This window comes from Chitinophagales bacterium (assembly GCA_020636495.1).
Taxonomy (GTDB): domain Bacteria; phylum Bacteroidota; class Bacteroidia; order Chitinophagales; family Chitinophagaceae; genus UBA5543.
The window spans coordinates 1095757-1153427 of the sequence record JACJXQ010000008.1 but is presented as its reverse complement, the minus strand read 5'-3'; the positions used below and the strand labels follow the sequence as shown (position 1 = coordinate 1153427).

The 57671-nt window shown below is 44.3% G+C and carries 47 protein-coding genes (2 of these 47 only partly in view); 26 read left to right on the top strand and 21 right to left on the bottom strand.

All coding sequences use genetic code 11. The features are described 5' to 3' along the window. The 3 genes from H6550_05005 to H6550_04995 all read right to left on the bottom strand — a co-directional run. Positions 1 to 438: the start of an MFS transporter gene (locus tag H6550_05005; GenBank protein MCB9045483.1), read on the bottom strand. 891 nt of this gene lie to the left of the window's left edge; 438 of the gene's 1329 nt are visible here — the first part of the coding sequence; the start codon lies at positions 436 to 438; its stop codon lies off the left edge, out of view. 56 nt (positions 439 to 494) lie between these two features. Beyond that, on the bottom strand, positions 495 to 1541 hold the full coding sequence (locus H6550_05000; GenBank protein ID MCB9045482.1) for an agmatinase family protein: 1047 nt from the start codon (positions 1539 to 1541) through the stop codon (positions 495 to 497). A gap of 78 nt (positions 1542 to 1619) precedes the next feature. Continuing rightward, positions 1620 to 2948, bottom strand: coding sequence for a DEAD/DEAH box helicase (locus H6550_04995; GenBank protein ID MCB9045481.1), 1329 nt, complete (start codon positions 2946 to 2948; stop codon positions 1620 to 1622). 112 nt (positions 2949 to 3060) lie between these two features. Here H6550_04995 and H6550_04990 point away from each other — a divergent pair, with 112 nt between their 5' ends. Together H6550_04990 and alr are read left to right on the top strand one after the other, a co-directional pair. After that, entirely contained in the window at positions 3061 to 4185 is a 1125-nt protein-coding gene (locus tag H6550_04990) for an amidohydrolase (GenBank protein MCB9045480.1), read from the top strand. Then, positions 4185 to 5342, top strand: coding sequence for an alanine racemase (gene alr, locus H6550_04985; protein MCB9045479.1), 1158 nt, complete (start codon positions 4185 to 4187; stop codon positions 5340 to 5342). The genes H6550_04990 and alr overlap by 1 nt, the downstream gene beginning before the upstream one ends. Positions 5343 to 5347: 5 nt before the next feature. Here the strand turns inward: alr and H6550_04980 are convergent, their stop codons facing one another. Beyond that, complete coding sequence (locus H6550_04980; protein ID MCB9045478.1) at positions 5348 to 5986, bottom strand: cyclodeaminase/cyclohydrolase family protein; 639 nt, start codon at positions 5984 to 5986, stop codon at positions 5348 to 5350. 91 nt (positions 5987 to 6077) lie between these two features. Next, a complete protein-coding gene (gene dnaA / locus H6550_04975) occupies positions 6078 to 7526 on the bottom strand; it encodes a chromosomal replication initiator protein DnaA (protein MCB9045477.1) in 1449 nt (482 codons plus the stop codon). Positions 7527 to 8134: 608 nt separating this feature from the next. Here dnaA and nhaA point away from each other — a divergent pair. After that, positions 8135 to 9331 carry a Na+/H+ antiporter NhaA gene (nhaA, locus tag H6550_04970; GenBank protein MCB9045476.1) on the top strand — a complete coding sequence of 399 codons (1197 nt, stop codon included), beginning with the start codon at positions 8135 to 8137 and terminating at the stop codon, positions 9329 to 9331. 1 nt (position 9332) lies between these two features. Continuing rightward, complete coding sequence (locus H6550_04965) at positions 9333 to 9752, top strand: PH domain-containing protein (protein ID MCB9045475.1); 420 nt, start codon at positions 9333 to 9335, stop codon at positions 9750 to 9752. Positions 9753 to 9810: 58 nt separating this feature from the next. Here H6550_04965 and H6550_04960 read toward each other — a convergent pair whose 3' ends face one another. Continuing rightward, a complete protein-coding gene (locus H6550_04960) occupies positions 9811 to 11160 on the bottom strand; it encodes a 2-oxo acid dehydrogenase subunit E2 (GenBank protein ID MCB9045474.1) in 1350 nt (449 codons plus the stop codon). 118 nt (positions 11161 to 11278) lie between these two features. On the opposite strand from H6550_04960, the gene H6550_04955 reads away from it, so the two are divergent. Further along, on the top strand, positions 11279 to 12676 hold the full coding sequence (locus H6550_04955; protein ID MCB9045473.1) for an MBOAT family protein: 1398 nt from the start codon (positions 11279 to 11281) through the stop codon (positions 12674 to 12676). A gap of 3 nt (positions 12677 to 12679) precedes the next feature. Then, positions 12680 to 13807, top strand: a complete 1128-nt coding sequence (locus tag H6550_04950; protein ID MCB9045472.1) for a hypothetical protein — start codon at positions 12680 to 12682, stop codon at positions 13805 to 13807. Here the strand turns inward: H6550_04950 and H6550_04945 are convergent. Next, complete coding sequence (locus tag H6550_04945) at positions 13801 to 16428, bottom strand: LPS-assembly protein LptD (GenBank protein MCB9045471.1); 2628 nt, start codon at positions 16426 to 16428, stop codon at positions 13801 to 13803. The genes H6550_04950 and H6550_04945 overlap by 7 nt on opposite strands. 137 nt (positions 16429 to 16565) lie before the next feature. Here H6550_04945 and H6550_04940 point away from each other — a divergent pair, with 137 nt between their 5' ends. Then, positions 16566 to 17366 carry an N-acetylmuramoyl-L-alanine amidase gene (locus tag H6550_04940; GenBank protein MCB9045470.1) on the top strand — a complete coding sequence of 267 codons (801 nt, stop codon included), beginning with the start codon at positions 16566 to 16568 and terminating at the stop codon, positions 17364 to 17366. 157 nt (positions 17367 to 17523) lie between these two features. Next, on the top strand, positions 17524 to 18063 hold the full coding sequence (locus H6550_04935; GenBank protein MCB9045469.1) for a calcium-binding EGF-like domain-containing protein: 540 nt from the start codon (positions 17524 to 17526) through the stop codon (positions 18061 to 18063). Positions 18064 to 18297: 234 nt separating this feature from the next. Here H6550_04935 and ccsA read toward each other — a convergent pair whose 3' ends face one another. Both ccsA and H6550_04925 read right to left on the bottom strand, forming a co-directional pair. Continuing rightward, positions 18298 to 20757 carry a cytochrome c biogenesis protein CcsA gene (gene ccsA / locus H6550_04930; GenBank protein MCB9045468.1) on the bottom strand — a complete coding sequence of 820 codons (2460 nt, stop codon included), beginning with the start codon at positions 20755 to 20757 and terminating at the stop codon, positions 18298 to 18300. Positions 20758 to 20806: 49 nt separating this feature from the next. Further along, positions 20807 to 21202 carry a cytochrome c maturation protein CcmE gene (locus tag H6550_04925; GenBank protein MCB9045467.1) on the bottom strand — a complete coding sequence of 132 codons (396 nt, stop codon included), beginning with the start codon at positions 21200 to 21202 and terminating at the stop codon, positions 20807 to 20809. A gap of 845 nt (positions 21203 to 22047) precedes the next feature. Between H6550_04925 and H6550_04920 the strand changes: the two genes are divergently transcribed. Beyond that, the gene (locus H6550_04920) at positions 22048 to 22521 is read left to right on the top strand and encodes a hypothetical protein (protein ID MCB9045466.1); all 474 of its coding nucleotides are present in this window, start codon (positions 22048 to 22050) and stop codon (positions 22519 to 22521) included. Between the two features lie 51 nt (positions 22522 to 22572). Beyond that, complete coding sequence (locus tag H6550_04915) at positions 22573 to 23022, top strand: DUF4279 domain-containing protein (protein ID MCB9045465.1); 450 nt, start codon at positions 22573 to 22575, stop codon at positions 23020 to 23022. Positions 23023 to 23026: 4 nt separating this feature from the next. Here the strand turns inward: H6550_04915 and H6550_04910 are convergent, their stop codons facing one another. After that, the gene (locus H6550_04910) at positions 23027 to 25075 is read right to left on the bottom strand and encodes a T9SS type A sorting domain-containing protein (protein ID MCB9045464.1); all 2049 of its coding nucleotides are present in this window, start codon (positions 25073 to 25075) and stop codon (positions 23027 to 23029) included. 189 nt (positions 25076 to 25264) lie between these two features. Between H6550_04910 and H6550_04905 the strand changes: the two genes are divergently transcribed. Next, entirely contained in the window at positions 25265 to 26236 is a 972-nt protein-coding gene (locus H6550_04905; protein MCB9045463.1) for a hypothetical protein, read from the top strand. Positions 26237 to 26260: 24 nt separating this feature from the next. On the opposite strand, the gene H6550_04900 is transcribed toward H6550_04905, so the two are convergent. Beyond that, positions 26261 to 26806, bottom strand: a complete 546-nt coding sequence (locus H6550_04900; protein MCB9045462.1) for a hypothetical protein — start codon at positions 26804 to 26806, stop codon at positions 26261 to 26263. A 188-nt stretch (positions 26807 to 26994) separates the two neighbouring features. Here H6550_04900 and H6550_04895 point away from each other — a divergent pair, with 188 nt between their 5' ends. The 3 genes from H6550_04895 (at position 26995) to odhB (ending at position 29914) form a co-directional block, all read left to right on the top strand. Beyond that, on the top strand, positions 26995 to 28134 hold the full coding sequence (locus H6550_04895) for a PD40 domain-containing protein (GenBank protein ID MCB9045461.1): 1140 nt from the start codon (positions 26995 to 26997) through the stop codon (positions 28132 to 28134). A gap of 109 nt (positions 28135 to 28243) precedes the next feature. Then, positions 28244 to 28615 (top strand): fluoride efflux transporter CrcB, encoded by a 372-nt coding sequence (gene crcB / locus H6550_04890; protein ID MCB9045460.1) that lies wholly within the window; start codon positions 28244 to 28246, stop codon positions 28613 to 28615. A 63-nt stretch (positions 28616 to 28678) separates the two neighbouring features. Beyond that, complete coding sequence (gene odhB / locus H6550_04885) at positions 28679 to 29914, top strand: 2-oxoglutarate dehydrogenase complex dihydrolipoyllysine-residue succinyltransferase (protein MCB9045459.1); 1236 nt, start codon at positions 28679 to 28681, stop codon at positions 29912 to 29914. Positions 29915 to 29957: 43 nt separating this feature from the next. Here the strand turns inward: odhB and H6550_04880 are convergent, their stop codons facing one another. Then, a complete protein-coding gene (locus H6550_04880) occupies positions 29958 to 31007 on the bottom strand; it encodes a hypothetical protein (GenBank protein MCB9045458.1) in 1050 nt (349 codons plus the stop codon). Positions 31008 to 31141: 134 nt separating this feature from the next. On the opposite strand from H6550_04880, the gene H6550_04875 reads away from it, so the two are divergent. Next, positions 31142 to 32260 carry a hypothetical protein gene (locus H6550_04875; protein ID MCB9045457.1) on the top strand — a complete coding sequence of 373 codons (1119 nt, stop codon included), beginning with the start codon at positions 31142 to 31144 and terminating at the stop codon, positions 32258 to 32260. Here H6550_04875 and H6550_04870 read toward each other — a convergent pair. The 3 genes from H6550_04870 to mnmA form a co-directional block, all read right to left on the bottom strand. Next, entirely contained in the window at positions 32257 to 33933 is a 1677-nt protein-coding gene (locus H6550_04870) for a S8 family peptidase (GenBank protein ID MCB9045456.1), read from the bottom strand. The genes H6550_04875 and H6550_04870 overlap by 4 nt on opposite strands. An 18-nt stretch (positions 33934 to 33951) precedes the next feature. Beyond that, positions 33952 to 34689, bottom strand: coding sequence for a hypothetical protein (locus H6550_04865; protein ID MCB9045455.1), 738 nt, complete (start codon positions 34687 to 34689; stop codon positions 33952 to 33954). Positions 34690 to 34813: 124 nt separating this feature from the next. Next, positions 34814 to 35911, bottom strand: a complete 1098-nt coding sequence (gene mnmA, locus H6550_04860; protein MCB9045454.1) for a tRNA 2-thiouridine(34) synthase MnmA — start codon at positions 35909 to 35911, stop codon at positions 34814 to 34816. 136 nt (positions 35912 to 36047) lie between these two features. On the opposite strand from mnmA, the gene aroB reads away from it, so the two are divergent. From aroB to H6550_04845, 3 genes are read left to right on the top strand one after another with little or no spacing between them, the layout of a single operon-like run. Continuing rightward, entirely contained in the window at positions 36048 to 37088 is a 1041-nt protein-coding gene (aroB, locus tag H6550_04855; protein ID MCB9045453.1) for a 3-dehydroquinate synthase, read from the top strand. Then, positions 37072 to 38295: a 3-phosphoshikimate 1-carboxyvinyltransferase gene (aroA, locus tag H6550_04850; protein MCB9045452.1), complete on the top strand. Its 1224-nt coding sequence runs from the start codon at positions 37072 to 37074 to the stop codon at positions 38293 to 38295. The genes aroB and aroA overlap by 17 nt, the downstream gene beginning before the upstream one ends. Continuing rightward, a complete protein-coding gene (locus H6550_04845; protein ID MCB9045451.1) occupies positions 38292 to 39272 on the top strand; it encodes a chorismate synthase in 981 nt (326 codons plus the stop codon). The genes aroA and H6550_04845 overlap by 4 nt, the downstream gene beginning before the upstream one ends. A gap of 26 nt (positions 39273 to 39298) precedes the next feature. On the opposite strand, the gene H6550_04840 is transcribed toward H6550_04845, so the two are convergent. From H6550_04840 to H6550_04830, 3 genes are all read right to left on the bottom strand, one after another. After that, positions 39299 to 40174 carry a hypothetical protein gene (locus H6550_04840; protein ID MCB9045450.1) on the bottom strand — a complete coding sequence of 292 codons (876 nt, stop codon included), beginning with the start codon at positions 40172 to 40174 and terminating at the stop codon, positions 39299 to 39301. Between the two features lie 26 nt (positions 40175 to 40200). Continuing rightward, a complete protein-coding gene (gene topA / locus H6550_04835; protein ID MCB9045449.1) occupies positions 40201 to 42546 on the bottom strand; it encodes a type I DNA topoisomerase in 2346 nt (781 codons plus the stop codon). Positions 42547 to 42692: 146 nt separating this feature from the next. Beyond that, positions 42693 to 44078, bottom strand: a complete 1386-nt coding sequence (locus H6550_04830) for a T9SS type A sorting domain-containing protein (GenBank protein ID MCB9045448.1) — start codon at positions 44076 to 44078, stop codon at positions 42693 to 42695. A 200-nt stretch (positions 44079 to 44278) separates the two neighbouring features. Between H6550_04830 and H6550_04825 the strand changes: the two genes are divergently transcribed. After that, the gene (locus H6550_04825; protein MCB9045447.1) at positions 44279 to 45445 is read left to right on the top strand and encodes a proline dehydrogenase family protein; all 1167 of its coding nucleotides are present in this window, start codon (positions 44279 to 44281) and stop codon (positions 45443 to 45445) included. Positions 45446 to 45475: 30 nt separating this feature from the next. Here the strand turns inward: H6550_04825 and H6550_04820 are convergent, their stop codons facing one another. Together H6550_04820 and eno are read right to left on the bottom strand one after the other, a co-directional pair. Then, positions 45476 to 45757 (bottom strand): septum formation initiator family protein, encoded by a 282-nt coding sequence (locus H6550_04820; protein ID MCB9045446.1) that lies wholly within the window; start codon positions 45755 to 45757, stop codon positions 45476 to 45478. 67 nt (positions 45758 to 45824) lie between these two features. Next, complete coding sequence (gene eno / locus H6550_04815) at positions 45825 to 47114, bottom strand: phosphopyruvate hydratase (protein MCB9045445.1); 1290 nt, start codon at positions 47112 to 47114, stop codon at positions 45825 to 45827. A gap of 844 nt (positions 47115 to 47958) precedes the next feature. Between eno and H6550_04810 the strand changes: the two genes are divergently transcribed. Beyond that, positions 47959 to 48387 carry an SRPBCC family protein gene (locus H6550_04810; protein ID MCB9045444.1) on the top strand — a complete coding sequence of 143 codons (429 nt, stop codon included), beginning with the start codon at positions 47959 to 47961 and terminating at the stop codon, positions 48385 to 48387. A 372-nt stretch (positions 48388 to 48759) separates the two neighbouring features. Here H6550_04810 and H6550_04805 read toward each other — a convergent pair whose 3' ends face one another. After that, on the bottom strand, positions 48760 to 50169 hold the full coding sequence (locus H6550_04805) for a hypothetical protein (protein ID MCB9045443.1): 1410 nt from the start codon (positions 50167 to 50169) through the stop codon (positions 48760 to 48762). A 335-nt stretch (positions 50170 to 50504) separates the two neighbouring features. Here H6550_04805 and H6550_04800 point away from each other — a divergent pair, with 335 nt between their 5' ends. From H6550_04800 to H6550_04775, 6 genes are all read left to right on the top strand, one after another. Then, positions 50505 to 50978: a ribonuclease H-like YkuK family protein gene (locus tag H6550_04800; GenBank protein MCB9045442.1), complete on the top strand. Its 474-nt coding sequence runs from the start codon at positions 50505 to 50507 to the stop codon at positions 50976 to 50978. Between the two features lie 219 nt (positions 50979 to 51197). Further along, positions 51198 to 54767, top strand: coding sequence for a PKD domain-containing protein (locus H6550_04795; protein ID MCB9045441.1), 3570 nt, complete (start codon positions 51198 to 51200; stop codon positions 54765 to 54767). A gap of 7 nt (positions 54768 to 54774) precedes the next feature. Beyond that, positions 54775 to 55797 carry a PorP/SprF family type IX secretion system membrane protein gene (locus H6550_04790; GenBank protein MCB9045440.1) on the top strand — a complete coding sequence of 341 codons (1023 nt, stop codon included), beginning with the start codon at positions 54775 to 54777 and terminating at the stop codon, positions 55795 to 55797. Positions 55798 to 55863: 66 nt separating this feature from the next. Further along, complete coding sequence (locus tag H6550_04785; GenBank protein ID MCB9045439.1) at positions 55864 to 56565, top strand: response regulator transcription factor; 702 nt, start codon at positions 55864 to 55866, stop codon at positions 56563 to 56565. 171 nt (positions 56566 to 56736) lie between these two features. Beyond that, entirely contained in the window at positions 56737 to 57480 is a 744-nt protein-coding gene (locus H6550_04780) for an electron transfer flavoprotein subunit beta/FixA family protein (GenBank protein ID MCB9045438.1), read from the top strand. 83 nt (positions 57481 to 57563) lie between these two features. Continuing rightward, positions 57564 to 57671, top strand: partial view of an electron transfer flavoprotein subunit alpha/FixB family protein gene (locus H6550_04775; protein ID MCB9045437.1) — the 5' end (the start) only. 870 nt of this gene lie beyond the right edge of the window; the window shows 108 of its 978 coding nt (coding positions 1-108); the start codon lies at positions 57564 to 57566; the stop codon falls past the right edge of the window.

Below are 57671 nucleotides of genomic sequence, written 5' to 3'. Positions count from 1 at the left end.
CAGGAAGGCATTATAAAAAACAAGGCTGCCACAATAACCTATAGCAGCTATGCCGAATAGTATAATACCCAGTTCTAAAAATTCTTTTGTAAAAAAGAACAATCCGCTGCAAGCTAGCGCCCCCATATAGGTAAAGAAGCGCATGTACTTCTTTTTATTACCACGGTAGTCTGCAATGGATGATAATATAGGTGATAGGAAAGCGATAACAAGGTAAGCAAGTGACAGCGTATAATCCTGCAGTACGGTATTGGTTATCTGCATCCCGAAAAACGACACCTGGTCGCTAACTGCGGCATTCTCATTGGTAGTAATGGCAATGTAGTATGCCGGGAAAATTGTAGATGTAATAACAAGGTTGTAGGCAGAGTTTCCCCAGTCGTACATAGCCCATGCACGTTGCAGTTTTTTAGCTGCAGGCTTTGTTGCATTTTCCATGCGTCTAAAATATGGCTTTTAGACGTGGAAATATATAGTTAGCCGAAACTTAACCCTTATTTACCCAACATGAAATTGCACATCTTGTACAGGGCACGGGCACCTACGATACTGTCAATACCGTCGTGGTTATGCTCTCCGGCAGATACTTCGTTCAGGTCGAAACCTACCAGTTCGCGGCCACTTTCGTACAATAGTTTAAAGAGGTAAAAAACCTGCTCCAGCTCAAACCCACCCGGTACGGGCGTACCTGTATTAGGACACAACTTGGGGTCCAGGCCATCTATATCAAAGCTGATATAAACCTTTTGCGGCAATTCGTCGATGATGTTCCTGCAGATAGCTCTCCATGTAACACCATCGTATTGTTTCTCTTTGATGTCTTTATCGAACCATGTAGAGATACGCTCGGGGTTACTTTGTATCATCACCAATTCTTCATCGCAATAATCACGGATACCTACCTGCACCAGCTTGCTTACCTGCGGCACTTCTTTCAGTACGTTATACATAATAGAGGCATGCGAATAGGTAAAATTCTCATAAGCCTCGCGCAGATCGGCATGAGCATCTACCTGCAATATCCCGAAGTTGTTATGAACTTCAGACAAAGCTTTTATCAAACCAAGAGGCGTGCTGTGATCACCACCTACCAATCCTACCTTTTTACCTTTTTTCAACAGATCAGCAGCATGGTTCTTCACCCAGTCTATCATCCATGCAGAACCTTCGTTTACTTCGTTCAGTTTACCTGAAAGGTGTTCATTGTCTGCAACTACCCCACCATCCTCAAGGTGACGAATAATAAGCTCAGCACATTGGCGTTTATAATCGCTCTTTACACGAACCTCTTTATCTACGGGCATCATGTAGATACCCTTCTTCCAGGCATCGGTCACATCCGGGTCGTACAGGTCTACCTGCATTGATGCCTGGAATATATGTTCCGGCCCGCGCGATGTACCTTCCCTATATGATATGGTCACCTCCCAGGGTACAGGCAATAATATGAGCTCTGCTTCTTCCTCAGTAAAAGGCAACCCGAATATGTTGTTAGATGTCAGCCCAACCGAATTGGGATCGAAATTTGAAAGGTCTGTCATATCGTTTGTTCTTTCGCGGATGCAAAGTTAGTCGTTTGCCGGTAAATGAGTATCCATATTGGAAACTTAACCTGCTAACTACTTGGCCACATGTATCTTTAGTTTTTTATTCTTTAGTCGCTCATCTTTTACCATGTGTAAGGTATGCCCGGCCTTTGAGCGGCGTACCGCTACAAATGAAAAGAAGTCTTTCACTTCTATCAGCCCGATATCCTCCTTCTTCAACTCACCCTTCTTAGCCAGGAAACCAACTATATCCACTTTATTCACCTTATCCTTCTTGCCTGCCGATATGAACAAAGTTGTCCATTTAGGCTTTTCCGGCAGTACAGCTTCTTCAGGCAATTCTATCTGCTCCACATCTTTATTAATGTATGGGGGCAGATATTCTTCAGGATGCAGTACCAGTATCACAGTACCACTGGCGTCCATCCTTGCCGTGCGCCCGTTGCGATGGGTGTATATATCCTCCGATTGCGGCAACTGGTAATGTATGATGTAGCGGATATTGGGTATATCCAAACCACGTGCAGCAAGATCAGTCGTCACCAATACATTGGAACTGCCGTTCCTGAATTTACACAAAGCGCTGTCACGTTCGCGTTGCTCCATACCACCGTGATAGAACACACTATTTATACCTTTGTCGCGCAGCATCTTACTGGTCTCATCTACAAAGTCGCGATGATTGCAGAATATGATCGTTGAACGGTTGCCCAAGTGGCATATTAACCTGAACAGGGTATCTGCTTTATTCTTATCCGGCGAGTGAACCACTTTTACATCCAGCAGTTTGTCATCATCATCTGCCCTGGTCAGGAAATTCAATTGCTCATGAGGTTCAAAACCTACAAATTCCGGTATCTCAACAGCTTCTGTAGCTGAAGTAAGTATTCGCTTTTTGATGTTGGGACAAGACTCAATAATAAATGCAACCTCCTCCTGGAAACCTAGTTCCAATGATTTATCAAACTCATCCATCACCAATGTCTCTATCGAATTGACCGTGATACTTCCCCTACGGATGTGGTCGCACAGCCTGCCGGGTGTTCCTACTATTAATGCCGGCGGTTCTATCAGGTTGTTCTCTTCTGTTTCTCTCAGGTGCCCACCATAGCAACAGGTTATCTTTTTGCCTGTCCCCATCTGCCTGAACACACTCTCTATCTGTAATGCAAGCTCTCGTGAAGGGACCACAATAAGCGCCTGTGTTGTTTTCACCCCTGGGTCTAGTCTGTCCAGTACAGGAAGTAAGAACGCAAGTGTTTTTCCTGAACCTGTTGCAGAAAGCAACAGCACATTATCATGCTCTTTATTTCCTGCTACAGAAGCCAGCTGCATTTCATTCAGCGCCTCAATATTCAGGTTGGCAAGTATATTATCTATTGAATATGTTATATCGGACATTGGCGCAAATGTACGAAAGGAAAGGGTTTCGGCACATTATAATAAACAGGCAACTATTTCTGATTTTGCCCGGGCGGGATATATTCGGTATATTCCCGTATACTAAAGCATTATGGAAGAGCTAATAGCTATCAGACATCACCTGCACAAACATCCTGAATTATCAGGGAAAGAACATGCTACCCAACAATATATACTGGACCTGTTAGACAAACTGGATATCGACAAAACTGAAAAAGTAGCCGGTACTGGTATACTTGTCTACTTTATGGGAAAGAATCCGGGAAAAAACATTCTTTTTCGCGGAGACATAGATGCCTTACCGATAGAAGAAACAAATGACATTTCGTACCGCTCTGTTAACAAAGGAGTATCACATAAATGCGGCCACGATGGACATACGACTATTATGTATGGCCTGTGCAAACATTTCTCTGCCAACAGGCCTGAAAAAGGAGATGTATACATCATCTTTCAGCCTGCTGAGGAAAACGGCAAAGGTGCTGCAAGTGTAGAAGACAGTGGTGTATTAAGCGAACTGCCAATTAACCTTGTATTTGCGTTGCATAATGTTCCGGCTTATCCGCTGCATACCATAGTATGCAGGGAAGGCAGCTTTACACCAGGCGTTACCACACTGATAGCCTACTTCAAAGGCTATACTTCTCATGCGGCAGAACCATGGAATGGGCGCAATCCTGCAAAGGCAATGAGCCAATACCTGCTGGAAGCACTTAAACATAATATGGAACAAAAGGAGCGGCACGAATTCATTACCGTCACCCCTGCGTATATTGAGCTGGGCGAACTCTCCTATGGAGTGTCTGCAGGAGAAGGTTCCGTTCACCTCACAATTCGCGCTGATAATAACGACCGACTGCAGGCTACGCTTGGTGAAGTAAAGAAAACAGCGGAAAAACTGGCTAAGGAAGAAGAACTGGAAGTACGGTTTGAAGAAAAAGAATCTTTTGAATCGAACAAGAATGCGCCTGAGGCTGTTAATATCATACAGGCGAGTGCAAAAGAGCTGGGACTTAATTATCACGATAAAGACGAGCCATTCAGGTGGGGTGAAGACTTCGGGCTGTTCACCAACAGAATAAAGGGTGCTATGTTTGGTATAGGTTCCGGCGAGAATTGCAAACCACTACACCACCCTGCTTACAACTTCCCCGACGAGATATTGGGAAATGCTATCAACATGTTTATTACCATACAGCAAAAAGCACAAGGATAATGACATCTTCATCGAAAATAATACTGGACAAAGAAGCGATGCAGAACAATTGGGACTTTATGAGGTCCTATTTTGGTGAAGACCAGAAAATAAGTGCGGTAGTAAAAGGCAATGCGTACGGCCATGGGATAGAAACCTATATACCACTGGCAGAAGAATGTGGTGTTAATCATTTCTCCGTTTTCAATGCCAGCGAAGCATATAGTGTTCATAGTGTAGCAAGTACAAGTAGCACTATCATGATCATGGGATCGATGGAAGACAAAGACATAGTATGGGCGATAGAGCACGATATTGAGTTTTATGTTTTTGATATGTACCGGATGAACCTGGCCATCGCAGAAGCAAAACGGCTTAACAAGAGAGCCATTATACATATAGAAGCCGAAACCGGTATGTATCGCACAGGTTTTGACATTGAGCAAATGCCGGGAGTTATAGAAATACTAAAAAAACACAAAGACCAATTAAGATTCAGGGGATTGTGTATGCACTTTGCCGGAGCAGAACACATCAGCAATTATGTAAGGCTGAAACAACAAAAGATCATTTTCAAAAAAATACTTAAGCTGTTCAACTCTTGTAGTATGCCACCGGAAATGGTACATACCTGTTGCTCAGCCGCGTCTATCCGTTATCCGGACATGAGGTATGATATGCTGCGTATTGGCATATTGCAATACGGATTCTGGCCCAGCCCAGAGATGATGGTAGCGTATATGAGCGATCAGCAATTGATGAACGGGAGCTCTCCATTAAAAAGAGTCATACACTGGGAAAGCAGGGTCATGAGTATCAAACATGTGCCAAAAGGCTCGTTTGTTGGGTATGGATATACTTACCTTGCAGAACAGGATATGAAAGTAGCCGTTATACCTGTTGGTTATGCTCATGGCTTTGCGCGAAGCCTGAGCAACTCCGGGCGGGTACTGATAAACGGCTATCGTCTGCCTGTAATCGGCATTGTAAATATGAACTGTATTGCTGTTGATATCAGCCAGGTAGACAAAGTTCAGTACAACGACCCTGTAGTACTGATAGGTAAACAAAACGACAGGGAGGTGAGTGTAGCTTCGTTTGGAGAAATGACCAACCAGTTGAATTATGAATTACTTACCAGGCTACCGCATAATATTCCGCGGTATGTGATGGCTTAGTAAGGCTATATATTGTTATACATAGTTGCCAGTCTGCCACTATGTATGTATTGGTATTCATGCAGCCGGCCGAAATACTTTTCAAGGTCGGAACGTTTGGCTATTGTCCAGGCAGCACCTTTAGCCAACTTTATATTAATAAGGGATGTATATAACCCTGAAGATGCTGCCGAAAGTAATGTGCTTATGGCAACAGCTGTATCTCCCTGTGCCGACCTCAGTCCTACCTTATATACCTGTAGTGCCATGGGTATTATATCCAGGCAGACATCGCAGAGATTCATCATTGTTTCTGTTGCAGTTTCCAACCCATCCAGTGCCAGTTGTTTATACTCCTGTTTTTTTACAAGGTCCGTTTCTTTATCTCTCAGTATCCTGTTACGCAACATATTTTTCACGGCAGCCTCGTCAGCTTGAAAAACATCTTCCAGTGCAGGTACACAAACAGCTTCCAGCTGCTTCCGGATATCCTGTATTTCGGCATATACTAGGCTATACCTCTCTTTGGAGGTCGTAAGTTTACAAACAGATATGAGCAATTGCGTTCCCGAAAGAGCGGCAAGGGCAGCTACACAACCAGAACCCGGCATGCCAATTCCTTTGCCGAATTCCGATAGAATTTCTTTCCCTGTAAGATCAAGCATAATAATGGTTTGTTTGAATTATCCCCTTACAAGTTATAAAAAAGCCCCCTATGTATCACAAAGGGAGCTTCTATTTTATTAGTTAATTGGATTATATACTTGCCAGCTGTACTTTTTGCTGTAGCTCCAACACACTCTCTTTATACTCAGTATCAGTATCCATCAGATTTTCAACCGTCTGGCAGGAGTGTATCACCGTAGTATGGTCAAAGCCCCCAAAGTGTTCACCGATATTTTTCAATGAACTCTTGGTGAATTTCTTGGCCAGGTACATGGTTATCTGCCGGGCTTGTACAACTTCGCGCTTGCGTGTTTTTACCAATAGCTTGTCGTACGGCAGACTGAAATAGTCGCAAACCATTTTCTGGATATTCTCAATAGTTATCTCACGGGCTGAGGTCTTAACGAAATTCTTCATTACCCTCTTGGCCAGTTCCAGGTCAATATCTTTTTTATTAAGTGTAGCCTGTGCAAACAGAGCGATCATTGCACCTTCCAACTCACGCACGTTACTTTGTACATTGTAAGCTACATACTTCACCACGTCTTCCGGCATTTCCAGACCTTCATGACGCATCTTCATCTCCAGAATTGCCTGGCGAGTTTCAAAATCAGGCGGTTGAATATCCGCATTCAGCCCCCAACGGAAACGACTAAGCAACCGCTCCTGCATACCTTCCAGGTCTTTGGGCGGTGTATCACTGGTCAGAATGATCTGCTTACCGCTCTGGTGAAGGTGATTGAATATGGCAAAAAACACATCCTGTGTTTTAGCAGCCGGAATGAACAAGTGAATGTCATCCAGTATCAATACATCTATCAGTTGATAGAAATTGATAAAGTCATTGATCTCGTTATTCTTAGAGTGGTCTATAAACTGGTTAATGAACTTTTCCGCACTTACGTATAATACGGTCTTGTTCGGATGCAGGCGGCGCACCTCATTGCCAATTGCCTGTACCAGGTGAGTTTTACCCCAGCCTACTCCGCCAAATATTACCAGCGGGTTAAAAGAGGTAGCTCCCGGTTTCTGAGCCACGTGCATCCCCGCGCTACGCGCCACCCTGTTGCAATCACCTTCCACGTAGTTGTCAAACACATAGTTGCTGTTCAACTGTGGATCAACCTGCATGCGCTTCAATCCGGGAATTGCATACGGTGTCTTGATATTATTAGGATCATCCCACTTCAGTGGCATGTCTACATAATTATTATCTCTGCCCGGATTGTTACGTATACCACCCGGCATATTTACAGAGGCCTGGTTACGTTGGTTACCGCCGCCATCCATTACGATACGGTACTCAAGCCTGCCTTCCTTACCTAAAATACGCTTAATGGTTTTTCCCAACAGCTCAACATAATGTTCCTCCAGCCACTCATAAAAGAACTGGCTGGGTACCTGGAGTGTTAAAACATTGCTTTGTAAGGAAACCGCCTTGATCGGTTCGAACCAGGTCTGAAATGTTCGCCAGTTTACATTATCCTTTATGATCTCTACGCAGCTACTCCAAACGGCTTCAGCTTCGTTTTGCGACATGTTATCTGAATAGGAATTGTAAATGTCTTTGTTCATATTAATTTAAGGCAACCAGTTCAACCTAAGTATTATCCAATTTTTTTACTCAAAATTACAGGGTCGGAGTTACTACCTGTTGTTATTTTTTTTAACACGGCAGATTTTCCTCCCATTCTTATTCCTGTGTTTTGAAGTCCTGTACTGCTAATTCAAATCCCCCTGAGCGACAATCATCACTCTCAATACAAATATGAAGCAGGAGGACGAAATTGCTAACATTTTGTTGAAAAAACAAATCCAAATCCGCTTGTTTGTTTGAAAACAATTACAGAATGGGGGTTCAAAAAAAAACGCCCATTTTAAGGGCTTTTCAGGATATTCTTTCAAAACCATGTCATTTTTCTCAATACTTTTTCATATCTTAAGATAATGCCAAAAAACAATTATTTGATGTAGTATTTTGATTATAAAAAACCCTTCTTTTTGTTATCTTATATTAATACTTCAACAACTGTTCCTCAAAACCAATAAGTTATAAATACATCCTATGGCTAATAACCCTTATACAAATAGGTTTCAGCTATACGTAGATATTTAGTTATACATTTCGATTACGTACTTTTGCGCGTATGGCAAATAAAACAGCGGGCAGGAAATTTTTAAAAGAAAAAATAGTTTCCCCGATTAAAGAGTTTTTTAATGACAGTCGTGCCGTTGGCATCACCCTTATTTGCTGTACCGTTGTTTCTTTAATTATCAGTAACACCTCCTGGGGAGAACAATATATTGCTTTCTGGAATACAGAACTCTCCATGCCTGCACCGAATGTGCACGTTCCTCATACTCCCCTGCACATGGTCAACGATTTTCTGATGGCATTCTTCTTTCTGCTGGTTGGTGTTGAAATTAAGCGCGAACTGCTGGTCGGTGAATTGTCCTCTGTAAAAAAGTCAATGCTTCCTATTATCGCAGCTATTGGCGGCATGGCCATGCCGGCCATAATATACTTGGTATGGAACGGGCACAACCCGATATACAGTCGCGGATGGGGTATACCTATGGCTACCGATATCGCATTTTCATTGGGTGTATTATCCATGCTGGGTGGCAGGGCTTCTTTCTCGCTGAGAGTATTTCTTATGGCGTTGGCTATCATTGACGACCTCGGCGGTATTCTTACCATAGCTATTTTTTACGCCGAAGAGATCAACTGGACCTACCTGTTCATGGGTGGCGGTCTGTTGTTTGTATTATCTATGCTCAACCTGCTGAAAGTAAAGCGACATTATATATATATGCTACTGGGCTTTTTCCTTTGGTACATGATATTCAACTCGGGTGTACATGCTACCATTGCCGGGGTAATGCTGGCCTTTACCATACCCATGCATAAAATAGAAGACCTGGTACATAGTATGCACGACCCGGTGAACTTTATCATACTGCCTATTTTTGCTATGGCCAACACTGCTATTGTTTTGCCAGAGAGTTATGGTTCTATATTTACGTCAACGGTTCACCACGGCATTTTCACCGGGCTGGTTATAGGAAAACCTTTAGGCATCTTCCTGTTCAGCTGGCTTGCAGTGAAAGCAGGTATCGCCTCGCTACCCGACAAAATGATATGGAAAGAGGTATTGGGTATGGGCATGATAGCTGGAGTGGGTTTTACTATATCCATATTCATGTCAACACTTGCCTTTATAATACCTGAGATACAGATAACTGCCAAGGTGGCGATCATCGGCGCGTCGTTGGCGGCCGGGATAATAGGCTACTTATACTTGGCATTGCTGAGCAAAAAACTCCCGGTCAAATCAGATTAATATGGATACAATAACCTACAGGTCAAGAATAGACATCGGCGCACTGGCTATATTATTTGTGGTGTCTGCTATCTTGTATGTAGGTGCTTTTAACACAGACACTCCAGCCATTGGTTTGACCATACTCGGGCTTTTATGGATGGCCATTGCTTTCTGTTACTTCTCTATACAGTACACTATCAGCAGGCACAAGCTGACAGTTTCATTCAAACCTTTTTTCAACACAACACTTGACATTGCGTCTATTACAAAGATAAAAGAGGCAGAAGGTTTTGAAAAAGCTGCTTCTCTTTCAGTAAATAGGTTGATGATACTTACACGCTCCGGCGATTATGTTATAGTATCTCCCCAGAACACAGCAGGCTTCATACGCGAACTGAAATACCGAAACGGGGAAATACGGGTTGAAGCAGACATATAAAATAAAACACCTGCAAGCCAAAAACCTGCAGGTGTTATGAATTGTATTTATTTTCTTATCAGACTTCCCTGTTCACATCAAATGCTTCCAACTCGTTAGCTACAGCAGTCAGGAAGCTTGCACCCAGCGAACCATCCACTATCCTGTGGTCATAACTCATACTCAGGTACATCATATGACGGATAGCTATCACGTCGCCTTGTTCAGTTTCCAAAACCATAGGGCGCTTCTTGATAGTACCTACCGCCAGTATAGCAACCTGCGGCTGGTTGATCACAGGTGTACCCATCAGGCTGCCGAAGGTGCCCACGTTTGTAAGTGTGAACGTACCGCCTTGTGTATCGTCAGCTTTCAGTTTGTTAGCACGGGCTGCATTGGCCAGGCTGTTTACATCACGGGTAAGCCCTAACATATTCTTAGTATCAGCGTTCTTGATCACCGGAACTATCAGGTTGCCGCTTGGCAATGCCGCAGCCATACCTATATTAATATCCTTCTTGATAATGATCCTGTTGCCGTCAACACTTGCATTGATCATCGGGAACTTACGGATGCAATTCACGATAGCCTCGATAAATATCGGTGTGAAAGTGATCTTCTCATTGTATTTCTTCTGGAACTCGCCTTTCACCTTATTACGCCAATGAACAATATTTGTCACGTCAGCCTCCGTAAAGCTGGTCACGTGTGCCGAAGTGGCTTTACTACGTACCATGTGCTCAGCTATCAGCTTGCGCATACGGTCCATTTCAATTATCTCGACATTACCGCCATAATTGACTTCAGCCTGCGGCGCTGGTGCTGCCGGAGCTGCTGCAGCTTGTTGTACGGGTGCCGCAACAGGTTGGGATGCAGGAGCTGCCTGCGGTACAGGTGTAGCGGCAGGCGCACCATTTTTCCGATTGGCTACATAAGCCAGTATATCTTTTTTAGACACGCGGCCTTCAGCGCCGGTGCCCGGAATATTTTCCAGTTCGGCCATGCTGATGCCTTCCTTATTAGCAATGTTCAGAACCAGTGGTGAGTAGAACCTGTTGCCGCCTGTTGACGCTACTGCTGCAGCTGTTGGCGCAGGGGGTGCCTGTGGTTGTGGTGCTGCAGGAGCAGGCGTTGGTGCCGGCGATGGCTCCGGCGGCGCCTGTGACGATGGCTGAGCAGAAGCGGTTGCACCACTTTCTATCCTGGCTATAACTGTACCAACAGGTACCACATCGTCCACGTTAAAAAGGATCTCTTTAATCACACCTTCTGCCGTTGAAGGCACTTCACTATCCACCTTGTCAGTAGCTATCTCCAACACGGTCTCATCCATACTCACATGGTCGCCAGGCTGTTTGTGCCATTTCAAAACAGTAGCTTCCGTAATACTTTCACCCATCTTGGGCATTACTAAATCTATTATAGCCATATATTTAGTTTATATGCGATTTTGATAAACGAAGCACAAAAATAGTCAAATACGGCATCATACCATAATCAGTATATTTTATCATATTTGCAGGGCAGCAAAATACAGGCTAACAGCTATGTTGTTCAACTCTTTACAGTTCCTTATTTTTTTCATGGTGGTCACACTGCTGTTTTTCAGGCTGAAAAGCCAGAAAGCCAGGGTGATGTTATTGCTATTAAGTAGCTGTTATTTCTATATGTCTTTCGTATACCAGTATATACTCATACTGGGCTTTACCATTATTATAGACTACATAGCTGGGATCTTAATAGAACGAACCACCGGCAAAACAAAAAAGGCCTGGCTGGTTGCCAGCATCGTGGCAAATGCAGGTATATTGATTTTTTATAAATATTTCAACTTCCTGGTCGACAACATTAACACGGCTCTGCAACTTTTCGACACAGGGCGGGAAATACCTTTCATTAATATCATTCTGCCCATTGGTTTGTCATTCCACACCTTTCAGGCTATGAGCTATACCATAGAGGTGTATTGGGGCAAACAGAAGGCAGAACGAAATTTCCCCACCTATGCGCTATATGTCATGTTCTATCCGCAGTTAGTAGCCGGTCCTATTGAACGGCCACAGAACATTTTGCACCAACTCAACAATTTTCAACCCTACACTAAAAATAATGTCCGGGAAGGGATATCCCGTATGTTATGGGGGTATTTCAAGAAGGTAGTTATTGCCGACAGGCTGGCCATGGCTGTTGATCATATTTACGCGCATGACGGGCAGATGTCTTCATTTACGTTGTGCATCGGAGCGATACTATATTCCTTCCAGATATATTGCGACTTTTCAGGTTATTCAGATATTGGTATCGGCGCGGCAAAGGTGATGAACATAAAGCTAATGGAGAATTTCAAGCAGCCATACCTGTCACAGAATATCAGCAGCTTCTGGAGCCGTTGGCATATATCACTTTCCAGCTGGTTTCGGGATTATGTTTATATCCCTTTGGGAGGTAACCGCAAAGGTGAAGCACGTCGCAAGTTTAATGTATTCACCGTTTTCTTTTTGAGTGGCTTTTGGCATGGTGCCAACTGGACCTTTGGTATATGGGGTTTCCTTCATGGTGTACTGGCCACATTTGTCCCCGGGAAAAAAATGGAACGTGAATCCACTAAGATCAACAATGCAGCGGTGGTTCTGAATATTATTTTCACCTTCCTTGCTGTAACACTACTCTGGATATTTTTCAGGGCTGAGAACATAGCACACGCATGGGCATATATCAAGGGGATATTCAGTTTCAGACATGGCAGTAATGATATGGGTATGAGTTGGGCAGAATTGATATTCTCGTTCCTGCTTATCGGCACCATGCTATGGCGTGAGTATAAGTGGCCCGCACATTTTATTACATCAAAAAACAAGTATATATTTTATGTAAGCAGTATGATAATTATACTCTACTTTTTCGGTGTATTCAGTGAAAACCAGTTCATCTATTTCCAATTCTGATCTATGCTGAAGAAAGTCGCTTCATACATGTTGATACTGGCCGGAATGGGTATACTCTACATATCTACTTCGGAGACAATGATGCGCAAGATATCGGATATTCGTAACGAGTCGGATGCATGGTGGGGCGTACACAGTAGTAGAGAAAAAGGAGATCTAGTAAACATGGCTTACCTGGATTACATACACAAATTCCATAGCGAACGTGATTATATGTTTACTAAGGCAGTTTGCAAAGAGCAGCCTCAAACCGATTTATATCTGTATGGCGACAGCTATACTTTCAAAATTCCAGACACTGCTTTCGCATGTGTAGACAATTATACCTTTGGGTGGAGATACAGTGACATCATCAAATACAGGCTAGACACTTCAAAGAAAAACATCCTAATTATTGAGACCACAGAGAGATACCTTGCAATATATTTTCTTGGGTTAGATCTTTTCAAACAGGTATATGACTCGGCATCAGGACCAAAAGAAATGGAAGAAGAGCATATAGTTAAAGGTTTTAAGACACCTTCCCTCTTTAATGACATAGAACGCATCTTTCATTTTGGGCTTAAGATGCTGTTTAACATAAAATGGAATTTTTATGTAGAGAACTGTTTTAGCGAAACTATCAATCAGAATATCGAATACCACCTGTTTGATTATAATTTTCTTAGCGCGCCAAGGCAGGCAAAAGCATCACTTAATTATTACCTGTTCAAACGGGCATCTGGAGACGTTGTTATATCAGAATCCGGAGATCAGCTGTTTATCAAAGAGTCTGTTTCAGAAGATAATATAATGAGCGCACGATATCATTTAAAAGATGATGAGTATAGTATTATTATCAACAACCTTAACACCATTTACGACCATTACCGTTCAGAAGGCTTTGACGAAGTGTACCTGGCAGCAATTCCCAACCCGGTAACAATTCTTGAGCCACATGGATATAATATGCTCATACCACGGCTGCAGTCTGACCCATCGCTACGCATGAAGTGCATTGACATCTATTCTGAATACAAACAAAATCACGAAAATATTTTTCGTCCGGGTGACACACATTGGTCCAATAAAGGCATGCAAATGTGGATACAGGTTGTAAATGATTCTTTGAGGAAGCATACAGATCAATAAACCCGCCGTCTGAGCAGTTTCAGGTCCTGAAGTACTGTTGCTTTTACATGCAGGGTAAAGTTGTAGAATTTCCTGTCTCCGAAAGGCACAGCTGTAAGTATCATTTCCCAGCAATGCAGGTCGCGCACCAGGTTGATCTGTGAGAGTTGTAGTTTCTTTTGTACAAAGTTATAACTGGTACTGGCAGTTATTTTCCACCTGGAAGTGAGGTTCACATCTCCATTGATACTTACATTATGCGTACTTATCTGTACAGTATCTTTTTTAGATGTAGGCAGGTAGTTCTTTGCTATTCCGAGCGTATAACTCAGCCCCATATTCCAGGGCACGTTAAAGTCATAATAAACATCGTCGATACCATATTGTGTCAGGAGCTGGTACTCTTCTGTATTCCTCTTGGGGTTGTTGTCCTGGCGTTTCTGTGGTTTCAACTGTGCTCCCATAGAGATATTAGCCTGCTTGAACCTGGCAATACCCGTCCCCCTGTTCCACATGGTCTGGTTGGTCTTCTTCCCGGTTTCATAATCAAATGCGTATGGATCGTATGATGCATTAGCATTTACGTTGATGATGTTAAAGAACATAGTACTGAAACTCACCTGTATATCCTGCCAGTTTTGCGAATCAGCTGCAATGTCGTACCCGGTATTGATGATAAAGTTGTCTATCAGCCTGATGTTCTTATAACCGTTAGTGTCGCTGTTGGAGCGTACTTTGATCTGTAAGTTGTTATTCAGTTTAAAACCGATCACGCTTCTGAAACGGCCCAATTGTGAAGGTGCTCCTTGCAATGAACCTTCGTAGGGAGAAACATAAGTAGGTCGCCCGTTTTTCTCTGTTATGGTTTCGTAGCCAAAATGGTAAGGCGATTTAGCGAAATCAGGAGTATAATTCAAAGACACTTCCGGTGTCATCATATGCCTGATACCCATCAGTTTTCCCCTTTTAAACATCTTCAGCCCATATATCCTGGTATTTGCGGCAATACTAGCATTGAAATCACGAGCGGTATAGAACCCACGATTTATATCTTCAGCAACCGTATCGCCTGTATAGTCATAAGACTTAAAGGTCTGTTTCGTCAGCCAGTACTCATTGTAGGTACCTCCAACAGTAAGGTTCACAAAACGGAATAGGTTGTAGGAAGCACTTATCGGTATAGTATGCTTCATAGCATTATTAAAGTCAGACATACTCAACTTACTGAGTTGAAACAGACTGTCGGTAAACATTAGCTGATTCTGCCCTGTAAAAGTGTAGCTGGTAGTTATTTTTTCATACCACTTTGTACCCAGGCTATTCTTAGGCTGGAAAGGATTGAACTGAGCTACATAAAACGATATTTCAGGCAGGGTCACAGATACACTTCCCGTGGATGCCGTCTGGCTGTGTCGTGCACCAACAGACAACGTATATGGTTTGTTAGCCCAGTTTTTCGAATAAGTAATGTTCGACTGGTACTGGTTGTTCAGTATCTGTTGTGCATCATAAGTATTATTGGCGTTGAATGATGATGTACCGGCATTTACAGAGGCACTGAACTGTGTTCCGGGCCTTGCTTTCGGGTCTGTAGCGTGCTGCCACTGAACGTTGAAATCTTTGGAGATAGATGCATCAGGTTCAAAATCTTCGCCGGTCTTATTATACGCATATGATATTGCTAATCCGCCTTTATACTTATAACGCTTGGCATAATTGGCCCGTCCGGTGGTCAGCCAGCTGCCTTTTGAGTAAATATTAACCCGTGATTCGAGGTCCAGGTGTTGCCCCAGGTTAAAATAGTACCCGCCATTCAGCAAACCTACCCCCCTGTCGTTATCTATTGAATAAGTAGGCAATAAGAAACCTGATCGCTGACCTTTTGTTACGGGGAAAAGTCCAAACGGAAGGAATAGTGGCGTAGGCACCTGTTCAACCATAATATTGGCAGGCCCTGATGCGACTACCCTTCCGGGTATCACTTTTATTTTTTGCGCTTTTATGCCAAAATGCGGGGTATCCAGGGCGCAGGTAGTATACAGGTTGCGATAACCATATATTGACTGATCAGGGTTACGCTTTACCTGTTCGCTGTATACATACCCCTCACCATACTGCGTTCGCGGGTTGCGCACTATAGCTCGTTTACTCTTGAAGTTATACTGCAGACTGTCATAGGTAAACTTCTCTTGTCCCTGCGAGAAATTGGGCCTGTCCTTCAACTTGATAGCCGTATCCGACAAAGGAGCTGCTGTTACCAGGTTATTACCCTGGTCATATATGATCTTGCCTGCATTCAGTTCCATATCCTCGTTGGTCACTTTTGCCTTGCCATATAGGATAAAGATATTATTGCGCATATCCAGCACGGCTGAATCTGAGGCCTCAGACTTGATCTCTGAAGTGATAGCATCCGGCGATATTTTAATGCCCAGCCTTTCCTCAAGGCTCATATGTTTTGTGCTGTCTGTGGAATCTGTATTCCTGAGACTATCATTTAATAAAGTATCCTTGACTGTAAGCAGGCTGTCTTTTAGCCTTATACTATCTGCAAGCGTGTCTGCCTCTATAGTATTAATACGCAGGGGTTCCTCCTGCGCTTTTACGGCGGGTGTTAAGGCAAATATAAAAATCACCGCCAATAGCGCATACAGGCAGTGATTGCTTCGTACCTTTGACGGGATTTTATGACTCAGGTTCATCAACGCCCACAAAAATAGTATAGTTATTTGGATACTAAAGTTTATGGATTTGTATATTTAACATTTTGCATTTTACTATGCCTTTAAGATTCTTAGCATTATTACTCATTATATGTTGTTCAGCCCGTCAGGGCTATACCCAGGAGCGAAAGGTAGCCAAGATAGTTATCGACCCCGGACACGGCGGAGACAAACCCGGTGCAATAGGTCATTTTACTAAGGAAAAAGACCTGGCACTGGCTATATCACTGAAGTTGGGAGAGATCATCAGGAAAAACCTCAAAGACCGTGAGGTAATATTTACCCGTACTACCGATGTTGACGTACATTGGGCAGAACGCCATGAAATAGCTAATCGTGCAAAGGCCAACCTATTTGTTTCTGTACATATTAACTCAACCCCTCCTAAACGCAGGCGCATCAAATCGGGTGGTAAGTACAGAACCGTATATGATAAAACAACCGATGCCAATGGTACTGAGGTCCTTGTGTTAGGACTTACCAGGGTATCTCAAAAAGAAGAATCAATAGGCGAATACAGCGAGAATATTACAGAAGAAGACGGATTACTGGATGAAAAAGACCCTATGACAGCCATAATTATTGCCCAATACTCTGAGGCCTTTTTAAGAACCAGCGTAGATATAGGCAACTATATACTTGACGAATTTTCCTCTCAGGGCAGGCTGAACAGGGGCGTAAAACAAAAAAGCCTGGAAGTACTTGCAGGCTGTGTAATGCCGGGGGTACTTGTAGAATGCGGCTTTATCAACAATGTAGAGGAGGAAAAATACATGAATTCGCCACAGGGACAAACAGAAATAGCCATGGCTATCTATAAAGGTATTTTGAAATATATCAAGGCTGTAGAAAGATAATCCAGCCAAAACTTTCACTGTTACTGTTTATTATTATATATTCACGGTTCAGACGATCCGTAACCTGTTTAATTACAGGTGCTTTACAAAATCGGGCGTCTGTTGTTTTTTAAAATAGTTTCGATTATCTTTAAGCTCGTTAAAACTTAATGTGCTAATGAAAGCCCGTTTAAAATCAATCATTCTGTCGGCGGTAGGTACTATGGCCGTTTTTGCTACAATAACATTCAGTTCTTGTGACCCCGACCCGTGCAAAGCCATAGTTTGTGCTTATGGCGGTACTTGTGCCGATGGTGAGTGTATCTGCCCTTCCGGTTATGAAGGTACGCATTGCGAAGTGGTAACCAGGGACAAATACGAAGGTGTCTGGACCGTATTTGAGAATGGTACGGTAACCAATCCCGCTCAATACGAGATAACATTCGTAAATGGTGTTGGCGCTACGGATATGACCATTTCTAATTTCTACAATCGCTTCCCTGGTCATGATATCAGTGTTCGTGTTAAAGGCGATACATTGTTCATCCCTCAGCAAAATGTAGGTAACTATATTATAGAAGGTACCGGCTACCTGGTTTGGGATGGCTTTTACCCTGATAACGGACAGCTGACCGTACGTTACAAAGTAACCAATCCTGAAGGTAAGACTGACGATTTCGGTGTGAATGGTGGTGAACCTTCTATCTGGAACAGATAATATTTACTCAAATAATTTTACTGAACCCGCTCAATGAGCGGGTTCTTTTTTTACGGTCATTAATACTCGCGGCCAATGGTTCCCCCACCTTAACCGAGGATAATAATCACTACATGATTATGAACTATATATAGGGTCAAGAATAGACCCTTCAGACCTGTGCAAATGACCCTTCTCAAACAATATAATATGGTTTTAGAAGGATGCGGTGTGTATTTTCGGCTGTCTTATTAATTAAGCCTTCTTGGTTATTCTGTTCAACATACTTAGCAGGAAACCAACAACCATCACTATTACCCCCAGCCACAGTACGTTTATATATGGGAAGAGCAGAGCCTTCATGACTATATAGTCTTCTTCGGGTTGGCGAACCATAATCTCTGCTGCATTCTCTTCTGGCACTATCTTAGACAGGCGTACATAGGTGCGGCGTTCAGCCAGGGTATCTTCAATATAATGCTGAAAGTTGTTCCTGATGTAATAAACGGGCGCAACTTGTTGACCGGCACCATTCAGGTCTTTAAGGGTTATCCTAGCAGCTACGGCTATATCACCCTTTTCCGGGATATAATTTTCATTATCAACGTTCGTATTGAAACCGTCAAATATCAGGTATCCCCTGTTGATGAAGATAGTGTCACCTATCCTTACCTTGTGCGACTTATAAGCATTACTATCTGTTCTTTTTGCCGGATCAATAACCGAAGTAACATAAGTGAATATGTCTTTAGACAGGTAATGTTTAGAGTCCGGGTTGGCGCTCATACCACCTTGCTGCCCTTTAGGGTTCACGAATGCGTCCGGATGCAACACAAACGATTCAACCACTTTTCCCGTTGCCGTATCACGCTTTTCGTATTGTACTTTATAGAAAGTACGTGGGTCTGTTTCGGATGTTGAATCACCTAAATAGGTAACATCATATTCCCCCATCGGCACAGCTATATCCTTATACAATACAACGTTCTCCATACTCTGCCTGATGTTCTCCATCTTGTCATCACTATATGGTATGATGATACCTGTTGTATTATATGATATCACTTCTTTTTTATATGACGAAAGCAGTATGCCCAACAGTGCCAGACCAAAACCCAGGTGTGATACTGACGGTCCCAGCTTCATGAGCTTTCCCTTCTGTATTGATATCGCGTAGTTGAGCATACCCACGACTGTAAAGCTGCAGGCAAACAACATCACCGCATATTGCGGAGTAGTTATCTGCTGATAGTAGCCAATAAGCAAGGACATTACCAATGCTATGGCAGAAACAATGGCTATACGCTTCCAGAAGGTTTTGTTATCGCTCTTATTGAACTTGAGGTACAGTACCGATGCCGACAGCAATGAGATGACAATGGCTACCCACACCTGTATACCATTATAGTGAGCTACGGGATCAACAGGGGGAGCTACGTCTTTGCCTGTAATGAGCTTTGCCAATGGCGACCATACAGGTATAGAAGTACTGATTATTATCTGCAAAGCGCTCAGGAACAGTACAAAAGACCCTATGAACATCCAGAACTCACGACTGTTCACCTTTTCTTCTGACTTTACCCTGGGCAGACTCTTCCATTTTCTTGCCAAAGCCCATATAGATATGGCCATTATCACAGCTATTACAATCAGCAAGTGCCAGTAGAGCGACGCCCCCTCGCCGGTGAAAGCATGTACTGACGTATCACCCAGTACACCCGTACGTGTCAGGAAGGTAGAATACCATATCAGCGCATAAGTAAGGATGAACATGATAGCCGTCATAATGAACGACCGGCCGGTTACTTTATATACGATAAGCGTATGCAAACCCGCTACTAACGTTAACCATGGCACAAGCGAAGCATTCTCTACCGGATCCCATGCCCAGTAGCCGCCAAACGTCAGCGATTCGTAGGCCCATGCGCCACCCATCATGATACCTGTACCCAATACTGCACCAGCAAAAAGGCTCCACACCCAAGTGGGTTTTATCCATTCTTTGTAATCGCCACCTTTCCACAGCGCAGCTATGGTATAGGCAAATGGTATGAGCGTAGATGAAAAGCCCAGGAACAGTATCGGCGGGTGAATGACCATCCAGTAATTCTGCAGCAGTATGTTCAGTCCGTTTCCGTCTGTAATGTAGTCCTGCAGGTAGTTGGGCTGCGCGAATATTGGTGCGCCCACCATTTTGTCCCTCAGCAAAATGAAAGGAGAAGAACCGATACTGATGTCATTACCGAAATAATAGCCCAACAACATAGTAGCCAATGCCACCTGCACTACGGCAATGATGGTCATCACACGGCTTTCCATTTTCTTAGCCGTCAGCATAACGATGATGCCCAGCACACTGTGCCAAAACGACCAGAGCAGGAAACTACCCTCCTGCCCTTCCCAGAAGCAGGATAACAGGTATTTGGATGAAAGGCTTAGGTCGGAGTGTTTCCATGCATAATGATACTCGAACAGGTGATTGGTAATGATGTAGAACAGCGTAAAAAATACCCCCATGACAGCCGCGGCGTGCAGCACAAAGCCATTGCGGCCCATGCGGAGCCATGCCATACTCCCTTGTTGATCGGTATGTTCAGTCAGGGCAGCGCGGTAATAGCTGAAGCCGCTGAACAGTGCCATCACAAAAGAGGCTATCACAAAAAAATGACCCAGTTGCCCGGGTCCGAGATGTTCTCCTATATATTGAGTATCCATTGAATGTTCAAAAAGTCAATAAAAATTAATTGCCGTCAATTTATCAGGCTTACATCTGGTTGGCTACTGCCACCTGGTCGTTCTCATATTTCGACGGGCACTTCATTTGTATCTTGGAGCAGTGAAATACTTCACCCTGCATATAACCTGTCATCACTATCTGCTCGCTTTTCTCAATGTCAGTAGGTTTGGCACCGTTGAACACTACCTGGTTCACCCTACCGTTCTTGTCCTGTACGTAAAAGCTGAAATGGTTAGGGTCTTTTACAGGGTCGTAACTCATGGCATGGCCTTTGGCTAGCTCGCCTATCACGTGGTATTTTTTACCCTGGTCTTTCGAAGCTGAGGCAAATGTTTCATACGTACTGAAATCCCCGAACATGCTCACAATTATTGTTACCGCAGCGGCAACCAGCACCATCAATACAATATGCGACTTTTTCATACCTATACTTTATTCTTTTAAGCTACGCAAAGTTAAGGCTTAATGACCGAAATATGACAGGTATAATATATAGAATACAGCAATATGGCAATAACGGTCTGTATCAGGATTTGCCTGATTTACAGGATAAACAGGATTGTTGTGTTTTGTTGTCTTTTCAATGGTCACAACGAGTTCACCAAAGGTTCAGTTGTTGTGTTTTGTTGTCTTTTCAATGGTCACAACGAGTTCACCAAAGGTTCAGTTGTTGTGTTTTGTTGTCTTTTCAATGGTCACAACGAGTTCACCAAAGGTTCAGTTGTTGTGTTTTGTTGTCTTTTCAATGGTCACAACGAGTTCACCAAAGGTTCAGTTGTTGTGTTTCGCGAGTCAACCACCCCGATTAGCTCACACTCCGTTGAGGTGTTCGCTAGTATCCCCTCCTAAAAACAGGAGGGGAGCTATCCAGGTTGTTGTGTTTTGTTGTGAAAAACGGGGATTTTCCCTGCCTTTTGTTTCCTGACTGACCGGATTGTTCCCATTTTGTTTCCAAACTACCGTACCCCGGGGCAGTATTGGCATTTTAACATATTAAAAGTCAATTCGTTATAGTTTTTTGTTTCTGAATGTTTCCGGAATTTCGCTGAGAAAAATAATTCTGACCGTGAAAAGAGCTTTTATATGTACTATTTTCCATTGATATGGTTTATGTCAAAGAGCTTTGTGATGTTTTACAATTACGAGCAAATATACATAATATTAACATTATTACCAAGCGAATAATTTACTACTCAGTAAAAGTATTGTCCTCCTGAAAATATAAAAAAACGTGTACATTCGCCTTTTACTTAATCCTCTACATTCCTATGAAATACGTATTTCTTCTTTTGTTAAGTTTGACAGTCTGTTTTGCAGCTAATGCTCAAATACCCATAGGTATTGATAGCATGTTTGTTTATGCAGACACTTTGCAGCGTGGGTACACTACAGCTAGTGCTTACACCCATTTTGACGAGTTGAACAATAAAAACACAAACCGAAAAACCGTAACTACTGAAGACCAAAAAGCATTGGCAAAGATATTAGGCAGAGCACAAAAAAGAAGACACTTTCAAACCAAGGAAGGCATGTACAACCTCTTTTGTGTGATAGCATTTTCAAACACCAAAGGCCAACACAGGGTACTGATCGGAGGGGTTGCTGAGCGATGGGGTATGTTTTCCAGGAAAGCCAAAGCATCTGCATATATCAGCGACCTGACACATATGGAAACCTATATAGTTTCGGATAAAAAAGACCTGGATTGGATAACAAGCTTTAGAAAAAGGAATTACCGGTAGCAAGAAAACAGTCCTGGATAACAACTTCATCGAATAAACAAACACCTAAAAATGGCAGCAAACAAAATAGCGGTATCATTCGGCATATGGGAGTTTGAAGATTTTGCTCCACAAGCCATTACCGATGAAACGGGTTTGACCCCATCTTATATTCGAACGAAAAACGAACCGATCAAACCCGGAGGTAAAAGGCTTGCAAAAGAAAACGGCTGGATCATAAAAGCACCCGAGGTGGACTATCAAGATGCATTCCCATCGATAGAATATCAACTGGATGCACTGATAGAACTATTGAAGCCCAAAATGAATATTTTGAAAAAGTTCTGTGATAAATATTACAGCGAATTCTCCATTGCTCTTTACGTTTACACCGATGCCAACGAATCAACACCCATTGTCCATTTCACCAAGGAACAATTAAAATTTATCGCTGACCTGCGTTCAGCATGTGATATTGATATTATTCTTCTTGCAGAAACTGATGATGGTACAGACTGGTAAAGGGCTACTCCTTTACCAGTTTCACAGTCCGACTGAATACATCACCTTTGTATGTTAGCAGGTACATACCTTTTGTAAGTCCGCTGATGTCCAGTTGGATACTGTCCGTGCTTATTTCTTTTGTCATAATCAGTTTGCCTGTAATATCGGTCAATAAGAGCGATGTTCTTTTGGTTCCAGCATGCTGAACATATACGGTCACCATACCTGTTGCGGGATTGGGATAGACCATCATCCCTGTTTCATTTTCACTTACTCCATTTACAGACATGGCTACATTCATCCTGATAGCATTACTCACCGTATCTCTCGGGTTGGGACAGCTATCGTTACAGCCAAATCGGCAACTGATGATGTCATTATCTATCAGATTGGTACTACTGTATGATTGGCTGGTGGCACCAGGGATGTCTTTACCATTCTTCATCCATTGGAAGGTAGGGTTACTGCAATCGGTAACCAATGCAGTAAAGGTAGCCTGCAGCCACTGCCAGATGTTTGAGCTCGGTGATACTGTGATCTGGACTTTAGGGTAGGTAACAGGCGTACTGAGATGCGAAACATTGATGGTATCGGTATAAGTTGAGGCGCACCAGCCCGAAGATGCCGTGAGCACATAAGTGGCCGTAGGTGCAGGCCATCCGTATGCTACCCTGCAATTGTTGCAGGATAAGGAGCCTGTACTACCCGGCAACATTTGCCATGTAAAAGTGCCAAACGGGAAGCTATATCCATGAGGCTGAAGCTTGACAGGTTCATGTGCACATACCGCTGTATCCAGACCTGCAAATACCCCGTCGAGTATTATGATGTCCATAACACGAGCATATTCCAGCCTGCCAATGGGCGGTCGGCAAGCAGTATCGGTGATAGTTAACGTTGTTAGATGATGACCTGCATCTCCAGGTCCTGGTAATAATCCTATGTGTACACCTACCGAGTCTGTACCTTGTTTATAATAAGTAACAGCAGCATTCGGAAATATTGACTTAATGCTATCAGTGAGTATCAGTTGCGCAGTACTATCTGATGCCTGGATGGAAAAATAATAATCTACCTGTGTGCCCACGCAGGCATAAAAACCGCCACCATATGGCATAAACAGGTCACCACCTATAACAGTATCCGTAGCATTATATTTAGAATTATCCAACAGAGGTACAATACCACCGCATTTGAAAGCATACACCTGTATATCCGTATTTACACTGCCTATCAGCTGACCGTTTCGGTATTCGTTCACACGCAATGTAAAGGTCTGTTCGTAGGTGGATGTAGTAGTAAATTTCATCTGACCCGTAACGGTATCCAGGATAAATGATTGGTTTGTCTGTATAGGATTATTGACGGTATCCACAGGAGGGTTAATATTTTTCACGCCTATATTGGTTGGTGTTGTTCCACAATTCAGGTTAGTTGCCTTTTGTGTGGGTATTACTACGTAGGTCAATGAGTCATTGTCCGCATCAGTAAAGTTAAGGTCGAGCGTATATGGCATATTCAGGCAAACAAATACCGCAGGCGGCATAGAGTAATCGGGCGAAGAGTTCTGCAGACTTAGCAGGTTGTTGAAAGATGTTTCTACCAGCATATTGCCCGCCTGTATATTCGCGGCTGTATTACGTGCATTAAGCGCCACCCTGAATTTCCAACTATTGCAACGGGCCGGCAGCGTAACCGTATCGGCATACCACCATTCGCGAATACCCGGCAATACTGAAGAGACACTGGTACAGCGCGTAGCCTCTTTAGGCGTGCAACCTACCGGTACTTCAGACCCATTGGGCACGGTATTACCCCTAATATTACCTGCTACTTTATGCATCACTGTACTGAAACCGGAATTGGTACAACTGTTATACACACACAAAGAAACCGTATCCGGTGCGGGGTTGCCTTTGCAGTCATTATACAATTTGAACACTACCCTATAGGTAGAATCGCTGAGCCATGAATAGGTAATTACACCCGCAGCCGCATTGTTGGCCATAGCCCTACCTGACAGAATAAAGCAGGTGAAGATCAGAACGATATGCAGGATGGTATTTCTCAATATTGAATATTTCGACAACAAAATACAGTATATAAACCATTAGTTAAGACATAAGCAATATTGTTGTGGTTGGGCTATCCACAACGTTGTACATTGCAAAGAAAAGTTAAGATACGGCTGCAAGCCGGGATTTGCAGCCCACTTTTTTTGTATTTTGACCCGTCTTATTGAGCATAACGTTACTCCGGAATGAAATACAATTATTTACTATTGCTGCTGGTTGCTTGTACATTATACATTAACCCTGTGCAGGCACAATATGCAGTCAACCACACATCTCCTTTCAGCGCTGTAACCGCCCGGGGCGAAAAAGTGATGGTACTGGTAGATGGCAGCTGGTACGAAACCCTGGCCATCGATGGGATACCCTCATCACTGGCTATAGAATACTGCAGGTATAACTATAAAGACAACTGGCTGAAATATTTTTCTGAGGAGCTGGTAATGGTGATGCAAAAGCTGAATAAACCATTACACAAGAACGTGGCACTGGAACTATTGGTGAACGGGCAACGCATCACCAAACAGGCTACGGTAACTACAGACAAATATCAATCTGTGAAACACTACAATGAAGAACATCATCAATATGCAGTACAGTCTGCAGGCAAAAGCAATACTACCCAAACGCAGCAACTGAGCAAGAACAAGCCCTATGGATCGGGATCTGCTAAAATTGAATTCCTGTATACCGGGACTAAGGCAAAAGAAGGTAAGGAAGTGATGTTCATTGAAGATCATGGCAGGACAGTGGTCATCGTTACAGACAAAGAAGATATTGATGGCCCCAATGCAATTACTACCGTTATCTGGAAAGACAACAAAACAACTGAGATAGACCACAAGAACAAGACATGGAAAACCTACACAGACAGGGCACTTGTCACAGAGCCATTGATAGCAGGTTATGGTACCGAAGCACAAAGAAAGGAAGCGGGCTACACAGCACAAGGAGAACATGTACTGGCAGGCAAAACCTGCAGTATATATGAGCATGTGTCAACTCACCTGTCCTATTGGGTATGGAAGGGGTTTGTATTAAGGGTCATTTACAAGCCCGACGGTGCAGAAGGCTACCAGAAAATAGCCACCGCTGTATATGAGAACATAAGCATTCCTGCTTCGATAACGAATATACCCGGCGACTATAAAAAGCTGTAGTGCACGGCATGCAACCTTACCGTGTTATTTATAAATATTCCTTTTGCCCGTGAAGCGCCACAGTTCAAAATCGTAATCCAGGTAGTGAGTATGGCGGCCCTCCCGCTTATCATAGTTAGTCACTTTCAATACCCAACCGGGATATCTTTCGCTTTTGTACACCGTTGCAGTATTATCAAAGGTGCTTTTGGTTTTTGTAGCATGGTCGTACCTGAAGCCCAGCTCTTTAAAAGCAGCCAATAGCATCTCCCTGTTCACTTTGTCCCCGATCACATAATTAAGCGTAATGGCGGAGTCTTCAGTATGATCGGTAAAATTCACCTTGTAGGGTTTCATTATCTTATTGTTGCTTTCATTCTGGTATACCGTTTTGCTGGTAAATGTATAGGTCTGGTAGCCTGCGGTTTCTTTATTCAATGCTACCTCGTAGCCCAATGGTATCACCTTGCCTGATATGCAAGCGTAATCATTGCATGTCAACATATCCAGAAGTTCTTCGGCTTCCAGTGGCTGTGCCATGCATTGATTAACAATAACAGACAATACAATAACAGATGCTATCTTTTTCATGACCTCAGTAGTTTGGTTATTACTTTTCTAACATCTGAAGCATGATTATGTTGAGTATTTTAATAATATTAACAGTCACCCATTCGATCCTGACACACACATCGTGACAAAACCGTGACAATCTAACTGTTTATTTAATACGTTAATAATGGCAGCCAATATACCTTTGCGCGCAAATAACAGAATTGATGAAGAAATATAGCATTGTTACCCTGCTGCTGGCACTGGCAGCCTGTGGCCCGGCTGAAGAAGGGCAGAAAGAAACAAAAGCAGAAGAGCATGGACATGGCCACCACGGCGGTGCTCCCGTGAGCGAAGTAGACAGCACATCACTTACTTATGGCGATGAAAAACACTTCGCCAATGTGATACAGTTGACAGATGGAGGCGATAATGCTGAAGCCTATTTCGGCTTTGATGGTAAGGCTGTTGTATTCCAACGTACCAACCCTGCTGAGGGTATTGATTGCGACAGGATATTTTACGGTGTATTACCCAACACACGAGAAGATAAGTTTGAATACAAACTCGTGAGCACCGGCACCGGCCGCACTACCTGCAGCTACCTGATGCCCGATGGCAAACATGTAATGTACGCATCTACACACCTGGCAAGTAAAGACTGCCCTCCGGTACCGGATAAGGAGAAAATGAAGAAATATGTATGGCCTGTATATGAGAGCTTTGACATTTTCATCGGCGACCTGGATGGTAAGATAATCAAGCGCGTTACAGATACTAAAGGCTATGATGCTGAGCCTACTATTTCGCCAAAGGGTGATAAGGTGGTGTTCACTTCTATGCGCAACGGCGACCTGGACCTGTACACTATGGACCTGGATGGCAGCAACGTAAAACAGATCACCAATACGCTGGGTTATGACGGTGGCGCATGGTTCTCTCCCGATGGTACTAAAATAGTATGGAGAGCTTCACGCCCCAAAACAGACGAAGAGGTAAAAGAATATAAAGACCTGTTGGCACAGGGCCTGGTAATGCCTACTAATATGGAGGTATTCATAGCAAATGCAGACGGTAGTAATGTGCAGCAGGTAACCAACCTGGGCAAGGCCAACTGGGCGCCAAACTGGATGCCTGATGGCAAGCGCATCATCTTCGCATCGAATCACGAGTATGAGCGCGGCTTCCCTTTCAACCTGTACATCGTTAACCTGGATGGTTCAGGTTTAGAGAAGGTATCGCACGATGGTGGTTTTGATGCCTTCCCTATGTTCTCTCCTGACGGCAAGCGCCTGTTGTTCAGCTCGAACCGCAACAACCACGGCACAAGAGAGACCAATATGTTCATAGCTGACTGGGTGGAATAGAAAGTCAAAATTGAAAAGTTAAAACCCAAAAGGTTTTAGTTCAGGGCAAAATTCAAAATGAGGTACCATGTATTTCTTTTGAATTTTGCCTTTTGAATTTTTAATTTTAATGATGCTTAGAGCTTTTCTCATGGTCGGTTTCGGTGGTTTTCTTGGCAGTGTTGCCCGCTATGGGGTAAAACTGTTGACTGATAAGTACCTGCCACTTAGCTTCCCTTATGGCACATTCATCGTCAATATCGTTGGGTGTTTTATCATTGGGTTGCTGTACGGGATGGCAGAGCGCCACACACTAAGCAATGCCTCATGGCTGATAGCCGCCACAGGATTCTGCGGAGCATTTACCACCTTCTCCACTTTCGCATTAGAGAACAATGTGATGTATATCGATAAGATACCCATGACTTCGGTAGTGTACACCCTGCTGAGCCTGGTGGCGGGTATCCTGCTATGCAGGGCAGGTATCTGGCTTGCAAAATAGAGGCCGTCTCCATTATTGCCGCAAATTTTTCATAATTTAGCAGCCGCAAATGTTCATATTTTCATGATAGAAATAAAAGTACCGACCGTAGGCGAGTCAATCAGCGAAGTAACATTAGTAGAATGGCTGAAAAAAGACGGGGAATGGGTAGAAAGAGATGAGGTTTTATGCGAATTAGAGTCGGAGAAAGCGACCTTTGAATTGAGCGCTGAGCAGGCAGGTATCTTACATACCGTAGCCAAGAACGACCAAACACTGAACATTGGCGATGTAGCCTGCAAAATAGATGAGACAGCCAAGCGTCCTGAAGGCACATCTGCTCCCGCAGTACCTGACCTGGGTGAACCAAAAGAAGAACCGAAAAAAGAAACCAAGAAGCAGGAACAGGCCGCACCGGCAAAAAGTGAAGCCAAGAGCGACGCCAAGGCTACCCCGGTAGCTAAAACCATGATGGCGGATAAAAAACTGTCGGCCAACCAGGTGAAAGGTAGCGGCGAGGGCGGACGCATACTGAAAAAAGACGTGCTGGCAGCCCTGGAAAACCCCGGACGCATCGGCGGTGGTGAAGCCAGCCGTAGCGAAGACCGCAAGAAAATGAGCAACCTGCGCAAGACAGTGAGCCGCAGACTGGTAGAAGCCAAGAACAGCACAGCCATGCTGACCACCTTTAACGAGGTAGACATGACCAACATCATGGCCATCCGCAATAAATATAAAGACAGTTTCAAAGAACAACACGGCGTGAACCTCGGGTTCATGTCTTTCTTTACCAAAGCATGTTGCTGGGCGCTTACAGAGTGGCCTTCGGTAAATGCTTATATAGATGGTGAAGAGATAGTGTACCACGACTACTGTGATATATCTATCGCCGTTTCCGCTCCAAAGGGGCTGGTGGTGCCTGTGATACGTAATGCCGAAAGCATGGGTATGGCAGAGATAGAGCAGGCGGTAAGAGAGCTGGCTACCAAAGCACGCGACAATAAGCTGACCATAGAGGAAATGACTGGCGGTACTTTTACCATTACCAATGGTGGTGTGTTCGGTTCGCTGATGTCTACTCCGATCATCAATATTCCGCAGAGCGCGATACTGGGTATGCACAAGATACAGGACCGCCCTATGGCAATAGACGGCAAAGTAGAGATACGCCCGATGATGTACCTTGCACTGAGCTACGACCACCGTATCATTGATGGACGAGAGTCTGTAGGTTTCCTGGTACGAGTGAAAGAACTGCTGGAAAATCCGGAACTGATGCTTATGGGCAAAGACCCTGTAAAGACTTTACTGGAAGTTTAAATACAAGAAAGAACTCAATTTACAAGCCGCTCGATGAGCGGCTTTATATTTTTCTGAATGTGCCGAAATACAGGTATAGCTCGTTGTCTATTGCGAACTTCTTTTTCTTTTCATCGTGGTCTAAGGAACACATGCCTATCTCTGCCCTGGCTTTGTTTACAGCAGCAATGTCCTTTGAATAAAGAAAAGGTTCAATAAATATATTGTACCACTCATCCTGCCTGTTTCCTTCGCATCTGAAATCGTGATAATCATCGTCCCAATGTTTTACAGCAAAATAGTTGTGCGACCATTCGTAGATCAATGCATATTCACGAGGGTGTAATTCGCCTTCCAGAACTGCCTGCATCAGTTCTTCTTTCAACAACATATAGCCACACCTGTGGTGAAAGAACAGGGTTGCTGCGTGGCAATTCAGGTTAACACTCACCATCCTGAAATCGTAAGTGTTACGCCTGTCGCCTGTTCTGCTATCATCTACCTGTTCGGGTAATATGTGACTCAGACCTATTCTCTTTTCACCGGGGAATCCTTTGCTTTTTATCATGGGTACCAATTCATACATATTACTGTCTTCAACAGCCAACCATTTACGGATGAGAGGTTCTGACCTCGTTGGCCCTTCGGCAAGTCTACGCAAAGCATATTCATGCTTATACATATTGGCTATAATGTTACGGTAATTAGTATCAATGGTCTTTTTATATTCATTGTAATACTTTTCATACAGGTCGCCTATCCGTTTTTTATAGCTCATATCATCCTGCAGCAATCGGTTGACGGGAGGAGAAAAAACTACTGTATTCCACTCAACACCATTCCTGAAACATTGTCCGAAAAAGAAAGTAGCATCGGTAGTGTCTTTCAGTAAAGAGGCTATTTGCAATGCGGTATAACAATCTCGGGCAAAAGGTCTTTTCCAATCTGTAAATATCTTCCGGTATTGTTCAACAGCAGCCTTCGGGTTGTTGTAATACAGGAATTGCTGTTCGGCAACAATGATACGCTTGTGGTAATCAATATAGTTTGTTTCCTGCTGTGCCCTGCACAGTATCGGAGCTAACAAAACAATAGACAATAAAAGCTTTATCATCTGTGTAACCTTAGGTATGTTATCAAGTTACGCAAAATAATACCAGTTATCATACTCTTCAAACATAAGCTCTGCGACAACTACAGCTTTTATATCAAACATAAAATTTTTCTCACTACCTTTGACATACAGCGATGAATTTTATCTGGCAGCACATTGAGCGGATCATTGGTAATTATGACGGAAGTTTGCCGTTACCCCATTTTCTGAAGAACTACTATAAACAATACCCAATACTCGGCAGCCGTGACCGCAGGATGCTGAGTGAAATGGCTTATTGCTGGTACCGTGCAGAAAGGTGGCTGGATGCTACGCTCCCCATAAAAGAAAAAGTAGAAGCCGCCATGCGTATATGCATGTCTGATGAAAAAATGCTGGAAAGATTATTTCCCGGGTCAACGCTTGATGCGGCTGATATCAGTACCAACCCGGAAAAAGTATTTCCATATGACATTCCTTTGTCCGATGGGATGAGCAAGGCAGCCTGGCTGCGAAGCAACCTGCTGCAACCACAACTGTTCATCAGGGCGCGGAAAGACAAGAAGTTCATCATGACGATATTGCAGCAAAAACATGTTGAAGCCTCTTTTATCAGCGACACCTGTATCACACTACCCAATGGTACAGCTATAAGCAACTGGTTGCCCGAAGATGGCTATGTAGTGCAAGATGCTTCTTCCCAGTTAACAGGCTCATACTTCAAACCGCAACCGAACGAGTTATGGTGGGATTGCTGCTCGGGTGCCGGAGGAAAATCGCTATTGTTAAAGGACGCTGAACCGACCGTAAAACTGACGGTATCGGATACACGCAGAAGTATTTTGCACAACCTGTCCAAACGATTCAAACTTTACCACTATACCCCACCTGTATCTTTAATCGCAGACGTATCAGATAAAGCATCGCTCAAGCAAAGTATGGGCGGTAAAAAATTTGATGCTATTATCTGCGACGTGCCATGCTCCGGTTCGGGCACATGGGCGCGTACACCCGAACAGATGTTTTTCTTCAAACCCGGATCGGTAGCCGATTTTTCGGAAAAGCAAAAGAAGATAGCCGTCAACGCTGCAGAATATCTTAAACCGGGTGGCCGGTTATTCTATATTACCTGTTCTGTATTCAGGCAGGAAAATGAAGATGTCGTCACGCTACTTCAACAATCCGGGGAATTTACGATCGAGGAACAACGGTTGATCAATGGAATAGAACATCATGCGGATAGCATGTTCATTACTGTGCTGAGGAAACACTAATTTTTCAACAACTTTACTACCTGTTGTTTATCGCCTGTAACAGCCTTAAGAAAATATAAGCCGTTACTTACCCCGGGTAGTGTTACAGGAATATTTTGTACGCCTGCACTCATGTTTACTGCATCCTGATAAATGATCTTCCCGCTAACATCGGTTACAACAATATCCAGCAAACTACTTTTACTGCCGTTGAACACACGTAGGGTTATACTACCCGTAAAAGGATTGGGACTAGTGATGATCCAGTCATTTGCATCAGGCACCTTGGGCAATTCCTTCACATTCAGTAGCTCCAATGCATAATGGAAATTAGGTACACCATAGCCTAATTGTAAACCCGGGTTATTGTAGAGGTTAGCACTTTTCTGAATGGCTGTGCGTATCTCATATGGAGTGAAATTACCGCTTGCCTGCATCAGGCATGCCGCCCATCCTGCCAGTTGTGGTGTTGCCCAGGATGTACCACTTGAGAAAGAAGGATTAGGCCCGTTGCGCATGATGGATGCCGGCTGGCCTACCATACATACATCAGGTTTTACCTGTCCTGCTGCATTGGGGCCATAACCACTGTTGGGAGCCGGTACTTTATCCAGGCCAACAGAGCCAACCGTCATTGCGCTGTCAGCATCGCCGGGCGTCAGTACATAATTCCACGTTCCGCCACCTTCGTTACCGGCTGAAGCAACAAAAAGGATACCTTTTGACGTGGCGATATTGGCAGCTTTCGCAGCAATGGTGCTCTTACCGTCTATGTCTGCATACTTTAGTGAATAAGATGGATCAGGATAGTTGAATTCGTTGTAGCCTAAAGAAACGGTAATAATATCTGCACCTATACTGTCAGCACGTTCGGTGGCAGCCATCATGTTGTCCATTTCCAGGTGCTGTTCACTGCCGCCAATCTCTGTAATATACAGTGCGATATCAGCATGCGGAGCTGCACCTACATATGTACCCGGAAGGTTGCCGGCAATTGTGGACAGTGAAGTTGTGCCATGCAGTCCACCCGTAAAAACGTCTGTCGATGCATTGGCAAAATTATAGTGATCTTTCAATCTACCCGCATTTACCATACTATCAAATGCAGGGGCTGTATTAACGTCGGCAAAGCCTTCATCTAATACAGCTATGAGCTTACCCTCGCCCTTCCAGCCTATATCATGCAGGTAATCACCATTCACCAATGCACTCTGGCTATATGAATCGCCGTAATAAGCTGACGAACCGGTTGTTTTTTGTGCAGCAGAAAGTGTATTGCCTGTTGTATCAGTATCCTTCGATGGTTTATGCAACCCGGCAGGATAATAGGCCATATACTCTATAGTGCTGATAAAGGGTTTTGATTGCAGCGTGAGTATCTTACTTGAATCCGTTAGCAAGATCACAGTATAATTAAGCCAACGTGAAGTAAGATGCAATTTGGCCCCTGTGAGCGTCAGCACACTATCCATATAATCAGGCGATACTGGCAGGTCAGTGCTGTCAATAGCTATACCCTGTGTGGCACGCCTGTCTATAGCACGCTGCGACAGAAAGCCCAATGGACTGGACAGACTCTGTGTAGTACCTCCTTTATCAGTAAAACTTACACGAAAGCCATATTGCGGCTGCGCAATTGCTGTAACAGAAAAAATGAGTAATCCCACAAAACACCATACCACTCCCCTGCACATACTTATGTAGGTTTTTTATTAGTTGTGGTCAACGGCCCTCATCACCACCCCACTGCCTTTACGGCATTTGGTTGTTGACGGGTCGTATGTCCACCTGAAATATTCGCGGAACACCATACCTACACCGGAAGCATAAACCTCCCTGCTGCTGGTGCGCGATGCATATACGTCGGGGAAAACTTCAGGATCGCTTTCCGCCCTATCTACTTCTTCTACAGTCACTGTATTGGCAAATATCTCGAAGCCTGTATTGTATGCTTCACCTACATTCTTATACTCATAATCCCAATCGCCATAAAATGCATAGTCAGGATCATTAGTCAGAATATAGTTATTGCCTTTCCATGTAACACCATTCTCAATCGGGAACACCATATTGATAAAACGCTGCTGATCATGTACTGTCTCTAATGTCACATTTGTATTGGTAGCATAAAACACTTTATGCGGCATCCAGTCGTCTTCTACCCTTTTCCTGATACTGGTCTCTACCCTGTAAGAAGGACGGCCCGACTCATCAGTAAAAGTATCTGCCACCCTGTGCCTAACCTGGTAGTGATAGAACCTCTTCACACAGAACGTATCATCCCAGATAGTTGAATCAACATCGTATACCACCCATTTGCCTATCTCAAGCGGGTAATACTCCTGTTCTGCCTGCGGAGGCGCAGGCCTGTCATCCGGCTTTTTACAGGAAAACGTTGCAACAGTGAATGCAAATGCCAACAGCAAGAAAGGTAGCGACTTCTTGATCATATCAATTTATGTGTACAGTTATTACCGTAAATATAACTAAAGAAATGAAAAGTTAATATTTTAAGTCGGGTTAATCAGGGAAAATAATCCCATATATGACTTTTTGCTGATATTGAACCAGTTATCAGTCAAATCCCATACGGATTATGCCGCCTGCTACCACATCATCGCCTTCGTAAAATACTGCCGACTGGCCCGGGGCTATGCTGTTCACCATATGGTCGAAATGCACTTCCACCTGACCATCTTTGTTATACAGGCGGCTTTCACAGCCCGGATCTTTGTACCGTATCTTGGTCACAGCCTCCAACCCGTCAGGTATAGCGTCATATTTGATCATATTCAGCCCGCTCACGTTCATTTTGCTTTGTTGCAGCTCATGCGCTTCACCCAGCACCACTGTATTGGTTTCCGGCATGATCCTGGTCACGAACATAGGTTTGCCGAATGCTACACCCAGCCCTTTGCGCTGGCCTATAGTATAAAATGGATAGCCAGCATGTTTGCCCACTACCTCACCATTGCTCAATACAAAATTTCCGCCGGCAACTTCTGCTTCCAGCCCGGGGTCATTCCTTTTCAGGAAACCACGATAGTCATTATCCGGCACGAAGCATATCTCGTAACTCTCAGCTTTTTTTGACAGTTCCTCGTAGCCCATATCATAAGCTATCTGGCGCACTTCCGTCTTCAGCAGGTCCCCAAGCGGGTAGATACTCCTTGATAAACAGTCCTGGTTGAGCCCCCAGAGCACATAGCTCTGGTCTTTGGTCATATCCTTAGCACGCGATAACACATGCCTGTTATTCTCTTCCCTTACTTTAACATAATGCCCAGTGGCAATGAAATCGCAGTCGAGTGCGTTGGCACGTTTCAGTAATGCAGCCCACTTGATATGGGTATTGCAGAGTACACATGGGTTTGGTGTACGACCAGCTATGTATTCATCAACAAAGTTATTAATGACAAAGTCGCCGAACTCCTCCCTTATATCCAGCACATAATGCGGGAAACCATGGTCAACTGCGGCCTGGCGGGCATCGTTAAACGAATCAAGGTTACAGCAGCCTGTCTCCTTTTTGCCGCCTCCCGACGTGGCATAATCCCAGGTCTTCATAGTGATCCCCACTACCTCATAACCTTGATTATGAAGCATTAACGCACTAATGGTACTGTCAATACCACCACTCATTGCCACCAATACTTTTCCGTTCCTGCTCATTGCTTTATCAAATCAGAATTTGCAAAGGTACGAATAACCCGCTTAGAACTGTTTTGTGCACTATAGATATTCGATACGTCCGTATCAGCAGCTATGATGCACACCTTTTCATTCTTTCATTTTACCTTTGAATAGCATGGAATATTCGGTCTCATTTCCCGGTGGCGCAGTGCGCTATGTACATCATACTCATTTTTCGGGTATCAATGAGGTATTAACACCCGCTAATACTATTGTCATGACAGACAGCAATGTAGCCAGGCTACACGGCGACCTGTTCAAAAAGTTCAAGGCTGTTATCACCATCCCCGCCGGTGAAGCGAACAAGAACCATACAACCATTCTTTCGCTCATTCAGCAACTGATGGAACAAAAAGTCCACCGAAAAACATTTCTTTTAGGTGTAGGGGGGGGAGTTGTCACCGACATTACGGGATTTGTTGCAGCCATATACATGCGTGGGCTTCGTTTCGGTTTTGTGCCTACCACATTGTTAGGTATGGTCGATGCATCTATAGGCGGTAAGAATGGCATCAATATAGGCCTGCAGAAAAATATGGTAGGTACTATTCAACAGCCTGAATTTATACTTTTTGATAATGACATGCTGGCTACCCTGCCCGATGAAGAATGGAGCAACGGATTTGCCGAAGTGATAAAAGCGGCCTGCCTCTTCGATAACAAGCTGTTTGATGAGCTGGCTGAAAACAACATCAAATATTACCAGCAAAACAGCCCTGCTCTATCTGCACTGATAGCCAAAAGTGTTGATTGGAAAAATAAAATAGTGCTGGCCGATGAACGTGAGAACGGCATAAGAAAACTGTTGAACTTCGGCCATACTTCAGGGCATGCATTTGAAACGGTTTGCCATATACCACACGGGCAGGCGATAGCTGTTGGCATGTTGGTCGCTTGCAAAATATCAGAACAATACGGACTGGATAAAAACGTAACAGAACGACTGCACACATTACTGCAACAATACAACCTGCCCGTAAGTATACATGCAGATACAGATGAAGTAATGAATGTGCTGATGCTGGATAAGAAACGTGATAACTATGGTGTAGATTTTATTATCCTGAACTCAATTGGTAACGCGGAGATAAAGAATATTGAATTCGACGTTATAAAAAATGCGATAGACGCTTTTACTCATGCAGGCGATAATTAAACCCGGAAACATACAAGGCACGGTGCAACTACCTGCATCTAAAAGTATGATGCAGCGGGTATGCGCCTGTGCTTTGCTGCACATAGGCAAAACCATCATCACAAACCCCGGCAACAGCAAAGATGACAAAGCGGCTATCAGCATTATTCAAAAGCTTGGTGCAACTGTCGACTGTACTGATGAACATACTATTGAAATAAACAGCAGTGGCGTTCATTCACAGTCTGCAACAATTGATTGTACAGAAAGCGGGCTATCCGCAAGGTTGTTCATACCCGTTGCAGCATTGAGTTCAAAAGGCATAGCGATAACAGGCTCAGGTAGCCTGTTGCAACGCCCTATGACGGAGTATATTAAACTACTTCCTGAATTGGGAGTATCAGTAATAGCAGCCGGTGAATATTTACCTATGTCTGTTGAAGGCCCGTTGACACCAAAGAACATTACCCTCGACGGCTCTATGAGTTCGCAGTTCCTGAGCGGCTTGCTGATAGCATTCGCTTTCTCTGCTACAGAACCTGTAAATATCCACGTAAACAACCTCGTCAGCAAACCTTATGTTGATATGACACTACAGGTACTGCAGAAATTCGGAAAATTTGTTCAACATTATAATTATGAAAGCTTTTCAATTATTCCTGCCCCTGATAACAACAGGAACATACACGTTACGATAGAAGCTGACTGGAGTGCAGCCGCTAACTTTATTGTAGCACGTGCTATTGCAGGAGCAGATATCAATATCCCCGGCCTGAATTACCAATCAACACAGGCAGATAAAGCCATCGGACAAATAGTAACAGATACCAACGATGCATTTGATTTTGACGCTACCGATTGTCCGGATCTGTTCCCGGTACTCTCCGTTTATGCCGCATGCTGTCATGGTGAAAGTTCTATTACAGGCCTACACAGGTTATTGCATAAAGAAAGTAACCGTATAGAAACCATCATGACTATGCTGGATAGCCTGGGTATTACTTACCTGGTAGAAGATGATACGCTTACCATACAGGGCAATCAATCCTTTAATGGTTGTACGGTTAATGGATATAACGACCATCGTATAGTGATGGCTGCAGCGGTAGCCGCTATCACTGCAAAAGGCCCTCTTACTATACTTGGGGCTGAGGCAGTGAACAAGTCTTACCCTGATTTCTTCCATACATTATCTTCTATTGGAGTTAATTGTAAATTAGAGGCATGAACAGTTTCGGGCGTTTATTCAGGCTAAGCATTTTCGGTGAATCTCATGGTGCGGCAGTAGGTGTTACTATTGACGGTTGTCCTGCCGGCATACCTATGAATACAGATGACCTTCTGCCCGACCTGCTACGTCGCAAAGCAGGAGCAGCGGGCACTACACCACGCAAAGAGGATGACCTCCCCGAAATAATAAGTGGCGTGTTCAATGGACATACCACTGGCAGTCCTATTACAATATTGTTCAGAAATAACAACACACAGTCAAAAGACTATGATGCAATAAAAGACACGCCACGCCCCGGCCATGCCGACTTTGTACTGAACAAAAAGTATAACGGATTTAACGACTATCGGGGTGGCGGTCACTCATCGGGCAGGCTGACACTTGCATTGGTATCAGCCGGTGTCATTGCAAAAAAGATACTGAATGAAATAAACATCAATGCACAACTGGTAGAAGCCGGAGGCGATACTGATATAGAAGCAGCCATAACAAAAGCTGTAGAAGCACAGGACAGTATAGGGGGTATAATTGAATGTCGTGCTACTGAATTGCCTTTAGGACTTGGTGAACCATTCTTTGATTCTGTAGAGTCTGTCATCAGTCATCTTGTGTTTGCTATTCCTGCGGTAAAAGGTATAGAGTTTGGCAGTGGTTTTGCTGCAACAAAAATGAAAGGCAGCGAGCATAATGACGCGATCATTGATGAACATGGCACAACAAAAACCAACAACGCAGGCGGTATCAATGGAGGCATTACCAATGGCAACGAACTCGTTTTTCGGGTAGCCATAAAGCCTACCAGCAGCACCCCGCAACAACAACAAACATGGAATAACAGCACAAAGTCAGTTGAAGCATTTACAGTCAAAGGTCGTCATGACTTGTGTATAGCATTACGTGCACCGGTGGTGGTAGAAGCAGTTACTGCTATTGCTTTGGCAGATATTTACCTACAGTATATAGCGTATTCGTAATAATCCTGATTTCTTACTCCGAGTATTTACTCGCCCTTCAGGATGTTCATCAGTTCCTGAATCTCGTTGGCTTTGTCTTCTTCACGCTTGTAGCGGAAACAAAGCACCAGTTCTTCGAGCATTTTGTAGATGACACGTTTCGTGTCTAATGGCTTGAAATAATTTCCCCTGTCGGTAGCATTTATTTTCTTCAGGTAGGTGTCTACATCTTTCTGTGTATAGACCATGCCATTCATAGGGTCTACAAAAAACTGCATTTGCTGCACAGGTGCGTCATCTATACTATAAAAATGATGTAGCGTATCTATATAAGCAAATACAAACTGGCGAGGCAGATCAACAGCGAATATCGGGATGTCCAGCAACTCACACAACGCAAGATATAACACGCCTATAGAATAAGCATTACCCTGCTTGCTATCCATCACCTGGTTGATGAAGAAGAACTTAGGGTCACGCTCAGTAAGCTCATGCCCCTGTAGTTTATAATAATTGTAAAGAATACTGTTCAGTATATTCACCTGCTCCAATGGTGTCAGGTAGTTGTTCCGCTCCAGCCATATGTTACGACGCATCTGGTCAAACTGCGTCAGTATGGACGGCACATTCATTTCGGGGTACTGGTATTTGGCTACCAGTATAGCGCCACGTAGTAACTCCGGCTTGTCAGACTTTGCCCACTCGTAAAACTCATGTTGCAGATTTTGAAAATGCACCCTGTGGATCAGCATTTCGATACGCTCCTGTGTTGTCGTGTCAGCAGTCACTTCCCACAGTTGCTCCAGGTTTGGGATGATCTCCGCTCCGTAATTCAATAGCTTTTCAGCTACGGTGTCAAACACCTCCGTATCGGGGTCGTCTATCAACCTCAATAAAGCTGATATTTCATTTGTATGCTGCAATGCTTTCCTTGTTCTCTACAGCCAATTTACGACTTTTTCTTCTTACCTCTCGCAGCTTTTTTAGGAGGATTTGCTTTTACTTCTTCTATAATAGCTTTAGCCTCTTCCAGTGTCAGGTCTTTTGCGGTTTCCTGTTTTTCTTTAGGTATTTTATAGTTGCGCAAGCCTTGTTTTATATAAGGTCCATAAGGGCCTTTCAGTATCTTGATCTTTTCTTTTTCAAATATCTTGATAGTATTCTCAGCTGCAGCTTTTCGTTTTTCTTCTATCAGCGGTGCTACCTCATCCAGCTCTACTGTATAAGGGTCCATTTCTTTTTTCAGCGAGTAGAATTTACCATCGTGTTGCGCATAAGGGCCAAAACGGCCGATGTTCACTACCACGTCCAGGTTCTCAAACTGGCCCAGTGTTCTTGGCAGTTTGAACAATTCCATGGCATCTTCAAATGTAATGGTCTCAATACTTTGGTTCGGGCGCAACTTAGCAAAACGAGGTTTTTCTTCATCTTCGGTGGTACCTATCTGCACCATCGGTCCATACCTGCCAAGTCGTGCCACTACAGGTTTACCACTTGCTTCATCCGTCCCCAGGTAATGTTCACCCTTTGCACGCTCTGCATGCTCAAGCGTATGCTCTACATTTTCGTGGAAAGGCTTGTAAAAATCTTTGATCATTTTATACCACAGGTTCTTACCCTGTGCTATATCATCAAACTCTTGCTCTATCTGGGCAGTAAAACCATAGTCCATTACTTTTTTAAAGTTCTCACTCAAAAAGTCTGTTACTACCAATCCCAGGTCGGTTGGGAATAATTTATTACGCTCTGCACCTGTGTTCTCGCTATCTTCTCTCTCGGTTACTTTCTTATCCTTCAGGCTCAATATGCGGTACACCCTTGGCGTGCCTTCTTTATCCCTTTTCTCTACATACCCCCTTTGCTGTATGGTACTAATGGTTGGTGCATAAGTAGAGGGACGACCTATTCCCAACTCTTCCAGTTTCTTCACCAGGGATGCCTCCGTATACCTGGGTTGCGGACGCGTGAACCTCTCAGTACTGCGCATCTCTACCAAAGGCAATTGCATACCTACGGTCAGTGGCGGTAGCATGTCTGAGTTCTCATCTTCTTCATCCTCATCATCCTTGCCTTCAGTATACACTTTCAGGAAACCATCAAAACGCAGCACCTCACCTTTAGCGGTCAGTTCATCCTTACGGGTAGAGATAGAGATCTTGGCAGTAGTGCGTTCCAGTTCAGCATCAGCCATCTGGCTGGCCATGGTACGTTTCCATATCATATCATACAACCTTTGTGCATCAGCATTACCTGTTTCGGTAACACTCATATCAGTTGGGCGTATGGCTTCGTGCGCTTCCTGAGCGCTTTCGTTCTTAGTCTTATATTTTCTCAGCTGGTGGTATTTTTCGCCATACTGAGCAGTTATCGCTTTTTGAGCACCTTCCAACGCAGTGTCTGATAAGTTCACAGAATCTGTACGCATGTAGGTTATCTGCCCGCTTTCATATAGCTTTTGTGCGAGTAGCATGGTTTTAGAAACAGAATATCCAAGCTTACGGCTGGCCTCTTGCTGTAGTGTTGAAGTAGTAAACGGCGCCGCAGGCGATTTTTTCGCAGGTTTCACCTGTACATCGCTTACAGAGTAGCTGGCATTGATACAATCATTCAGGTAGTTACGCGCTGACTCTTCATTGGTCAGTTTCTCGCTACCTTCTGCTTTAAACGTGACTTTCTTTTTATTCAGGTCCTCTGCCTGGAAAAATGCTTCCAGCTTAAAACTGCTTTGTGCTGTAAAAGCATTGATCTCTCTTTCACGCTCCGCTATCAGCCTGACAGCTACAGATTGTACACGACCTGCTGACAGGTTGTTGCGCATACTCATTTTGCGCCAAAGTATCGGCGATATCTCAAACCCCACTATCCTGTCCAGGATGCGGCGGGCCTGCTGTGCATTCACCTGGTGCATATTCACCGTGCGAGGCGTCTCAACAGCTTTCTTTATAGCAGGTTTGGTTATCTCATGAAAAACGATCCTTTTGGTAGTGTCCGGATTCAGGCCGAGTACTTCGCAAAGGTGCCATGATATAGCTTCCCCTTCGCGGTCCTCATCCGTTGCTAACCAAACCTCATCAGATTTCTTAGCAAGCGACTTCAGCTCTTTTACTATCTTCTGTTTATCGTCAGATATCTTATACTTCGGTGAAAAGTTATTATTGATATCGATACCCATGTCCTCTTTCTCAAGGTCACGGATATGGCCATAGCAGGACTTTACCTCAAAATCTTCGCCCAGTATCTTCTCGATCGTTTTCGCCTTCGCCGGAGACTCCACTATCAGCAGGTTCTTTGCCATTCGCTTACCCTTTTGCTCTTTTTTATATTAATATATACCTGTCGCCTAAATCGTTCAGGGATGTGCAATAATAAAGTATTGTTTCGTAAAAATGAAAAAGGGCAACTTTTAAGTCGCCCTTTTCTTATATAAATTTACTTTATTTATTAGTGTGCTACGGTAACACGACCTGTAGAGCGCTGACCGTTCACTTCGATAGTGTACAGGTACAGACCGTTAGTCAGGTCAGATGTGTTGAAAGTAACCTGTCCGTTAGAAACGTTAGCTACTTTTTGAGATTTTACAACCTGGCCTACTGTGTTTGTCAATGTAACATTCACATCAGCAGCAGCAGTCAGCTGGAAAGGAATGTGAACATAAGATACAGCAGGGTTTGGATAAGCACCACCTTTTGTCAACAGACCTTCAGTGTTCTTAACATCCAGTACCCAGCAAGTAGCACAAGATATCAATACACCCATCCTGTGGTGTTCGTAAGGGAACTGAGCACCGTTAGCATTTTCCAAAGGATAAGAAACTGAATACCTTCCTGTGTCTGTAGTAAACATCAGAGAAGAATGGTTGCGATCTTTCAAAGCACCATAGAAATCATATTTCATCAGAGCATTGTCAGTAACTTCACTTGACAGAATCCTCAGATGGTGGTGACCCTGAATAGAGTCAGTTTGTGAATTTTTAGTCCATGTATCACCTGATTTGAAGGTAGCTGTAAAAGAAACCCTGTTACCGGCAGGAACTGTCAGGCCACCAGGCACTGCAAACCTCCAAGTCCTTGTTGTGATGGTGTTGTTCTGTGTATTAACAGTATCACGGTCAGCATCTGTCAGGTATTCTTTCCAAACTTTACGGTCAGAAGAAGATATTGTGCGGCCAACACTATCAGCGTCGGGCCTCCAGATAAACATAGTGTCTTTATCAGCAGGGATATATGTACCTATCCAAGAGGCCGTAGACCTTACATAATACCTTGAGCCAGTTTGCGGAGCCAGCGCAAGAATCAGTGTATCAACAACGCCAGAAGGACGGTTTTTGTTTTTGATATAAGCTACATTTATCTCTACTGAGTCAACAGAGTATGCGTTAAAATCCTGTACCCACATAGTGTTGGTATTGTTGAACGATACATCGTTGAACATCTGATCACCTGCACCGATAGGGTCGATAACCTGGCCGAAAGACGCAAAGTTTACTGCACTCAATTGAGGGTTATTGTTATATTTAATATACATAGTAGAATCAAACCAGATAGGAACGAAACTCCTGTTGTTATCCATTGAGCTACTGTTCAGCGCGTTAATGATATCGTAAGGTGTATACCACCTCGGAGCCGGAGCAGTTGTTTTAGCTGCTGCCCTGCTGTCTTTACCTGATTGAATTGAGTTGATGGTTGACTGGTCGTCAACGAAAGTATATTTTTCAACCAATTGTCCGATCCTCGGAGTATTGCCTGAATTTACTACCTCCGCCTGCTGAGCTGAAGCGCTAGCTGCCATCGCACCACCTACAATAAATAAAAGTAATCTTTTCATCATTTTTCGATTTTTTGGAATTATTGAACTGTAAAGATAAATATTCTTATAAGATTAAGACAAATTAATTTGACCGTTAGTTAGCAAATTCGCCACTTTTTCACGTTTTTTATACATTGCTGTGACACTACCCCTCTTCCCAAATTAAAATTTCTTTCCATCACTTAAGCCTATTACTTTTGCAACTGCTTTTATACCAGTATATGCTGCCACAGTTTGACAATACAGAGATAGCGTTCAAATATCGTACCAATCAGGAATTAAAGCAGGCACAGTTCCTGTTCTCATCCATGGGTTCGCCCACGATAACCAAAGTAGGCATGGCCGTTACCAAATGGGCTATCAATTGGAAACTACCCATAGAAGGCATAGTAAAAAAGACCATATTCCGGCAGTTTTGCGGTGGTGTTACTATGGAAGAGGCTGCCCGCACCGCCGATGCCCTGGGACAATACAATGTAGGCGTGATACTGGACTACGGTGTAGAAGGCAAAGAAGGCGAGGCCGAATTTGACAAAGCCGTGCCCGAATTTGTCAGGGCAATTAAATATGCCGCCTCTAAGAACAACATACCCTTTATATCTCTCAAAGTGACCGGGTTTGCCCGCTTTGCGCTGCTGGAGAAACTGCACAGCAAAGCCAACCTGACAGACGCCGAACAGCAAGAGTGGCAGAGGGTGCACAAACGCATAGACGAAATATGCAAATGTGCTCACGACCAGGGAGTTATGGTGCTCATAGACGCCGAAGAGACCTGGATACAGCACCCTGTGAACGAACTTTGTGAAGGGGTTATGGAGCGGTACAACAAGGATAAAGCTGTGATATTCAACACTTTTCAGTTGTACACTACAGGCGCGCTGCCCTACCTTAAAATAGCTGCAGAGCAAGCCACAGCCAAAGGCTATATACTGGGTGCCAAGCTGGTGCGCGGCGCTTACATGGAAAAAGAACGCAAGCGCGCCGCTGAACAAGGTTACCCGTCGCCGATACAGCCTGACAAGGCATCAACCGACAAAGACTATGACGCCGCTGTACTCTTCTGCCTGGAGCGATTAGACAAGTTATCCGTCTTTATTGGTACGCATAACGAAAAATCCTGCTTTGCAGCTGCCAAGTATATGGCCGACCATAATATTCCCGCAGACAGCAGTCATGTATGGTTCTCGCAGCTATATGGCATGAGCGATAATATATCCTTCAACCTGGCGGACAGCAAGTATAATGTAGCCAAATACCTGCCATACGGACCGGTGAAAGATGTACTGCCCTACCTGATGCGCCGTGCCGAGGAGAATACCTCCGTTGCCGGGCAAACAGGCCGCGAACTGACATTAATAAACAAAGAACTTAAGAGACGAAAAGGATAATAGATATTGGATGTTCATATCCAAGATCCATTACTCGAACACGTATATATCCTCGTTATCTTTTTTGAGGTGGTAATTTTCGCGGGCGAATTTTTCCAGTACTGCAGGGTCGTTCTTAATACCATCACGCTTTTTGTACATGGCGGCAATTTCTGCGCGCAGGTAAGTAATGTTGGCGCGGGTATCTTCCAGGTCTTGCTGGCGGCGCTGCTGGGTAAACCAGTCGTTACGGTCGAAGTAACCTACCCATACCACAAAAAGAATGGCCATCAGCAGGTACTTATTGGCAACTATCCTTAATACTTTCCTCATCTCTGTATGTTTTGCCGGGTAAAGGAGTAAGTGGCCGGCTCCGGCGGGGCCGGCCACTATAAATTACCTATTTACCAAATATAAGATTTTTGCCGGGATAATAAGCGTTGGCACCCAACTCTTCTTCTATCCTCAGCAACTGATTGTATTTCGCCATCCTGTCGCTGCGCGAAGCACTACCTGTTTTTATCTGTCCGCAGTTCAGGGCCACGGCCAGGTCGGCGATGGTATAATCTTCTGTCTCGCCGCTGCGGTGGCTCATTACCGTGTTGTAACGCGCGTGTTGCGCCATGGTTACCGCATCTATCGTTTCGCTCAGGCTGCCTATCTGGTTCACTTTTACCAGCAGGGCGTTAGCTATACCATCGTTGATACCTTTGCTCAGCCTGTCTACGTTGGTCACGAACAGGTCGTCGCCTACCAGCTGAACTTTGCCGCCCAGTGTATCGGTCAGTTTTTTCCAGCCTTTCCAGTCGTCCTCGTCCATACCGTCCTCGATGCTCGCGATTGGGTATTTCTTGCACCACTTAGCCCAATAGTCTACCACCTCGTCGCTGCTCAGCTTGCGGCCATCGCTTTTCTTGAATACATATTTTTTGCTCTTAGCGTCGTACAGTTCGCTAATAGCGGCGTCCATAGCTATCATCACATCATCGCCCGGTTTGTAACCCGCTTTCTCTATCGCTTTCAGTACGGTCTCAATAGCTTCTTCGTTGCTCTGGATATCCGGTGCAAAACCACCCTCGTCACCTACGTTGGTGCTGTAGCCTTTGTCTTTCAGTACACTCTTCAGGTGGTGGAATATCTCCACGCCCCAACGCAAACCTTCGCTGAAGGTAGAAGCGCCCACAGGCATAACCATGAATTCCTGGAAGTCTATTTTATTATCAGCATGCGCACCACCGTTCAGGATGTTCATCATCGGCACGGGCAGTGTCTTGGCATTGCTGCCGCCTACGTAGCGGTACAGGCTCAGTCCGCTGGCTTGCGCCGCCGCTTTTGCCGCAGCCATGCTCACCGCCAGTATGGCGTTGGCACCCAGCTTGCCTTTGTTCTTGCTGCCATCTATCTGCAGCATAGCAGCGTCTATACCACGCTGATCGGTTATATCCCAGCCATACAGCTCTTCGGCTAGGTTGTCGTTGATGTTGCTTACAGCCTTCAGTACGCCCTTGCCTAAGTATTTCTTCTTGTCACCGTCACGCAGCTCTACGGCTTCGTGCTTGCCTGTTGACGCACCCGACGGAACGGCCGCGCGGCCTGTGTATCCATCGCTGGTGTGTACATCTACTTCTACTGTGGGGTTACCGCGGCTGTCCAGCACCTGGCGTGCTATTATGTCTGTAATGAAACTCATAGTTGTTGATTAGATTTTAATATGTGCGCAAAGATAGTCGGTTTTTGGATATTGGCCCCGATAGCTATCGGGGTTGAGTAACCTGCCGCTATTTTGTTAAGTAATGTATTTGCGGGTTTTACCAACGGGAATAAGGGATGTTTGTAAGTTGTTGACAATAAGCACCTTGTGGGGAAATTGTTAAGTATTGTTAAGTAAAACAGTATTCTTTCTGTACTTAACAATCCATAAAAAAGCCCCTTGTTCAGGGGCGGTAGTATCATCATCTTTTGGTTGGGCGGGGTTATACCGGGTTTATTCTTCATGGCTGGTATTAATTTGATTAACAATATCAAAAATACAAAATATAGTTTAGTTCAACAAATTAATTATTCACATGGTTATGGCTGGGTAAAAGCTATATTGTTGATTAGCAATTACATTAAGCTCATTGATAATTCCTTGTCTTGCTAGCTCTTTTCAGCCTCTGTTCATTTCTTTTATTTCGTTCATGATGTCTTTCATATTGTCTCAATGAGTCGCTGCGCTTGTTGCTCCTCCAAAAGAAACGAACCAAAGAAAAAGAGTCCGAAACCATAAGCTTCAATGGTTTCGGGGGCAACCTTGATGGTACTACAGTGCTACTGCGCTGCCAGGCTAAAGAACTACTTCTATAATGTTATTGAGAAGGATAATGTCGGAATAGGATGCCAACTAAGACTTGAAATAGTATTTCTGCACAATGCAACATTCTGCCCCAATACAACTTAACAATGGATAACTCCAAACAGGGTCACGGTTATGTTTCAAAACTTATTCGATATATTGCCTTGCTGAAGCGACCATTGTAAACCAAAAAGGAAACATGCAACTGACATCTGAGATCACAGTTAACCTGGATATAGAGCAGGTATGGGATTTTTTGTCCGATCCGTTGAATTCGCCGAAATGGGATAAGAGTGTTGCTTCTGTTGTATTACCTGAAGGCAGTTTTTCAGGAACGGGATGCATTGTAGATACGATAGCACCATCGGGCATGCGGCAATCGTTTCGTGTCACAGAGTTTCAACCGCCCCGGTTCTTTAAATTCATACTGCTACAGTCGTCGACTTTTAAAGAGGCTGATATGAGCTTTTTACTGGAAAAGGTAAGTGAGGGGACGAAAATAACGCACGTCATAAACTTCAAGCTGCACCTGCGCTCCTTTATGCTTTACCCTGTTTTATTGCTGACCAGCAAAAAGGCCCTGGGTGCAGATATGACCTATCTTAAAAATGCATTGGAGCTGGAATAGTGGCGTTCAAACGCCGTTCCGGTACATCCTCGTTTCAAACGAGGACGAGAGGGGGGATAAGACTATTTTTTTTTGAATATAATATTTTGCCTCAAACCTCTGAATACCGGTTACAAACCGGCTTAACTAAATAGACACAGATGCCCTCTGGAACATCTGCGCCAGTGGATAAACTTACAACTATCTAATTGGCTGCGCAACGTGAAAAACACCCTAATATATCAATGATACAATCACGAGACTAGATTGCCACACTCATAACGCCACGGGCGTTACTCGTTCGCAATGACGAATTATATTGGAGGTATTAAAATCAACCTTTCCAGATTGCTTCGTTCCTCTCTCCTCATAATGACGAATGCTATTGTGGGATCAATCTGTGGTTTCGTATTTTTTTACGTAGAGTTCAAGCCCGGGTTTGTCTTCTGTTATATAAGCGGTCTTCTCACCAAACAGGTTGATGATCTGGTCGTCCTTAAGCCTTTGCGATAGTGTGGCACGTGCTATGTATATGCCGGGCTTTACGTCGGTAGCCACGAAGGTGGTCATGTCGTCGTCCAGCTTTTTGGCGGGGATAATGTCTTTACCATTCACGTTGTGCAGGGTAACGATAGCCCTGTTGAAACCGAGGCGTTGCAGCTGCATGCGCTCCTCGTCGAACAATCCGCTGAAGTCGAGTTTGAGGTCTATTTCTACTTCGGTTATCTCGTTATTGTCGTTCATAACCTTGCGCCTTGGTTTCACCTGCTGTACGGGCGGGTATTGCTGCGCCGGTTCGGGCACTTCTTCTATAATGGCTTCTTCCAACTCCTGTTCTTCTGCCGGCTGTTGAGCGGTAGCGGCGGGGGCAGGTGTTTCCTGCTTTGTTGTGAATTGCTGCTGAGGAGCAATGGGCGTTTCATAACTGTGGTTTACAACCGTGGTAGCAGTGTTACCCTTCAGCCTGTCGAGCAGGTCCTGCACCAGGCCTGAATAAAATCCCAGCAGGAAGGCGAATATGATAATTACCTCACTGGCTTCAATATGTAATGTAGCACCGCCTTTCAGGTAGCTGTATGCCAGCACCAGCATCACTGCCAGAAAAGGGGCATAGAACAGCCTTGCGGCATGGTATATGATATTGCGTTGATTGCTGCCGTTGCCATTGCCCCTGCGCACCAGGTTGCCAATATAGAACAACATACTGCACAGCACACCAAATATCACCCAGCATATCACCTCGGCATATACCATAGCCCCTGTGAGCCAGAAGTAAGACCTGACCCTGAGGCGATAGTCTGCCAGGAAAATTCCGGTTTCCCTCGGGCTGAATGTTGTTATGTACTGCTGGATATTGGCCAGTTCGTCGCGGTCTATCGCATCGCCATACTGGCTGATGATGTAGACCATCGCTTTGCGCACCCGTTCTTTTTTGTCCTCGATGGGCGAGGTATGCGTATACTGGTAGTTGCGTGCGTAATATTCGTTGTAGGGCTCTTGTTTTGTTGAGTCAACAGGATATGTATCCAGGAAACCGTCGTTGGTATTGTTGATCTGCTGCCTTGTTTCGCTGAGGGGCAGGTCGTCGGCAGTAGTGTTGATGAGTATGCTGTTTACATGACGTATATCGGCCGCGGAGAAACCCGAGCGCTCGTAACCGGGAATGCCCATGTTGCTGTGCGCTGCAAGATACAGCACGGTCCAGCCCAGCAGCGCCACCCCGAAGAACAGGAGCCAACGCCTTGCAGACCAGTTGTTTGTTTTAGTACTATTCGATCCGTTGACGGATGAACTGGTTGTCATGTATTTATTTTAAGAGATATACTTAATTATTTTAAATTCAGTTACCTCTTAGTCTCTCTATACGGCACCTTACATCAAATATATACAGCGTGTTGCGACAACAACTTGTGCCGGGCACTGTATAAAGTTGGATCAGGCAGTAATAATATGACGTGAAGATAGATTTTTCGCCAATATCATACAAATTCCGCCCCCCTGAAAAGGGCTGAAATATTGTAAATGAATCGTTAATGACCAATGTTCATAACATGTGCATTTCATATATGCGTAACATTCACATAAGGTTTTCGTAACAATATTCTGCATAACTTTAATATAACTAATAACTAATCAATATGATATGGCGAACCTTTAGTGGAGAACCTGTTAAGTTGCCGGTGAAGCAGGCAGTGGAAAATGCCATCGTCAGGGAGACGAAGGCCGGGTACAAACTGAAAGTATGTATCGGTACCGACTCGCAGGTACACGGCAAAATCACCGAGTTTGCAACGGTCATTGTTTTTCTGCGCGAGAAACACGGCGGTTTCATGTTCATCAACAATGACAAGACCACTACGAAGTACAGCATAAAAGAGCGGATGCTGGTAGAAGTGGCCAAGAGCATTGAAATAGCCTACGAGCTGTGCAACCTGTTTACCGAGTACGATGTGGATATGGAAGTACATGCCGACATCAACACCAACCCCCAGTTTAAAAGCAATGAAGCCCTGCGCGAGGCCATGGGTTATATACTGGGTATGGGGTTTGCCTTCAAAGCCAAACCGGAAGCCTTTGCCAGCAGCAGCTGTGCCAATAAGTGTGTGAATTAGTATAATTCACCCTGTTCATCTCCTGTTTTTTTTGATGATCGCATCATCATCAGTAGTCCTTACTCTCTCCTGTAATTGCTGTTTCTTCACCCATCTGCCCTTTACATTCCCGATAGTTAATACCCCCAAAAGTTGGCCATTTACGGATTTTTAAGCCTTACTTATGGTTAAAAAATGCTACATTTACTATAAGTCTCAGGCTTTTTAAAATACTTGAAAATGAATTGGAAACACCTGGTAATTCTTATCAGCTTCTTTATTCCTTCAGTGTTACTGGCTGCTCCTGCCGGCAATATTGAATTTGTTCGCAACGACGGGCAATGGGCGGGGAATTTCTTTTACAAAGCTGCTACCAACAATGGTGATATATATCTTGAGCCTACGGGATTCAACATTGTTGTGGGCCATAAGGATAATATTGACAAAATAAGGCACCATAAAGCCGGGCCGAATACTCCAGAGACCCTGCACTTTCACAGGTACAGGATGATATTCGTGAATGCTAATAAAAATGCCGAGGTGACCGGCAGTAAAGAACAGAGCCACTACTACAACTACTTCCTGGGTAACGACCCCGGCAAATGGAAATCTGGCATACACCCCAACCTAGCTGTTGATTACAACGGAATATATAACAACGTAGACCTGCACATATCTTCGACAGAGGGCGGGCTGAAATATGACCTTATCGTATCGCCCGGCGGTAATGCTGATGAAATAGCTATACAGTATGATGGTATCGAAGACATAAGAACCGATAATGGTAAACTGCTGCTGACCACATCAGTAGGTGTGGTAGAAGAAATGGAGCCTTACGCTTATCAATACATAGACGGACAAAGAACAGAAGTAAAGTGTAAATACAAGGTAAAGGGTAATACCATCACCTACAATTTCCCCAAAGGATATAACAAGAGCCAGACACTGGTGATAGACCCCACCGTAGTATTTGCCACCTTCTCAGGTTCTGGCTACGACAACTGGGGCTTTACCGCTACCTACGATCAGCAGGGCAACTTTTACGCAGGCGGTATAGTGAGTGATGCGCAAGGCGGCGGCGGTTTTAATACTACTACCGGTGCATACGATGTTACATTCGGCGGAGGCAGCAACCTTACTGGAAGTAAGTATCCATGCGACATGAGTATCGCAAAATTCAATGCGACAGGCAGTACGCTTGTATATGCAACCTATCTTGGTGGTTCTAATAACGAGCAACCTCACAGTTTATTTGTAGACGCGTCGAACAACCTTGTGATATGCGGCAGGACTTACTCTAACAACTACCCCACCATAGCGGGTTGCTATGACGTGACACACAACGGTGGCGCTGATATAGTAGTGACCAAATTGAATGCTGCCGGTAGCGTGCTGATAGGCTCTACCTTCATTGGCGGTACAGGTGATGACGTGGTTAACTACAACGGCGAAGAGTTTGTTGCCGGCAACCTGAAACATAATTATGGTGATGATGCCAGGAGTGAAGTGCTGCTGGACAAAGCAGGCAATGTATATGTAGCAGCCTGTACACAGTCTACCAACTTTCCTACAAGCGGTAATGCATTCCAGTCTTCATCAGGTGGTGCGCAGGATGCCGTATTCTTTAAGCTGAACGCTAACCTGACCAACCTGACCTACAGTACATATATCGGTGGTTCGGCTGACGACGCTGCTTATGTGCTGGCACTCAACAGCTCTGAATCGCAAATCTTCATAGCGGGCGGTACCATGAGTTCCGGTTTCCCGAGTACAGGCGGCACCTACAAATCGTCATACGGTGGTAGTACCGATGGTTATATACTGCGTTTCCAGAATGGCGGTAATTATCCGTTACAGAAAGGGACCTTTATCGGCACACCGGGATATGACCAGTGCTATGGTATACAGGTAGACGACCAGGACAATGTATATGCAATGGGGCAGACACTTGGCGGTACATTCCCTGTACAACCATCGGGCGTGTATTCTGTGCCGGGATCGAGCCAGTTCGTTATCAAACTGGACAATGACCTTACCAACAATATTTTCTCTACCGTTTATGGTTCGGGCACCTCGACGGCCACCAATATTTCACCGGTTGCTTTCCTGGTTGACACCTGCCAGAACATTTACATATCCGGCTGGGGTGGCGATATATATACCTCTAGCGGTAGTACTTTACCGCCGGGCGTAGGTAACACGCAAAACATGCCCATAAGTACGGGTACAGGCGTTAATGCACCGGCACAAAAAACAACTGACGGACGAGACTTTTATTTCATTGTATTCCAGAAGAACCTGCAATCACTTTTGTACGCTACGTACTACGGGGGCACTTCTGCCGTACCTGAACACGTAGATGGCGGCACGAGCCGGTTTGATAAAACGGGTGTGGTATACCAGGCTATCTGCGGAGGCTGCGGTGAGGGTAAAAATGCTGTATTCCCTGTTACAACAGGTGTGTACAGCCCTACCAACCAGAGTGCCAACTGTAACCTGATAGCACTTAAGATCGCCTTTAACCTGGGTGTAGTATCAGCAAAGGCTAATGCATCACCCAACGGTACCATTTGCCTGGGCGAAGCCATTAACTTCACTTCGGCAGGCTCTAACAATGCCACCAGTTACGAGTGGGATTTTGGTGATGGTAAAACAAGTACCAATGCCACACCAACCTACACATATGGTTCGGGTGGTACATTCAAGGTAAGGTTGATAGCTATTAATCCTGATGCCTGCAAAACAAGAGATACGCAATACCTGACCATTATTGTAGATACCAATTCCATTAAGGCTGACTTTACAGTTAAGCAGACTGATAGCTGTAAACCATTCAAAGCAGCGATAACCAATACATCAGTTACCAATAAACCTGGGTCGACAACTTATGCATGGGACTTTGGTGACGGTAAAGGAGCTACCGGTGCCAACCCCGGCTCACATGAATATGGCGATACCGGCACGTATACTATTACGCTTATCATGACAGACCCTACTGCATGTAACTCTCCGGACACCATAACCAAAACGATCAGCTTCAATACCTTGTTCGTTGAGTCAAAATTTGAAGGGCCACCCATCATATGCGAAAAGACAAAAGCTTCGTTCACCAACCGATCTACCAATGCAGTCACTTTCAAGTGGGTATTCGGCGACGGGCAAACGTCAGACGCAGCTAACCCAGACCATGTGTATGACACTGCAGGTGTATATACTGTTATATTGTATGCTTATAACCCCGGAACATGTAATGGTGTAGATTCTATATCTACTACGCTAACCGTTGAATCGACCCCGATAGCTAATTTCAGGTACAGTCCTATTATTCCTGTGACGAATGACCCGGTCTTGTTTGAGAACCTGTCACAACGTGCTACCAATTATGTATGGGATTTCGGCGACAATACATTCAGCCAGTTGTTTACGCCACAGCCCAAATTCTATAACCGTACAGGAAGGTACCTGGTGTGCCTGCAGGCGCAGAACAAAACCGGCTGCAGCGATACTATCTGCAAATACGTAGACGCTGATGTTTATCCTCTTGCAGACCTGCCTAAAGCATTCAGCCCTAATGGCGATGGCAATAACGATATACTATATGTACGTGGCGCAGGCATTGAAGCCCTTGACCTGAAGATATACGACCGCTGGGGAGAAATGGTGTTCCAGACCACAGATATGAGTATAGGCTGGGATGGTAAATTCAAGGGTAAGGAAGCACCGGTTGAAGCATATGCGTACGTGATGAACGTTACTTTTATCGACGGTACTACCTACTATAAGAAAGGAAATGTAACATTGTTAAGATAGAGACCATATGCAGGCAAAACGCTATTATACATACTTAATAATTATCGCTGTACTGCTGTTGGCACAGTACAGAACATTTGCCCAGGGGCTGCATTTTTCACAATACTATAATGCACCCATGTTGCTGAGCCCTGCCAATACTGCACTGATGAGTGATGCAGACTTCAGACTGGGTACAAATTACCGTACACAATGGTCTACCGTGCCTGTTCCGTTCAATACCTTTTCGGCCTATGCAGATTTCCAGTTGCTGCGCAACCGCAACCTTACCAACTGGCTGGGCCTTGGACTGGCTATGTTCAATGACAAAGCCGGTGATGGTCAACTGGCATTAAGCAGGTATGAAGGATTTGCCGCCTACCATATACAAACCGGGAACTACAGTATGTTCTCTGTTGGTTTTTCAGGCGCGTATGTACAGCGTAGTGTTGATTTCAGCAAGCTTACTTTTGACATGCAGTGGGACGGTTTTAAATTTGACGCTACACAATCGAACGGCGAATCCGGGTACATTGCACAAACCAACTATGTGGACATTGGTGCAGGTGTGAACTATGCATACTACCCCAGCGAGTTCACTTATATCAAGTTGGGAGTGAGTGCAGCGCACATTAACCAACCCAAAGAGAGTTTCTATAACCAGGACAATAAATTACAGATCAGGCCTTCTGCCTACCTGGACGCCATTTTTATAACCAGCGAAACTTTTACACTTAATCCATCCGTTTACTATTCTATGCAAAGTACATCGCAGGAGCTGGTGTATGGCCTACAGGCAAAAGCATACATCACGGAAGATAACCTTGGTAACCCGACCAATGTAATCTTTGGTGCCTACCACAGGCTGAATGACGCTATTGTACCCGTTTTAGGCTTTGAGTGGTCGGGCGTAAAATTCATCACATCTTACGACCTTACACTGTCAGATATAGCCCCGGATGTAAAGTACAACGGTGCTCTTGAGTTCTCCCTCATCTACCAGGGCATGTATACACAAGGCAGGGATAAAATGAACTGCCCCCGCTTTTAACAAAAAATTACCTGATAATTAAGCCCGTGGTTATTATTTTTGAGCATAATATATCAGAATCGAATTATGGAAAATGAAAAAAATAAAGTGTTGTTGGTTGAAGATGATACCAACTTCGGACAGGTACTGAAGAACTATCTTGAATTGAATGATTTTGTAGTAGAACTGGCGAGAGATGGTATACTGGGCCTGGCAGCCTTCCGACGCGAAAAATATGACATATGCCTGCTGGATGTGATGATGCCGAATATGGACGGTTTCACACTGGCAGAAGAGATCAGGAATGTAGACCCTGATGTACCTCTTTTCTTCTTGTCGGCCAAGAGCATGAAAGAAGATATACTGAATGGCTATAAGCTGGGTGCTGACGATTATATCACCAAGCCTTTTGACAGCGAAGTACTGCTGCACAAAATTAAGGCTATCATGAAGCGCAACACTGAAATGCAGGAAAAGCAGCATGCCCAGGTTGAATTCCAGATAGGTGGATACAGCTTTAACAGCAAGTTACGTACGCTTGAGTATGATGGCGATACACAGACGCTTTCTCCTAAGGAGAACGAGTTGCTGCTGATGTTGTGTGAATATAAAAATGATCTGCTGCCTCGCGACCAGGCACTGAAACGTATCTGGGGCAGTGATACCTACTTCAACGGCCGTAGTATGGATGTGTACATAGCCAAACTGCGTAAGTACCTGAAAGGTGATAATGCAGTAGAGATCGTTAACATACATGGTAACGGTTTCAGGCTGGTAGCCCCTGAATAAAACAATTATTAAATATATTTTCATATAGCCACCCTTCAGGGGTGGCTTTTTTTGTGGCTATACCCTGCCAAGTTGGTCTAGCGCTCGGCATAGTCAATATTTTGCCGTAGTTTTGCGAACCATTTCAGGTAAAAATTGTAGTTCTAACTATATAATAATTCAATACTTCTGATGAAGATTTTAGTTTGTATCAGTCAGGTTCCTGACACTACTACCAAGATCGCGTTCAGCGACGACAAAAAGCAATTCAAAACAGATGGCGTTACGTTCATCATCAACCCGTATGATGAGTGGTATGCACTGGTGCGTGCACTTGAGCTGAAAGAAGCCGGTACCGCCGCTACCGTTAACCTGGTAACCGTTGGTACTGCAGCCGCAGAGCCTGTTATCCGTAAGGCGCTTGCCCTGGGCGGCGATGAGGCTATCCGTATCAACACAGACAGCAATGACCCATATGTGGTAGCTACACAAATAGCTGCTTATGCCAAGTCTGAAGGCTATGACCTGGTACTGTGTGGTAAAGAGTCTATTGACTATAACAACGGTGTAGTTGGCGCTATGCTGGCAGAAATGCTGGACACTGACTATATAGGTTTTGCCAACAAGCTGGATATTGCTGATGGTGTTGCAACAGTAACCCGCGAAATAGAAGGCGGACAGGAAACAGATACCGCATCGCTTCCGTTGGTTGTATCTTGCCAGAAGGGTATGGCAGAAGCACGTATACCTAACATGCGCGGCATTATGGCTGCCCGCACCAAACCACTGAAAGTAGTGGAACCGGTAGCTGCCGAGGGGCTGACCAGCATAGTATCATTTGAAATGCCTCCTGCAAAAACCGGCGTGAAACTGGTAGACCCGGAGAACATGGACGAACTGGTAAGCTTGTTGCACAGTGAAGCAAAAGTGATATAATTGATCACTGATATTGGTTGTAGGTAATTTTTCTTTTTAACTTTTTGTCCTGACATAAATCAGGATTTGACAAAATAAATAACATGTCAGTAATAGTTTTAGCAGAACACGAGAACGGCGTTTTCAAAAAGAAAGTTTTTGAAGCGGTACAATATGCTGCAGGTATTGCGCAGCAACAAGGCACAACTGCA

Excerpts from the sequence above, each read along its gene's own strand:
- H6550_05000 (MCB9045482.1), bottom strand. The coding sequence starts at position 1,541 with ATGACAGACCTTTCAAATTTCGATCCCAATTCGGTTGGGCTGACATCT.
- H6550_04995 (MCB9045481.1), bottom strand. The coding sequence starts at position 2,948 with ATGTCCGATATAACATATTCAATAGATAATATACTTGCCAACCTGAAT.
- H6550_04990 (MCB9045480.1), top strand. The coding sequence starts at position 3,061 with ATGGAAGAGCTAATAGCTATCAGACATCACCTGCACAAACATCCTGAA.
- alr (MCB9045479.1), top strand. The coding sequence starts at position 4,185 with ATGACATCTTCATCGAAAATAATACTGGACAAAGAAGCGATGCAGAAC.
- H6550_04980 (MCB9045478.1), bottom strand. The coding sequence starts at position 5,986 with ATGCTTGATCTTACAGGGAAAGAAATTCTATCGGAATTCGGCAAAGGA.
- dnaA (MCB9045477.1), bottom strand. The coding sequence starts at position 7,526 with ATGTCGCAAAACGAAGCTGAAGCCGTTTGGAGTAGCTGCGTAGAGATC.
- nhaA (MCB9045476.1), top strand. The coding sequence starts at position 8,135 with ATGGCAAATAAAACAGCGGGCAGGAAATTTTTAAAAGAAAAAATAGTT.
- H6550_04965 (MCB9045475.1), top strand. The coding sequence starts at position 9,333 with ATGGATACAATAACCTACAGGTCAAGAATAGACATCGGCGCACTGGCT.
- H6550_04960 (MCB9045474.1), bottom strand. The coding sequence starts at position 11,160 with ATGGCTATAATAGATTTAGTAATGCCCAAGATGGGTGAAAGTATTACG.
- H6550_04955 (MCB9045473.1), top strand. The coding sequence starts at position 11,279 with ATGTTGTTCAACTCTTTACAGTTCCTTATTTTTTTCATGGTGGTCACA.
- H6550_04950 (MCB9045472.1), top strand. The coding sequence starts at position 12,680 with ATGCTGAAGAAAGTCGCTTCATACATGTTGATACTGGCCGGAATGGGT.
- H6550_04940 (MCB9045470.1), top strand. The coding sequence starts at position 16,566 with ATGCCTTTAAGATTCTTAGCATTATTACTCATTATATGTTGTTCAGCC.
- H6550_04935 (MCB9045469.1), top strand. The coding sequence starts at position 17,524 with ATGAAAGCCCGTTTAAAATCAATCATTCTGTCGGCGGTAGGTACTATG.
- ccsA (MCB9045468.1), bottom strand. The coding sequence starts at position 20,757 with ATGGATACTCAATATATAGGAGAACATCTCGGACCCGGGCAACTGGGT.
- H6550_04925 (MCB9045467.1), bottom strand. The coding sequence starts at position 21,202 with ATGAAAAAGTCGCATATTGTATTGATGGTGCTGGTTGCCGCTGCGGTA.
- H6550_04920 (MCB9045466.1), top strand. The coding sequence starts at position 22,048 with ATGAAATACGTATTTCTTCTTTTGTTAAGTTTGACAGTCTGTTTTGCA.
- H6550_04915 (MCB9045465.1), top strand. The coding sequence starts at position 22,573 with ATGGCAGCAAACAAAATAGCGGTATCATTCGGCATATGGGAGTTTGAA.
- H6550_04905 (MCB9045463.1), top strand. The coding sequence starts at position 25,265 with ATGAAATACAATTATTTACTATTGCTGCTGGTTGCTTGTACATTATAC.
- H6550_04900 (MCB9045462.1), bottom strand. The coding sequence starts at position 26,806 with ATGAAAAAGATAGCATCTGTTATTGTATTGTCTGTTATTGTTAATCAA.
- H6550_04895 (MCB9045461.1), top strand. The coding sequence starts at position 26,995 with ATGAAGAAATATAGCATTGTTACCCTGCTGCTGGCACTGGCAGCCTGT.
- crcB (MCB9045460.1), top strand. The coding sequence starts at position 28,244 with ATGATGCTTAGAGCTTTTCTCATGGTCGGTTTCGGTGGTTTTCTTGGC.
- odhB (MCB9045459.1), top strand. The coding sequence starts at position 28,679 with ATGATAGAAATAAAAGTACCGACCGTAGGCGAGTCAATCAGCGAAGTA.
- H6550_04880 (MCB9045458.1), bottom strand. The coding sequence starts at position 31,007 with ATGATAAAGCTTTTATTGTCTATTGTTTTGTTAGCTCCGATACTGTGC.
- H6550_04875 (MCB9045457.1), top strand. The coding sequence starts at position 31,142 with ATGAATTTTATCTGGCAGCACATTGAGCGGATCATTGGTAATTATGAC.
- H6550_04870 (MCB9045456.1), bottom strand. The coding sequence starts at position 33,933 with ATGTGCAGGGGAGTGGTATGGTGTTTTGTGGGATTACTCATTTTTTCT.
- H6550_04865 (MCB9045455.1), bottom strand. The coding sequence starts at position 34,689 with ATGATCAAGAAGTCGCTACCTTTCTTGCTGTTGGCATTTGCATTCACT.
- mnmA (MCB9045454.1), bottom strand. The coding sequence starts at position 35,911 with ATGAGCAGGAACGGAAAAGTATTGGTGGCAATGAGTGGTGGTATTGAC.
- aroB (MCB9045453.1), top strand. The coding sequence starts at position 36,048 with ATGGAATATTCGGTCTCATTTCCCGGTGGCGCAGTGCGCTATGTACAT.
- aroA (MCB9045452.1), top strand. The coding sequence starts at position 37,072 with ATGCAGGCGATAATTAAACCCGGAAACATACAAGGCACGGTGCAACTA.
- H6550_04845 (MCB9045451.1), top strand. The coding sequence starts at position 38,292 with ATGAACAGTTTCGGGCGTTTATTCAGGCTAAGCATTTTCGGTGAATCT.
- topA (MCB9045449.1), bottom strand. The coding sequence starts at position 42,546 with ATGGCAAAGAACCTGCTGATAGTGGAGTCTCCGGCGAAGGCGAAAACG.
- H6550_04830 (MCB9045448.1), bottom strand. The coding sequence starts at position 44,078 with ATGATGAAAAGATTACTTTTATTTATTGTAGGTGGTGCGATGGCAGCT.
- H6550_04825 (MCB9045447.1), top strand. The coding sequence starts at position 44,279 with ATGCTGCCACAGTTTGACAATACAGAGATAGCGTTCAAATATCGTACC.
- H6550_04820 (MCB9045446.1), bottom strand. The coding sequence starts at position 45,757 with ATGAGGAAAGTATTAAGGATAGTTGCCAATAAGTACCTGCTGATGGCC.
- eno (MCB9045445.1), bottom strand. The coding sequence starts at position 47,114 with ATGAGTTTCATTACAGACATAATAGCACGCCAGGTGCTGGACAGCCGC.
- H6550_04810 (MCB9045444.1), top strand. The coding sequence starts at position 47,959 with ATGCAACTGACATCTGAGATCACAGTTAACCTGGATATAGAGCAGGTA.
- H6550_04805 (MCB9045443.1), bottom strand. The coding sequence starts at position 50,169 with ATGACAACCAGTTCATCCGTCAACGGATCGAATAGTACTAAAACAAAC.
- H6550_04800 (MCB9045442.1), top strand. The coding sequence starts at position 50,505 with ATGATATGGCGAACCTTTAGTGGAGAACCTGTTAAGTTGCCGGTGAAG.
- H6550_04795 (MCB9045441.1), top strand. The coding sequence starts at position 51,198 with ATGAATTGGAAACACCTGGTAATTCTTATCAGCTTCTTTATTCCTTCA.
- H6550_04790 (MCB9045440.1), top strand. The coding sequence starts at position 54,775 with ATGCAGGCAAAACGCTATTATACATACTTAATAATTATCGCTGTACTG.
- H6550_04785 (MCB9045439.1), top strand. The coding sequence starts at position 55,864 with ATGGAAAATGAAAAAAATAAAGTGTTGTTGGTTGAAGATGATACCAAC.
- H6550_04780 (MCB9045438.1), top strand. The coding sequence starts at position 56,737 with ATGAAGATTTTAGTTTGTATCAGTCAGGTTCCTGACACTACTACCAAG.